The 56,381-nt window shown below is 46.3% G+C and carries 59 protein-coding genes and 1 tRNA gene (1 of these 60 running past the window's edge); 21 read left to right on the forward strand and 39 right to left on the reverse strand.

Features of this window, described 5'->3' with window-relative positions; translation table 11 throughout:
• From QUA00_RS07695 to QUA00_RS07725, 7 genes are all read left to right on the forward strand, one after another.
• Nucleotides 1–429 (forward strand): hypothetical protein (locus tag QUA00_RS07695; protein WP_333409247.1); only part of this gene is annotated, 429 nt, incomplete at its 5' end.
• Complete coding sequence (locus QUA00_RS07700) at nucleotides 430–693, forward strand: hypothetical protein (protein ID WP_333409248.1); 264 nt, start codon at nucleotides 430–432, stop codon at nucleotides 691–693. It abuts the gene before it with no gap.
• A complete protein-coding gene (locus QUA00_RS07705) occupies nucleotides 684–1,271 on the forward strand; it encodes a hypothetical protein (RefSeq protein ID WP_333409249.1) in 588 nt (195 codons plus the stop codon). The genes QUA00_RS07700 and QUA00_RS07705 overlap by 10 nt, the downstream gene beginning before the upstream one ends.
• A gap of 34 nt (nucleotides 1,272–1,305) precedes the next feature.
• Complete coding sequence (locus tag QUA00_RS07710) at nucleotides 1,306–1,569, forward strand: hypothetical protein (protein ID WP_333409250.1); 264 nt, start codon at nucleotides 1,306–1,308, stop codon at nucleotides 1,567–1,569.
• Between the two features lie 396 nt (nucleotides 1,570–1,965).
• Nucleotides 1,966–4,707, forward strand: coding sequence for a DUF3854 domain-containing protein (locus tag QUA00_RS07715; RefSeq protein ID WP_333409251.1), 2,742 nt, complete (start codon nucleotides 1,966–1,968; stop codon nucleotides 4,705–4,707).
• 139 nt (nucleotides 4,708–4,846) lie between these two features.
• Nucleotides 4,847–5,167, forward strand: a complete 321-nt coding sequence (locus tag QUA00_RS07720; RefSeq protein WP_333140985.1) for a hypothetical protein — start codon at nucleotides 4,847–4,849, stop codon at nucleotides 5,165–5,167.
• 83 nt (nucleotides 5,168–5,250) lie between these two features.
• Nucleotides 5,251–5,478, forward strand: coding sequence for a flagellar alpha dynein (locus QUA00_RS07725; RefSeq protein ID WP_333409252.1), 228 nt, complete (start codon nucleotides 5,251–5,253; stop codon nucleotides 5,476–5,478).
• A 182-nt stretch (nucleotides 5,479–5,660) separates the two neighbouring features.
• On the opposite strand, the gene QUA00_RS07730 is transcribed toward QUA00_RS07725, so the two are convergent.
• The 8 genes from QUA00_RS07730 to QUA00_RS07765 form a co-directional block, all read right to left on the reverse strand.
• Nucleotides 5,661–5,731: transfer RNA gene (locus tag QUA00_RS07730), tRNA-Gly, on the reverse strand.
• Nucleotides 5,732–5,882: 151 nt separating this feature from the next.
• Nucleotides 5,883–7,922 carry an excinuclease ABC subunit UvrC gene (gene uvrC, locus QUA00_RS07735; protein WP_333409253.1) on the reverse strand — a complete coding sequence of 680 codons (2,040 nt, stop codon included), beginning with the start codon at nucleotides 7,920–7,922 and terminating at the stop codon, nucleotides 5,883–5,885.
• A 116-nt stretch (nucleotides 7,923–8,038) separates the two neighbouring features.
• A complete protein-coding gene (locus QUA00_RS07740; RefSeq protein ID WP_333409254.1) occupies nucleotides 8,039–8,791 on the reverse strand; it encodes an amino acid ABC transporter ATP-binding protein in 753 nt (250 codons plus the stop codon).
• Between the two features lie 51 nt (nucleotides 8,792–8,842).
• On the reverse strand, nucleotides 8,843–10,042 hold the full coding sequence (locus QUA00_RS07745; RefSeq protein ID WP_333409255.1) for an amino acid ABC transporter permease: 1,200 nt from the start codon (nucleotides 10,040–10,042) through the stop codon (nucleotides 8,843–8,845).
• A 22-nt stretch (nucleotides 10,043–10,064) separates the two neighbouring features.
• A complete protein-coding gene (locus QUA00_RS07750; protein ID WP_333288099.1) occupies nucleotides 10,065–10,664 on the reverse strand; it encodes a hypothetical protein in 600 nt (199 codons plus the stop codon).
• A 48-nt stretch (nucleotides 10,665–10,712) separates the two neighbouring features.
• On the reverse strand, nucleotides 10,713–11,927 hold the full coding sequence (locus tag QUA00_RS07755) for an ABC transporter permease subunit (protein ID WP_333409256.1): 1,215 nt from the start codon (nucleotides 11,925–11,927) through the stop codon (nucleotides 10,713–10,715).
• Between the two features lie 353 nt (nucleotides 11,928–12,280).
• The gene (locus QUA00_RS07760; RefSeq protein ID WP_333409257.1) at nucleotides 12,281–13,366 is read right to left on the reverse strand and encodes an amino acid ABC transporter substrate-binding protein; all 1,086 of its coding nucleotides are present in this window, start codon (nucleotides 13,364–13,366) and stop codon (nucleotides 12,281–12,283) included.
• A gap of 319 nt (nucleotides 13,367–13,685) precedes the next feature.
• A complete protein-coding gene (locus QUA00_RS07765; protein ID WP_333103901.1) occupies nucleotides 13,686–13,913 on the reverse strand; it encodes a hypothetical protein in 228 nt (75 codons plus the stop codon).
• A gap of 697 nt (nucleotides 13,914–14,610) precedes the next feature.
• Between QUA00_RS07765 and QUA00_RS07770 the strand changes: the two genes are divergently transcribed.
• Nucleotides 14,611–14,865: a hypothetical protein gene (locus QUA00_RS07770; protein WP_333409258.1), complete on the forward strand. Its 255-nt coding sequence runs from the start codon at nucleotides 14,611–14,613 to the stop codon at nucleotides 14,863–14,865.
• Between the two features lie 12 nt (nucleotides 14,866–14,877).
• Here the strand turns inward: QUA00_RS07770 and QUA00_RS07775 are convergent, their stop codons facing one another.
• From QUA00_RS07775 to QUA00_RS07830, 12 genes are all read right to left on the reverse strand, one after another.
• Nucleotides 14,878–15,609 (reverse strand): tetratricopeptide repeat protein, encoded by a 732-nt coding sequence (locus QUA00_RS07775; RefSeq protein ID WP_333409259.1) that lies wholly within the window; start codon nucleotides 15,607–15,609, stop codon nucleotides 14,878–14,880.
• Nucleotides 15,610–15,732: 123 nt separating this feature from the next.
• Nucleotides 15,733–20,841, reverse strand: a complete 5,109-nt coding sequence (locus tag QUA00_RS07780) for a PAS domain S-box protein (protein WP_333409260.1) — start codon at nucleotides 20,839–20,841, stop codon at nucleotides 15,733–15,735.
• A 206-nt stretch (nucleotides 20,842–21,047) separates the two neighbouring features.
• Nucleotides 21,048–21,449 carry a fasciclin domain-containing protein gene (locus QUA00_RS07785; protein WP_006634220.1) on the reverse strand — a complete coding sequence of 134 codons (402 nt, stop codon included), beginning with the start codon at nucleotides 21,447–21,449 and terminating at the stop codon, nucleotides 21,048–21,050.
• A gap of 347 nt (nucleotides 21,450–21,796) precedes the next feature.
• Nucleotides 21,797–22,192, reverse strand: a complete 396-nt coding sequence (locus QUA00_RS07790; RefSeq protein ID WP_333409261.1) for a hypothetical protein — start codon at nucleotides 22,190–22,192, stop codon at nucleotides 21,797–21,799.
• Nucleotides 22,185–22,547 (reverse strand): hypothetical protein, encoded by a 363-nt coding sequence (locus QUA00_RS07795; protein ID WP_333409262.1) that lies wholly within the window; start codon nucleotides 22,545–22,547, stop codon nucleotides 22,185–22,187. Before QUA00_RS07795 ends, QUA00_RS07790 begins: the two co-directional genes overlap by 8 nt.
• A gap of 128 nt (nucleotides 22,548–22,675) precedes the next feature.
• Complete coding sequence (locus tag QUA00_RS07800) at nucleotides 22,676–23,059, reverse strand: hypothetical protein (protein WP_333288108.1); 384 nt, start codon at nucleotides 23,057–23,059, stop codon at nucleotides 22,676–22,678.
• A 1-nt stretch (nucleotide 23,060) separates the two neighbouring features.
• Complete coding sequence (locus QUA00_RS07805) at nucleotides 23,061–23,423, reverse strand: hypothetical protein (protein ID WP_333103896.1); 363 nt, start codon at nucleotides 23,421–23,423, stop codon at nucleotides 23,061–23,063.
• Between the two features lie 128 nt (nucleotides 23,424–23,551).
• The gene (locus QUA00_RS07810; RefSeq protein WP_333288110.1) at nucleotides 23,552–23,935 is read right to left on the reverse strand and encodes a hypothetical protein; all 384 of its coding nucleotides are present in this window, start codon (nucleotides 23,933–23,935) and stop codon (nucleotides 23,552–23,554) included.
• A gap of 1 nt (nucleotide 23,936) precedes the next feature.
• Nucleotides 23,937–24,299 (reverse strand): hypothetical protein, encoded by a 363-nt coding sequence (locus tag QUA00_RS07815; protein ID WP_333288112.1) that lies wholly within the window; start codon nucleotides 24,297–24,299, stop codon nucleotides 23,937–23,939.
• Nucleotides 24,300–24,624: 325 nt separating this feature from the next.
• Entirely contained in the window at nucleotides 24,625–25,068 is a 444-nt protein-coding gene (locus QUA00_RS07820) for an Hsp20/alpha crystallin family protein (protein WP_333341960.1), read from the reverse strand.
• Between the two features lie 27 nt (nucleotides 25,069–25,095).
• Nucleotides 25,096–25,224, reverse strand: coding sequence for a hypothetical protein (locus QUA00_RS07825; protein ID WP_332959644.1), 129 nt, complete (start codon nucleotides 25,222–25,224; stop codon nucleotides 25,096–25,098).
• A gap of 98 nt (nucleotides 25,225–25,322) precedes the next feature.
• On the reverse strand, nucleotides 25,323–25,610 hold the full coding sequence (locus tag QUA00_RS07830; protein ID WP_333288115.1) for a hypothetical protein: 288 nt from the start codon (nucleotides 25,608–25,610) through the stop codon (nucleotides 25,323–25,325).
• A 186-nt stretch (nucleotides 25,611–25,796) separates the two neighbouring features.
• Between QUA00_RS07830 and QUA00_RS07835 the strand changes: the two genes are divergently transcribed.
• From QUA00_RS07835 to plsY, 4 genes are all read left to right on the forward strand, one after another.
• Complete coding sequence (locus QUA00_RS07835; protein WP_333141018.1) at nucleotides 25,797–26,591, forward strand: MlaE family lipid ABC transporter permease subunit; 795 nt, start codon at nucleotides 25,797–25,799, stop codon at nucleotides 26,589–26,591.
• Nucleotides 26,592–26,644: 53 nt separating this feature from the next.
• On the forward strand, nucleotides 26,645–27,037 hold the full coding sequence (locus QUA00_RS07840; protein ID WP_333409263.1) for a DUF3119 family protein: 393 nt from the start codon (nucleotides 26,645–26,647) through the stop codon (nucleotides 27,035–27,037).
• Between the two features lie 58 nt (nucleotides 27,038–27,095).
• Nucleotides 27,096–28,427, forward strand: coding sequence for a DUF3086 domain-containing protein (locus tag QUA00_RS07845; RefSeq protein ID WP_333409264.1), 1,332 nt, complete (start codon nucleotides 27,096–27,098; stop codon nucleotides 28,425–28,427).
• 167 nt (nucleotides 28,428–28,594) lie between these two features.
• Nucleotides 28,595–29,275 (forward strand): glycerol-3-phosphate 1-O-acyltransferase PlsY, encoded by a 681-nt coding sequence (plsY, locus tag QUA00_RS07850; protein ID WP_333409265.1) that lies wholly within the window; start codon nucleotides 28,595–28,597, stop codon nucleotides 29,273–29,275.
• 372 nt (nucleotides 29,276–29,647) lie between these two features.
• Here the strand turns inward: plsY and QUA00_RS07855 are convergent, their stop codons facing one another.
• From QUA00_RS07855 to der, 8 genes are all read right to left on the reverse strand, one after another.
• On the reverse strand, nucleotides 29,648–30,277 hold the full coding sequence (locus QUA00_RS07855; protein ID WP_333141026.1) for a hypothetical protein: 630 nt from the start codon (nucleotides 30,275–30,277) through the stop codon (nucleotides 29,648–29,650).
• Nucleotides 30,278–30,293: 16 nt separating this feature from the next.
• Nucleotides 30,294–31,139 (reverse strand): pyrroline-5-carboxylate reductase, encoded by an 846-nt coding sequence (proC, locus tag QUA00_RS07860; protein WP_333141028.1) that lies wholly within the window; start codon nucleotides 31,137–31,139, stop codon nucleotides 30,294–30,296.
• Between the two features lie 341 nt (nucleotides 31,140–31,480).
• Complete coding sequence (locus QUA00_RS07865; protein WP_333080778.1) at nucleotides 31,481–32,098, reverse strand: cell division protein SepF; 618 nt, start codon at nucleotides 32,096–32,098, stop codon at nucleotides 31,481–31,483.
• 117 nt (nucleotides 32,099–32,215) lie between these two features.
• Nucleotides 32,216–32,881 carry a YggS family pyridoxal phosphate-dependent enzyme gene (locus QUA00_RS07870; RefSeq protein WP_333141030.1) on the reverse strand — a complete coding sequence of 222 codons (666 nt, stop codon included), beginning with the start codon at nucleotides 32,879–32,881 and terminating at the stop codon, nucleotides 32,216–32,218.
• Between the two features lie 72 nt (nucleotides 32,882–32,953).
• The gene (gene pipX, locus QUA00_RS07875) at nucleotides 32,954–33,223 is read right to left on the reverse strand and encodes a transcriptional coactivator PipX (RefSeq protein WP_006634205.1); all 270 of its coding nucleotides are present in this window, start codon (nucleotides 33,221–33,223) and stop codon (nucleotides 32,954–32,956) included.
• Between the two features lie 42 nt (nucleotides 33,224–33,265).
• On the reverse strand, nucleotides 33,266–33,724 hold the full coding sequence (gene acpS / locus QUA00_RS07880; protein WP_333141032.1) for a holo-ACP synthase: 459 nt from the start codon (nucleotides 33,722–33,724) through the stop codon (nucleotides 33,266–33,268).
• A 250-nt stretch (nucleotides 33,725–33,974) separates the two neighbouring features.
• Entirely contained in the window at nucleotides 33,975–34,970 is a 996-nt protein-coding gene (locus QUA00_RS07885; protein WP_333141034.1) for an energy-coupling factor transporter transmembrane protein EcfT, read from the reverse strand.
• A 366-nt stretch (nucleotides 34,971–35,336) separates the two neighbouring features.
• Entirely contained in the window at nucleotides 35,337–36,698 is a 1,362-nt protein-coding gene (der, locus tag QUA00_RS07890; protein WP_333103879.1) for a ribosome biogenesis GTPase Der, read from the reverse strand.
• Between the two features lie 245 nt (nucleotides 36,699–36,943).
• Here der and QUA00_RS07895 point away from each other — a divergent pair, with 245 nt between their 5' ends.
• Complete coding sequence (locus QUA00_RS07895; RefSeq protein WP_333141037.1) at nucleotides 36,944–38,152, forward strand: NupC/NupG family nucleoside CNT transporter; 1,209 nt, start codon at nucleotides 36,944–36,946, stop codon at nucleotides 38,150–38,152.
• A gap of 221 nt (nucleotides 38,153–38,373) precedes the next feature.
• Nucleotides 38,374–38,961: an acireductone dioxygenase gene (locus tag QUA00_RS07900; RefSeq protein WP_333141039.1), complete on the forward strand. Its 588-nt coding sequence runs from the start codon at nucleotides 38,374–38,376 to the stop codon at nucleotides 38,959–38,961.
• Nucleotides 38,962–39,053: 92 nt separating this feature from the next.
• Here the strand turns inward: QUA00_RS07900 and QUA00_RS07905 are convergent, their stop codons facing one another.
• The 5 genes from QUA00_RS07905 to QUA00_RS07925 all read right to left on the reverse strand — a co-directional run bounded on the left by QUA00_RS07905 (nucleotide 39,054) and on the right by QUA00_RS07925 (nucleotide 43,031).
• Entirely contained in the window at nucleotides 39,054–39,872 is an 819-nt protein-coding gene (locus QUA00_RS07905; RefSeq protein WP_333307453.1) for a hypothetical protein, read from the reverse strand.
• A gap of 408 nt (nucleotides 39,873–40,280) precedes the next feature.
• Nucleotides 40,281–40,757, reverse strand: a complete 477-nt coding sequence (locus QUA00_RS07910) for a DUF732 domain-containing protein (RefSeq protein ID WP_333307456.1) — start codon at nucleotides 40,755–40,757, stop codon at nucleotides 40,281–40,283.
• 190 nt (nucleotides 40,758–40,947) lie between these two features.
• A complete protein-coding gene (locus tag QUA00_RS07915; protein WP_333409266.1) occupies nucleotides 40,948–41,568 on the reverse strand; it encodes a cupin domain-containing protein in 621 nt (206 codons plus the stop codon).
• A gap of 144 nt (nucleotides 41,569–41,712) precedes the next feature.
• Nucleotides 41,713–42,279, reverse strand: coding sequence for a sigma-70 family RNA polymerase sigma factor (locus QUA00_RS07920; RefSeq protein ID WP_333288130.1), 567 nt, complete (start codon nucleotides 42,277–42,279; stop codon nucleotides 41,713–41,715).
• 572 nt (nucleotides 42,280–42,851) lie between these two features.
• Nucleotides 42,852–43,031: a hypothetical protein gene (locus QUA00_RS07925; protein WP_333141050.1), complete on the reverse strand. Its 180-nt coding sequence runs from the start codon at nucleotides 43,029–43,031 to the stop codon at nucleotides 42,852–42,854.
• Nucleotides 43,032–43,253: 222 nt separating this feature from the next.
• Between QUA00_RS07925 and QUA00_RS07930 the strand changes: the two genes are divergently transcribed.
• The 3 genes from QUA00_RS07930 to QUA00_RS07940 all read left to right on the forward strand — a co-directional run bounded on the left by QUA00_RS07930 (nucleotide 43,254) and on the right by QUA00_RS07940 (nucleotide 47,832).
• Nucleotides 43,254–44,468, forward strand: a complete 1,215-nt coding sequence (locus tag QUA00_RS07930; protein WP_333141052.1) for a DUF4331 domain-containing protein — start codon at nucleotides 43,254–43,256, stop codon at nucleotides 44,466–44,468.
• A gap of 191 nt (nucleotides 44,469–44,659) precedes the next feature.
• Nucleotides 44,660–46,066, forward strand: a complete 1,407-nt coding sequence (locus QUA00_RS07935) for a tetratricopeptide repeat protein (RefSeq protein WP_333409267.1) — start codon at nucleotides 44,660–44,662, stop codon at nucleotides 46,064–46,066.
• Between the two features lie 263 nt (nucleotides 46,067–46,329).
• Nucleotides 46,330–47,832 (forward strand): HoxN/HupN/NixA family nickel/cobalt transporter, encoded by a 1,503-nt coding sequence (locus QUA00_RS07940; protein ID WP_333409268.1) that lies wholly within the window; start codon nucleotides 46,330–46,332, stop codon nucleotides 47,830–47,832.
• 120 nt (nucleotides 47,833–47,952) lie between these two features.
• On the opposite strand, the gene QUA00_RS07945 is transcribed toward QUA00_RS07940, so the two are convergent.
• From QUA00_RS07945 to QUA00_RS07955, 3 genes are all read right to left on the reverse strand, one after another.
• Entirely contained in the window at nucleotides 47,953–48,393 is a 441-nt protein-coding gene (locus QUA00_RS07945; protein ID WP_333141058.1) for a DUF6918 family protein, read from the reverse strand.
• 562 nt (nucleotides 48,394–48,955) lie between these two features.
• Nucleotides 48,956–49,138, reverse strand: a complete 183-nt coding sequence (locus tag QUA00_RS07950; RefSeq protein ID WP_333409269.1) for a hypothetical protein — start codon at nucleotides 49,136–49,138, stop codon at nucleotides 48,956–48,958.
• Between the two features lie 47 nt (nucleotides 49,139–49,185).
• Nucleotides 49,186–49,491 carry a hypothetical protein gene (locus QUA00_RS07955; protein WP_333141061.1) on the reverse strand — a complete coding sequence of 102 codons (306 nt, stop codon included), beginning with the start codon at nucleotides 49,489–49,491 and terminating at the stop codon, nucleotides 49,186–49,188.
• An 18-nt stretch (nucleotides 49,492–49,509) separates the two neighbouring features.
• Between QUA00_RS07955 and QUA00_RS07960 the strand changes: the two genes are divergently transcribed.
• From QUA00_RS07960 to QUA00_RS07970, 3 genes are all read left to right on the forward strand, one after another.
• Complete coding sequence (locus QUA00_RS07960; RefSeq protein WP_333409270.1) at nucleotides 49,510–51,222, forward strand: Ycf66 family protein; 1,713 nt, start codon at nucleotides 49,510–49,512, stop codon at nucleotides 51,220–51,222.
• 309 nt (nucleotides 51,223–51,531) lie between these two features.
• On the forward strand, nucleotides 51,532–52,998 hold the full coding sequence (gene cobQ, locus QUA00_RS07965) for a cobyric acid synthase CobQ (RefSeq protein WP_333409271.1): 1,467 nt from the start codon (nucleotides 51,532–51,534) through the stop codon (nucleotides 52,996–52,998).
• A 103-nt stretch (nucleotides 52,999–53,101) separates the two neighbouring features.
• Complete coding sequence (locus QUA00_RS07970) at nucleotides 53,102–53,338, forward strand: 2Fe-2S iron-sulfur cluster binding domain-containing protein (RefSeq protein ID WP_333098507.1); 237 nt, start codon at nucleotides 53,102–53,104, stop codon at nucleotides 53,336–53,338.
• Between the two features lie 130 nt (nucleotides 53,339–53,468).
• Here QUA00_RS07970 and QUA00_RS07975 read toward each other — a convergent pair whose 3' ends face one another.
• Complete coding sequence (locus QUA00_RS07975; protein WP_333409272.1) at nucleotides 53,469–54,803, reverse strand: hypothetical protein; 1,335 nt, start codon at nucleotides 54,801–54,803, stop codon at nucleotides 53,469–53,471.
• Between the two features lie 96 nt (nucleotides 54,804–54,899).
• On the opposite strand from QUA00_RS07975, the gene QUA00_RS07980 reads away from it, so the two are divergent.
• Complete coding sequence (locus QUA00_RS07980; protein WP_333409273.1) at nucleotides 54,900–55,688, forward strand: SDR family oxidoreductase; 789 nt, start codon at nucleotides 54,900–54,902, stop codon at nucleotides 55,686–55,688.
• A gap of 90 nt (nucleotides 55,689–55,778) precedes the next feature.
• Here the strand turns inward: QUA00_RS07980 and QUA00_RS07985 are convergent, their stop codons facing one another.
• Nucleotides 55,779–56,183, reverse strand: a complete 405-nt coding sequence (locus QUA00_RS07985) for a transcriptional regulator (protein WP_333409274.1) — start codon at nucleotides 56,181–56,183, stop codon at nucleotides 55,779–55,781.
• Nucleotides 56,167–56,381, reverse strand: the 3' portion of a protein-coding gene (locus QUA00_RS07990; protein WP_333288150.1) for a type II toxin-antitoxin system HigB family toxin. 85 nt of this gene lie beyond the right edge of the window; only the last 215 of its 300 coding nucleotides appear in the window; the start codon falls outside the window, past its right edge; the stop codon is at nucleotides 56,167–56,169. The genes QUA00_RS07985 and QUA00_RS07990 overlap by 17 nt, the downstream gene beginning before the upstream one ends.

Below are 56,381 nucleotides of genomic sequence, written 5' to 3' on the forward strand. Positions count from 1 at the left end.
GACAAATCAAAAGTTCTGGCAAGCACCGACGCAAGTGTCATCACACCGCTAAATCCTGGTAATTTTTCCAGCATCCGTAGTGTGCCAGTTGTGCCAGCACCGCGCTACTTTACCAAGGAAGAAGCGGACGCAATGAAGGATTTAGCAAAGGAGAAAACAGACGGCGCAAAACAGTCTAAACGCGCCTATGAAGCACTGGCAAAAGTTGAAGAAGCCGATGCTAAAGTTCACCGGCATCACCGCAAATATGAAGGTGTTGTGGCTGATAATGAACTGGGTAAAAAACGCTCAGACACTCGACTAGCTAAGCACTTGCACAGCTTGCGTCCCGGATATGCCCGACTGGGCTTAGGGATTGACAAGGCTGACAGCGATGCCCGCACTCGGATTGATGAAATTAAAGCCAAACTGACGGGAGGGGCTAACTAAATGAAAGCGATGTATCTGGCAAATTACTTTGTTGCCGGATGCGTCGCTTTCTCCCTTTTGGGGTGGATAGCGAGTCTGCATCCGATGGCAATGAAAGCCGTCTCATTCTTGTTAGCAGCGATTGCGATTGCTTGGGGTTTGAGCTGGTTACTTGACTACTCCTTGAGCAAACTACTTAAGATTACAGTTGCTGATTTACAAGCAGTTCTAATCGGTGGTTTAGCGATGTTGCTGATTGGTTTTGGGGTGTTTTTATGCAGCTAAAACTGTTCGTTTTGAGCGCGTCCTCTGTCGTGCTGTGGCTGACTCCATTAGCAGCCCTGGACAAAACGCTAGACACTCACAAAGCACTGCAAGGTGTCAGCTTGTGTGCTGCGATTGCTTGTGCTGTTACCGCTGGTAATATCGCTCGTAAACTGTCTGAGCAAGGGGAGATTGAGGCAATTAAAGAGCGGGCAATCACTGCCGATGTGGTGGATGAAATCAGCACCAGCGTATACATTTCTCAGAAACAAAGACAACAGGAAGCAGAACAAATTCTGGCAACAAACGAACGAACAGACGAACAAGAGGCAGAACTCGATTCGATAAGAGAATCACTAGAACTTCTACTGAATAAGACTTCTGGCGATTCGGGCGAACTCGCAGTAGTGAATTTATCCACCAAGCAGCGCGAACAAGTCGAACTAATTCTGCAATGTCACGCGAAGGGCATCACTGGCAAGAATAAAATCCTTAAAGAAGTTTGGGGAGTGTCAGCCGGCAGTAGTCAATCCTACCGGGACGCGAAGGCTGAGTATGAATTTTTGATGCCATTTGTGAAGGGGGAAAGTGATGACTAGACAGCCGAATATACCAACCACGGCAGCTCTAAGATTGACTGGTACCAAGTCAGAAATAGAGTTAGTATTGGCGGTTTTGCGAGGTAAAGACTTCTTTTGGAAAACTAACGGCAAGTTCTACCCGCAGCGGGGAGATGATAATCAGTACGCCTACTACCTCAATGAATTGCAATTGCCTCAGCTTGGGGTAGCAGTGCCGGCAACACCAGGGGAACCACAACCTCGACAGTGGGACGCAGTTCTGGGTGGTCAGGGCACAGCAAAATCCGTCCGAAATTTCGGACAAGAGCCCCTCTGACGTGGCGGCGCTGAAATCCGTTCTGCGACTCACTCGTCTAGTGCTTTTACCTTTAAACCCGACGGGTGAGTTTTTGCAGAGAAACGGTACGTTTTTTTTTCGTTTTCTAGTCGGGTCGCGCAGGAAAAACACATGGAGGCAGTCCGCTAGGCGAAGTATTGTTACAATCAGTAGCAGACCACTAGCAGCCTCCTGCTGTGTGTCTGCGATAGCCACCATTAGTCAATTACAGGCATGAGAATCAGCACCGCATATTTCCGCAAAAAAAGGGTGGTTCCTTTCTCTATGCCCTAAAGTTTTCCAAAAACTGTAAACACCAAAAAACCGCTGCTCTAGATTGGAACCCTCGTGCAACGGCTTTTGGCAATCAAACTCGCTTAGGGCGAGAAAATTTCCATGTACGACAATTCTACTCCGATCGACGGTCAAGTTTCAAGTACCGCAAAATATTTATCTACCAAGCACCTCGCCGAATGGTGCGAGGGTTCAGCCGTATCAGAAGCGATCGCCCGTCTCAACATCGAATCGTTAACCGCCAAAGAACTCAACGAACACGTCCGTCCCAAAGAACATATTAAAACAGGGGGCTGGTGGTGTCGTGGCGTTAACTGGCGGACAGGCGTATTTATGGGTACGTGGTACGGACAAGGTAAGCCTGACAAACCACATCATCCCGAAGGTTCCAAGGAACGTAAATACCTCACAGGTAGCGGCATGGAACCCGACGCAATCTTCCTAGCAATGCCTGATAAAGATTATTGGGCAAAAGTTCACACTGACAAATCCATCCCTCGTCATTGGACAGAGGGAGCCAAAAAATCCGGCGCGGGTTTAAGTCTTGACCTAGCTGTAATCGCTCTAACGGGTGTGTGGAATTGGGGTAAAGATGGGGAACTTGCGCGCAGAGTGAAGGAGTGGGCACAACCTGACACCATCCACTACATAGATTTTGACTCCGACTATGCGGCCAACCCATCTTGCCGTGCAGCCATTTTGAAGTTTGGCCGATTACTGGAACAGGAGGGCTGCGAGGTACACGTCACGGTTTGGGATACCAAGTTTAAGGGGATGGATGATTTTATCAAAGCTAACGGCGGTGACGCATTCAAGGAGGCTGTAGCGAGCGCGCCAACTTTAGCCAAGTGGGAGAAACAGCTTAAAAAAGGCGATCGCAAAATTGACACAAACCCTAATAATTCTCTAACTCCTCACCCGCGCACGCATGAGAATGTAGTATCTTTGTCATCTTCTGGTAGTGAAAGCGACTACATCCCAGATACAGCGCCTGTCGGAGAGCAAAACTTTGTACTAAAAGCCGAGGAATATCTCTACTCCGAGGGTCGTTGGGCGTCTATCGCGGGACAGCTTTACTACTTCACTGGCACTCATTATGAACTGCGTCTAGAAGTGGTAGAGAAGCGGCGGATTCGAGATTATCTGAGTAACTACGTTGAGATGGTTCGGCACGTCCTTCGCAAGAAATACGCCAATTCTGCAAGCATTAATCAGGTTTATGACTGGGTAATTGCAGGTTTTGCGGTAGACCCAAATACTATTAATCCTGATGGATTAAACACCCCTGATGGAGTAATCAAAGTCAACGCTGACGGCACTTACAAGGTAGAACCACATGATCCAAAAAATATCTATACCTATGTCGGATGCAAGTATGCCCCCACGATTGACCCGGCAGATTGCGATCGCCTTTTAGAGTGTTTGGAGCCATCGCAGCGAGAAATTTTCCTGCGGACGGCCGCTGCTGCACTCAACCTAAAACTGGTGCGCTCAAAGTTGACGGGGCGGGGGGTAAAAGGTTTGCTCTGTCACGGAGAAGGCTCTAATGGTAAGGACACTTTACGCGCAGTGCTCGCTGCAGTTTATGGGAATGGAATGACTGGGAAGTCTTTGTCTGACTTCAGAGCCTATGACACCGGCCGCAAGTTTAATCTGTCCGGTCTGCTAGGGGGTGTCTGTAACTGGGCTTCAGAGAACACTGCAAAAGTAGACCTAGACAATATTCAGAGTCTTAAGCAGTTCATTACTGGTGACCCGATCGACATTGAACCCAAAGGTAAGGACAGCCACGAATACAAACCGATCGCTACTTTCTTTGCTAATTGCAATAAGTTGCCATCCATCACCGGAGGAACCGAGGCGATCGAGGGTCGGTACGGAATTCTGAATTTTGAAAAGACCTACACCAAAAACGCGATCGCTTCTGAGGGGCAATTAGAAGCTGACCCGCGCTTCAAGGATGATGAAAAGTTCATTTTGGAACAGATTGCACCCGCCATGCTTAACAAGATGTTGGAGCGATGGCCGCTACTACTTTCCGAGGGTATCGACTACAAGGCAACTAAGGAGGCCATGCAGAAAGCCCAGGAGGAAAGCCGTCATCTGTGGCAGTTTGTCCGTGACGCTGGCATTGAGGTACAAGCTGGTGGCCGCATTTACATCAAAGACTTGTGGGAACGTCTGCAAGAGTGGTACTTAGAAACGGGGACACTAGAAATTGAATCGAGCAATGGCGAGCGCAAAGATAAGCTGATTTGGCATGACCTACCCAACAAATACGACACACCTGTAAAAGCCATAAATCAAGTGTTTGCAAGGTTTTCAGAGATTTTTCCCAAAATCCAAAAAGTACGGCATACGGAGGGTGGTAGCCTTGATCCACTTAAAGGGCAATTCTATTTGTCTGGAATTGTACAAACTTTTGCTTCACTTGCTTCACTCTCCCACAGTGACAGGGATACAGGTTCACTCGCTGCTTCACTCACTCAATCAAGTGAAGCAGCGAGTGAACCTACAACCATTACTAGCAAGGGAAGTGAAGCAAGTGAAGCAGTTTTGCCAACTATTCTAGACTTTTGCAATTCTTTCTCTAAACTTTCCGACTCCGATAAGCAAAAACTGACAGAACTACTCACGGGCATCCCCTGTTCTGACCCGCTCAAGGCATTTAGGCTCGGAGACAAAGTGGCTGGCAACAAACCAGAGGACTCTAGCTATAACTGGCACGGCCGCATCGTTGAGATTCACACGAGCATCAGTTGCAAGGTTGACTGGCAAGAGCGCGAAAAACACAAGGGTGGACGGGTAATCTCAATGCTCTTCTGTAACCTGCGGAAAATTTAGCCACTGCCTGACAACTAACGGCTCAATCCTATCCCCCTTAACTGGGGGATTTTTGTGTCTACAAGTTTTGTCTACAATATGTTGACAGTGTAGACAGACATCAGTTATTGTAGACAAATACTGTATACAGGTGTCTACAATGAGTCAGAGTCAAGTCGTATCATTCAGGGCATCCGGTCACTTCCTGAACTGGATAGAAGCTCAGAAGCTAGACGGTGAGTCACTTAGTCAAGCTGCACAACGCATTCTCAAGGAAGTCTCAGGCACGTCTACAGCGCTGTCTACTTTGTCTACACCGATAGTGTCTACATCGTCTACAGATTTGTCTACACGAAGCAATGATAGCGTCGTGTCTACAGAAATTGTAGACACTGTAGACAAGGCTGTAGCCGATCGCCTTGACCCGGTGATGGAACGGATGGCCGCCATTGAGGAACGGCTGGGAAAATTGAGTGCCTGAGTGACGGCAACGATGAATCACTCAGGCAGGAACTGAAAGCGGCCAACAAGCAACTTGCAGAATGGGATAAAGAACTGAACCAGTTGCATGAGCGCAACGGCGATTTAGGACTGAAGGTGCAGATGTTGGAGCAAGAACTCAAGGAAGTGCAGCGCGATCGGGAAGCAATTAAAAACTTGGCTCCGACCGTCGCAGAATTTCCAGAGCCGGCCGACTTGCTCAACCAGTTGAGAGCGCGGCGTAAAAAGTCGAAGGCTGACCCGGATGATATGAAGGCAGTTTTGGACATATTGGCAGAGCTAGGCACTTGATTGTCTCCAATTTTGTCTCCAAATTGTCTCCAAATTGTCTCCAATTTGTCTCCAAACAGCCCGTCTTTGCCTCCAAATTGTCTCCAAATTGTCTCCAAAACGCCTTGTGCAACCATAGAGGCTAAGCCCTAGAAACGCCAAAACCCTTGATTTCTCAAGGGTTCTAGGTTTTTATAGACATAAGCGGGCAGCGGGAATCGAACCCGCATAATTAGCTTGGAAGGCTAAAGTTTTACCACTAAACTATGCCCGCGCACAGAAACTAAACATACCACAAGTCTCTGGGGATTGCAATAGGCCTGTGCAAAATTTTTGAATACCTCCCTCACACAGGCTGAATCGGGACTTGCGGCCCGATCGCCCCCTCACCCCTAAAATCCCCGTCTCCAATGCGGGGTAAGGCTTTACGGATGGAAATAATCGTAAATTTGCTGCGCCAGACGCGGGCCAATCCCAGAAACTTCTGCCAACTCTTCGGGAGTCGCTAAACGGAGATAGTCGATCGACCGAAAATGTGCCAACAATTGTTTTTGTCGGTGGTGTCCCAATCCGGGAATTTCATCAAGGCGCGATCGCTTCATTCTCTCGCTTCTGCGATCCCGGTGAAAACTCACAGCAAACCTGTGCGCTTCATCTCGCACCCGGCGCAATAATTGTACCCCAGGCTGCTCAGAATTAGTTGGAAGTGGCAAAGATTCCCCCGGCAAAAATATCTCCTCTCGCTGCTTTGCCAAACTGACAACGCGCAACTCTTCTAGCAAATTCATCTCCCGCAAAACAGCCACAACTGCTGACAGTTGACCTTTGCCGCCATCTATCATAATTAAGTCGGGTTTGTCGGAAATAGTATGAGAAACCGATGATAAATTGCTGAGTTCTTCCGGTTCTTCTAACTCGCTAAATCCCTCTTCCATCTTTCCTCTTTCTTCTTCCTTCAATCCTCGGAATCGGCGACCGATAACTTCTGCTAAACTAGCAAAATCATCAGAATGACCCGATTTAATTTCAGGATTTTTAATTTTGTAATGGCGGTAGTGTTGATTTGCGGGCAAACCGTCAATAAATACCACGCGGGAAGCTACGGCGTCAGAACCTTGAATGTGAGAAATATCGTAACCTTCAATGCGGCGAGGAACTTCTGGCAAATCGAGAATCTCTGCTAAATCTTCCATTGCTTGAGAATTGCGATCGCTCAATCTTTGCATTCTCGCCAATTCATACTCAGCATTGCGTTCCACCATCTCAATCAACTCTGCCTTAGTTTGCCGCTGCGGAGTCAAAATGGTAACTTTTCGCCCCTTACGGTTGCTCAACCAATCTGCTAATATTTCTCCTTCTGGCAATTCGTACTGCACTGAAATTTCGCTGGGAATTTCTACAGATTCGACATTTTGATAGTGTTCTTCCAACACGCGCTGCAAAATCGCTCCGGCCTCTACCCCCCCTCCTTCCCTCCCTTGCCCAGGAGGAAAGGAAAGAGAAAGTTGAGATAACTCTTCCCCCCCCGATTGTAGGGGCGGTGCCCCCGTGCCCGCCCTGAGTTGGGAGGGTATTTCCGCCATAAATCCCAATCTTCCGACCAATTGACCTGCACGAATTTGGAACAATTGGACGCAAGCGTGCTGACTATCGGCCGCAAGTGCGATCGCATCTCTGGAAACAGTATCGTCTGGCAAAGAGACTTTTTGACCCGCACTCAAAGACTGCAAACCCTTAATTTGGTCGCGAATGCGCGCCGCCGTTTCAAAGTTTAAATCTTCGGCAGCTTGTTCCATTTGCGGCGCTAACAAGTCGAGTAATTCCTGAGTTCTTCCCTGGAAAATCATCGCTACTTTTTGGATGATTTTACGATACTCCTCCGGCGAAGTTAACCCTTGACAAACGCCAACGCAGCGCCCGATGTCGTAGTTCAGACAGGGACGGTCTTTAAACAGCGGTTGAGGGCGCTGCCGCAGGGGGAAAATTCGCTTAATTAAATGCAGCGTACTCCGCAGCGCCCCTGTATCGACGTAGGGGCCATAGTAGCGGTCTTTGGCACTACCGGCCCGGCGTTTGCGGGTGATAAAAATGCGCGGGTATTCCTCCGACCAAGTTATGCACAAATAAGGATATTTTTTATCATCTTTCAGAAGGACATTAAAGTAAGGTTGGTGCTGTTTTACGAGGTTTGCTTCTAACGCCAAAGCTTCCGCTTCTGTGTCTGTGGCGATGAATTCAATTTCGCGCACTTGCTGCACCATCATCGCGATGCGGGGGCTGAGATTTTGACTTTCGCGGAAGTATGAACGGACGCGGTTTCGGAGTTTTTTGGATTTGCCGATGTAAAGGATGCGATCGCTCTCGTCTCGCATTAAATATACACCAGGAACCGCCGGGATTTCTTTGAGGCGACTTTCTAGGCGTTCCGAGTCTTTAACTAACGGCAGAGTTTTTGTGGATGGCATTGCAAGCTATCTCAGCAAAATAGAGACTGATTGTACACTCTTTTATTTTACCTTAATTGTGCCGATTTTTACTGCTGCTACCGTCGCCAAACCCACTGAATACACTTAAAAATTAGTTACAAAATCTGAGATAAAAACTTGCGCGTGCGTTCTTCCTTCGGATTCTGAAAAAACTCTTCCGGCTCAGCTTCTTCAACTAAAACGCCGCCATCCATCAACACAATGCGATCGGCAACTTCGCGCGCAAACCCGACTTCGTGAGTCACAACCACCATTGTAATTCCCGTTTGAGCCAAATTTCGCATTACATCTAAAACTTCCCGCACCATCTCCGGGTCTAATGCTGATGTCGGTTCATCAAATAACATGATTTTAGGCTGCATGGCTAGAGAACGTGCAATAGCGACCCGCTGCTGCTGTCCTCCAGACAACTGTCCGGGATATTTTTTTGCTTGTTCCAAAATGCCCACTCTTTCTAAGAGTTGCATCGCCACTTCTTCGGCTTTTTTCTTCGGCCAGCGGCGCACCCATACTGGCGCTAGCATGACGTTTTGCAAGACTGATAAGTGGGGAAACAGGTTAAATTGCTGAAACACCATTCCTACTTCGCTGCGAATTGTCTCAATGTTGCGTAAGTCGTGGGAAAGTTCGATGCCGTCGATCGTAATTTTACCTTGTTGGTATTCTTCTAAGGCGTTGAATGTGCGAATAAACGTCGATTTTCCCGAACCAGATGGCCCCATCACCACAACCACTTCACCTCGGTTTACCGTCATGCTGACACCGCGCAGTACGTGAAATTGTCCGTACCATTTGTGGACGTTTTCGGCTACGATTACTTGTTCGGGGGCTGTTAGTTGAGTTTCCATATTTTTTTATTTCTTAACCGCTGATGAACGCGGATGAACGCAGATATTTTTTTACCTTTGACCTACTTCTAAAGTTCGCTCAATTTTGCGGCTTGCTAGGGACATTGAGTAGCAAAAAATCCAATAAATGATGCCGACAAATACGTAAACTTCGGCGTATCTGCCGATATAGGATGGATTTGCTAAAACTGCGCGGGATATTCCTATTAATTCTAACATTCCGAATAGAGAGAGCAGGGAAGTATCCATAAATAATCCGATGAATTGACCGCCGATCGCAGGAATGACTATTCGCAGTGCTTGAGGCAGTACAATGAGAATTGTAAGCAGGGGTGTATTGAGTCCGATCGACCTAGCTGCTTCTATTTGTCCCCTAGGCACAGCCTGCAAGCCACCGCGCACGTTTTCTGCCAAGTAAGCTGCACTGAATAGAGTCAGTCCAGCGATGGCTCTAATTACTCTATCTAATTTCGGATATTCGGGCGGCAAAAAGAGTTGCAGCATCACTTGACCTAAAAATAAAATGCCAATTAATGGTAAACCGCGAATAATTTCAATGTATAAGGTTGATAACAGTCTTACAACTGGCAAAGAACTTTGTCGGCCGAGTGCTAGCAATACTCCCAAAGGAAAGGAAAGCACAATACTAATAACTGCTAAAAACAGCGTCAATACTAAACCGCCCCAATCATTTGTTGACACTTCGGTCAAACCCAACCCGCCTTTAATTAGCCACAAAACTATTGGGAAAGAAAGAACCCAAATTGCAGGCATCCAGTCCATGATTTTTGGGTAAACTTGCCTTCCGATGGCATAGCTGGCGGCGGCTGCGATAATAATTCCTAAGAGGTAGAGGCGAGAGGTTAGGTCGATCGGCGAAATGACCGCACCCACAACCGCAGCACCGAGTATAATTAGTAAAGGCGGATTCCAAAGACGTTCTTGCCGCTGAATGTTTCCCCAAGTTAATCCTCCCAACAAAGCAATTATGGCCGTTACTATCCACAGGCGCCAGTAAGAATCACTGGGAAATCTGCCCGCGAAAAATAGCGGCAAGTTGGCTTCTAATACGCGCCATTGAGCTTTTGTTGTTGCCCAAACGATAATTCCTTTAATAGTTTGGAAGGCGATAATTAGGCAAACTACTGTCAGAATGCTGTTGTACCAGGTACTAAATAAATTTTTGCGCGCCCAATTCCAAGGGGTAGGCGATTCGGTGGCTGGGGGCGGTAATACAGGTATTGTTTCCATTTTATTGGTTGCTCATTAATTATTAATTATTAATTGCACTGGCTAAAATACCTAAAATTTTATTAACCTCGGTGAGGTAATACTCGGTCAAATCTATTTCAATTACTTGATTTTTTAATTTGAGAAATTTCCAGATATTTCCGCTAGTTACAGCGCCAAAAATCGCCGGAATATCGTTGCCTTCACGTTCATTAAATATTCTAGCTGCCAACATTTCTGCTACGCACTGTCCCAATTCACTATTGAGATTTTCCGGTTTTGCTTCTACAATTATAATGACTGGTGCAACAACTAACAAAAGTCCTGATGAATTGCCAATTAGAAAATCGCAACTACCGTCTAAGCCTCTTTCGGAGTCAACATTAAAGTCAATACCGGAAAATAAGCTAATTCGATTTTGTAATTGTTCTCTAAGTTCAATTAAAATTGGTGCTGTAATCATTTCAGCGCGGGATTTCTGGGTATTACTTGCGAGACCTAACGGTACACTGCGCTTGAGAGTTTCTGCTAGTAGTTGGCTGCATTCTAAGTTGGGTTCTTTGCCAAACAAATTGGCGACTTCCGAATACTTTAATTCAAATGTTTGGACTGCGCCCTCTAAACTAAAATCCCTGTACGCCATTTTTCTATTTCCTTTGATCGCCGTTGTAAAATTTCCCACATTAACTCTTTACCTTTCCTTGATTTGTACAGTTTTATTGTACCAATTCATGAACAGAGAAACTATCAAACTAATTGTTAGATATGTTACCATGATAATTAACATTGCTTCGATCGCCCTACCGGTCTGATTCAACGTGGGAGAGCCCACCACAAAATAAACGTCGGGATAAGCAACCGCAACCGCTAAACTCGAATTCTTAGCTAAATTCAGATACTGACTGGTTAAAGGCGGCACAATCACCCGCAAAGCTTGGGGCAAAATTACCATCCGCATCATTGTTCCAGACTTCAGCCCTAAAGACTTTCCCGCTTCCCACTGGCCTCTCGATACTGACTGAATTCCGGCCCGGACAATTTCTGCAATGTAACTGCCAGTATACAAGCTGAGCCCTGTCACCAAGGCTGCAAATTCTGGAGTGAGTTTTAATCCTCCTTCGAGTTGCAATCCTGCTGTCAGGCGGGGAAAATCTAGGCGAAAAGGCAGATTTTTGGTAATAATCAAAGCTAAGATTGCACTCAGCCCGATCGCACCTAGAGCCCAAAACAACTGTCTTCCCGGCTTAGCTTCTTCCAACATCACCCGCGCCCGCCACATCCACAGCCCCGCCGCTGCCAAAACTCCGACAGTTAGCAAAATCAACCAAATCTCAAAACCCGGCAAAGCGACAGGCCAAGGTACAGCAATGCCGCGATTTGTCAAGTAAATTGGCCCGCGTAACTGCGGGTTGTCTTCCAGTTTTGGCAGGGAAATGAAAACGGCAAAATACCAGAAAAATAATTGCAGCAATAACGGCGTATTTCGTAAAATTTCCACATACAAACCAGCCAAACTCCGCAGCAGCCAATTGTCGGAAAGGCGCGCAATTCCTACCGTCAAACCCGCAACTGTTGCGAAAATAATGCCGAGACCCATCACCCGCAGCGAGTTGATTAAACCGACAAAATAAGCGTGTCTGTAACTGTTTTCGGGACTGTAGGGAATCACGCTTTCGCCGATGTCAAAGGATGCTTGGGAATTGAGAAAGTCAAATCCAAATGCAATCCCCAGTTGCGAGTAATTGGCGCCCAGATTGTCCCCGAGAATGGCGATAACAACTATTACTAAAATTAGGGCGATCGCCTGTCCGGCTATTTTCCAGAAGCGATCGTCCCGCAGGAGTTTTGATATATCTTGAAAATAGGGAAATTTCTGGGCTTTGCCCGGTTGAGGTTCTGGGTTCATAAGTTAAATTATATTTTATAAATCTGCTGGCAACTCCAGCCGAGATTGAGCTTTGGTGCGTGATATCGTTTCCGGTTGCATCGGAATGATTTAACCGCAGAGGGCGCAGAGAACGCAGAGGGAGAGAATATAGAGATGAATTATTCCGATGCTACCGGATTTGATATGACTTGATAGTTACTCGATTGGCGATCGGGATTTTTCAAGTCACGCACTCTACATAGCTTTGGTGCGTGACTTGAAAGTTACTCGATTGGCGATCGGGATTTTCACCGTCACGCACCCTACATAGCTTTGGTGCGTGACTGTTAACAGTCAACAGTCAACAGTCAACAGTTAACAGTTAACTAAAATTAGCGGAATGGCGGCGAGTAAAGCAAACCGCCATCTTTCCAGAGTCTGTTTTGCCCCCGTTCTAACTTGAGTGTACTTTTGGGGCCAAGGTTGCGATCGTACATTTCCCCGTAATTCCCCACTTTCTTCACAACGCGGACGGCGTAGTCGTTCGGGAGTCCGAAACCTTTACCTAAATCTCCTTCTGTTCCTAGCAAACGTTTGACGCTGGGGTCTGTAGTGCTTGCCACAATTTGGTCTACATTTCCCGAATTAATTCCCAAATCTTCAGCTTCAATCGTCGCAAAAACGATCCATCTCACCGCATCAGCCCATTTAGGATCGCCGCTTTTTACCGCTGGGGCTAAGGGTTCTTTTGACATCACGATCGGCAAAACAACATTATTATCGGGATTCGGCAGAGTTGTCCGCTTAGAAACAAGTTGCGATCGATCGGCAGTAACACCTTGACAGCGACCTTCTTGATAGGTAGCAAAGGTAGAATTCACATCTTCAAACACGACAGGAGTGTATTTAACTCCTATTTTTCGCATTTGGTCAGACAAATTTTGTTCGGTGCTCGTACCTGTCTGCACGCAGATAGATTTGCCCGCAAAATCTTTTAAACTTTTGATGCCGCTGTCTTTTTTGACCATGATGCTTTGAGAGTCATAAAAGATCACCGGGGCAAATTCCAGTCCGGTAGTGCTGTCGCGACTCGCGGTGTAGGTAGTATTTCGGCTGAGAATGTCGATTTCTCCCGCCTGCAAAACTGTAAATCTATCTTTAGCGTTGAGTTTTCGGTACTCGACTTTTTCGGGGTCGTCAAATATTGCCGCCGCCACAGCCCTGCACACATCCACATCCAGTCCCGAATATTTGCCTTTTTCGTCTACAAAGCTAAAACCCGGCAGTTCGCCGCTGACGCCGCAAATCAGTTTGCCGCGGCTGATAATTGTATCTATCCGGCTGGAACCTTGTTGCGAGTTGCCGCCCGCTGCAGTTGTTGCTGTTGTTTGTCCGGTTTGTGCCGATCTATCCCTACAAGACGCCAACGGTGCCACAAACAACACACTTGCTAGTAGCAGAAATCCCCATTTACGCATAGATTTTAATAGAACGCTTTCCTGACAATCCTACCTTGTAGCTGTCAGAACTGTGGCGATCGGCGATCTACACAGCCTCCGGTTTCAAATTAGCCGTTCTGCATCCGGTGGTGCACAGCGGCAACTGCCCCGACTACCCGCCTGTTTTTTTTTTGAGCAAACTGGGAGCCCAGAGTTAGAAACCCGGTTTCTGGCTGGAGATCTGGTCGTCAAACCTAAGATTTATCCCTGAAACCCGGTTTCTTTTCTGCTATTTCTGCCCAGCGCGAGCGATCGTCGCCCTTCCCTGGAATATTTATCCGATTTTGATTGAATTGGCTCACATTAGCTCTGGTGCTAGGCGCTGCTCAGCTAAATCGCGGATTAGGCACAGCCGAGACTGGATGTATTCGTCCAATAAATCTGCTTCTTTGCCATTAAGCGCAGAGTTCGTCTTTAACTGCTTCAGCAGCCACTGTACCAGGGTGGCATCGTCTAAATTGACTAACAGAGTAGCTTGGGTGGTCTCAATTAATGACCAGAGTTGGCGTAACATGACTGGAGTCATAAAACCTCGTTGAGCGTAAATACGCACTTAATGGGCGGGCATAGCGAAAAGCTGGTCTTGGTGTCTCAAGCCGATAGACGAAAAGCACCCTCATATCCACCGGCTTAATGATTATTTTATATTTGACCACAATAACTTAAGACAGTAGTGCCATAAGCTACAACACACAAGATGTTATAAGAGTTCCCAATTCCTTCACATTGAGATAAACATCTTGATAAAACATTAAAAATCTTTACACGCGCTCGCTTGCGGGGGCTGCCAAGAGCCGTGCGCGATCGGGTCCGATAGTCCGGCTCGCCAGAAAATTAATTAAGCTGTGGCGCATTTAAATTGTATATTTCAATGCCGTATTCCCCACTCGTCAAATCCTCTACCCCTGTCCTCTTCTCGCTCTCGAACATAGCAGCAAATAACTCCAGCACAAATACGGCTAGAATAGTTTAACTATTTAGTTAGTTTTAGCTGGTATTACTAAATTAGTAAACCCTGGCTAAAGCGTTAGAGCGCGGGACTTTTGCTGTTCTAACTGAAGCTTCAACTTGACCTCATTTGGTAGTCAGAAGTAGTCATGGCGTGATGTTCTAGGTTTCAATCCCTACAGCGGAAAAGTTCAAGTCTCGCAAATAGCCTCTAGACCTCTTGTGTTGTCTTGGGTATTATGGAGAAGTTCCTACTCGTTGGGAAGACTAATTAAATGAAAGCTCTCCTTGCCAAAAGAAGCGACGTTGCTTACTGGCATCTCCTTTTCTGGGGGATATTAGTTGGTGAGAAACTTTCCTTGCCAAAAAAAGCGACACTGCTTACTGGCATCCTCATTTGTTGGGGAAACAAAATTAAAGGGAAAAGCCCGGATAGCCTATGTGGCAGTTCGGGTTTTTGGGTTCTTACTGGGGGAAATTTCGGCGATGCTGCCGATCCAAGGTCGGAAAAGTCTCATATCCTGACCTAGCTGTAGCGGTTCCTATTTTTTGGTAGCAGCCTGCAGTCGCTTCTGAGCAAGCTTCTCGTAAGACGGCAATTTGTGTTTTTTGAAAAGATTAGCTGCTTGCTGAAAGTCTGCCTTAGCTTTATCAGTGACTCCCATCCTTTCATGGGCATCACCGCGATTTAGATAGGCGATCGCGTCATTGGGTGGGAGTATGCCGACTTTTAAGGTTCCGTTAAAACAGTCAATTGCAGATTCCAGTTGTCCTAGCTGTGCGTAACTCTGGCCAATTTTAAAGTTAGATTCTGCCGATTTTTGAATTAGTGGACGATGCTTCTCTCGAAAATCCTCAATCTCATCCTTGCTGTAAAGCGAACTGTCTACGTCCATTTCCTCTGCGCGACCATCTGCAATCGCTTCGTTTAACGCAGCGGCTCCCGCTTCGTTGTACTTCTGAATGGCTTCCTTGTGTTTTCCCGCTGCTGCTAATTTGTCTGCTGAGGCCTCCAGACTATCAGAACTTTCGGTGATTTTTCGCCCTTCGCTTTCGGTTAGCGCATCTGCGTAGCAAGTTTTTTCCAGACCTGGCTCAAGCTGAGTGGTTTCAGCTTCTTTGTCCGAAGTTACTGGAACTGGGAGTGGGACTGGAACGGGAACGACTAAACAGCTATGACAAGTTAGGAGTGCGATCGCGAATGCCGTTGTTTTGCCAAAAGTGGACAGGTTGATGTAGGCGGCCATGTTTTGAGGAGTGATAGGGGGTATCAATATTTTCTCAGAACACCAGACAAAGCAAAATAGCACTCGCAGCCCGCCAAGTATTTTATTTTGGGCGGGCTGAACATTTAAAACCCTATTATTTAATTTGGCTGCACTTAGGATGCCTCCAGCTTACTCAGCCGCCACAAACTTTTGAACCCGCGCCAGAATTATTTCTAATTCAGCGATGATTTTTGTAGCCCCCTCCAAATCATTTGATTCGGCCCGACTTTGAAGCTGATCTGCCATATCGGGCATTAACCGCACCGCCGCCGTAGCGCTGACACCTTTAATTTGATGAGCGTGGCGCGCCAGTCCCTCCATATCTCCAGAGGCGATCGCCCCCTTAGCAGCTTCTAAATAACTACCAGTATCCACCACAAAAGCTTGCAGTATTTCCCGCTCAAACTCTAAATCAGCGCCCGAAATTTCGTGCAAACGTGCCATATCGACTACCGATTCGATATCTGGGGGATCAGAGTTTTGAAGTTCCTCGCCATTAAAATTGGGAGTTTTAATTTTTAACTTGGCCGACCAATTTTCTAGTACCGATTTTAACTTTTCGATCGCAATAGGTTTGCTAATATAATCGTCCATGCCCGCCGCCAGACACTTTTCCCGATCGCCCTTCAAAGCATTAGCCGTCATCGCAATCACCACCGTCTTTTGATGCGGCTCCATCGAACCAGCCGCAGCATTTGCCGCTTCCAGGCGGCGCAATTCCCGCGTTGCTTCGTAACCGTCCAAAACCGGCATCTGACAGTCCATCAACACAATGTCATACTTTTTCAGAGCAACCATAGATAGCGCCTCTGCGCCGTTATTGGCGACATCTGCGGTGCATCCCAAAACTCTGAGTTGATTGAGACCAACTTTTTGATTGATTGGAGTATCTTCAACTAACAAAATCTTTAAAGTTGCTAACTGCCGGTTGTCAATAGCTGAGGCTCGATTGGAGGTGGGATTTGCCAGAGGCTCATCAATCGGCGTCATTGGGGCGATCGCATTCGCCAAGCAATCAAATAGTCGGTGAGCTTTAACAGGTTTAGTTAAATACCCGCTAAAACCGCTATCTACCAAGCGTTTCGCCTCTGCAAGCTGAGTCATTGAAGTCAGCACCACCCAATGCGTCTGCTGCATTGCCGGCTCAGAAATCCTCAAGCGTTCGAGACTTCCCGCCACCATTTCCGGCAACTGAATATCAACCAAAACGATATCGTAAGGGGAATTAACGCTAACAGCTTTGTACAGAGATGCGATCGTCATCCAACCGTTCTCAACCTCCTCAACTTCCATTCCCCACAAAACAGCCATTCTCACTAGCACTTTTCGCACTGTCGGCTTATCGCTGGCAACTAACATTTTTCGCCCCGCCAGCACCGTTTCAAAATTCACGTCACACGCTGTCCCGACAGCGGTTAAATTTTCCGTAACTGTCGGCACAGTAAACCAAAAAGTCGAGCCTTGGCCAGGGGTACTTTCCACACCGATTTGCCCATCCATTAACTCCACCAACTCCTTAGAAATAGCCAGCCCCAAACCTGTGCCACCGTATTTTCTTGTCGTAGAGGCATCAACTTGAGTAAAAGATTGAAACAGCTTTTTTTTGTCTTCGGGAGCAATCCCAATTCCTGTATCTGTGACTTTAAACAGCAGGAGCATAGAGTCATTGTTTTCTATTTTTAACGGTTCGATATTCTCTAAAATTTTCTGATTATCGCTACCTGCCAACAACCCAGGATTACTAGCATTAGCAACCTCAATTACCACTTCTCCTGCTTCTGTAAACTTAATAGCATTGTTGATTAAATTAGTGAGTATTTGCCGCAACCGCGCTGCATCGCCTTTAATTTGCAGCGGCACATCGCTGTCAATCAGCGCCACCACTTCTATACCTTTTGCTTGTGCTGGATTAGCCAACAAATCCAGCACTTCATCCAGACAGATACTGAGGTTAAATTCGATTGTTTCTAAGCGCATTTCTCCTGCTTCCAGTTTGGAGAGATCCAGAATATCGTTAATGATGGAGAGTAAATTTTGACCGCTGAGTTTCAGCGTCTGTACAAAGTCAAGTTGTTCGGGAGTAAGATTTGTTTTCAGCAGCAAATCAGTCATCCCCATCACTCCATTCATCGGAGTGCGGATTTCGTGACTCATATTTGCTAAAAATAGCGACTTCATTCGAGAGGCTTCTAGGGCCGCTTCTCGGGCCTGCTGCGCTTGTTCAAAAAGAGTAGATTGCTGAATGGCGATCGCCAACTGCACGCTCAACCTTCCCAGCAAATCCATCTCAGAATCAGTCCAAACACGCGGAGCGTTGCACTGATGGGCAATCAGCAATCCCCACAACCGATTTTGACTCGTTTCCAAACTCCTTCCCGGCAGTTCACTTCGAGTTTCCGGCGAATATTCGACTGCCAACCCCTGACTTTCATCCCCTATAAAAATTGGTACAACTAAATTAGCCCTTACCTGCAAACTAGCAAGTAAATCTCGGTGTTCCTCGCTCAAATCGGCAGTATAAATATCTGCCATTGCTTGAATTGTTCCTGCACTGTACAGCCATACAAAACTTTCCCCAAAGGATGTTCTTTGAACTTTTCTGCCCAGCAGTGGCATCCAATCATCCCCTACAGATTCCACAACCACAATCGCTGTTTCCTCGGAATCAAAACGATAAATTACCGTGCGGTCAGTGGCCAGCAACTGCCGCACTTCTTGTACAGCAGTGCTCAGAGTTTGAGTGAGGTTGAGAGACTGCCGGACTCGCTGGGCGATCGCCGAAACCAGCCGTTCTTGTTCTGCTTGTTCGCGCAGCCTTCTCTCAGCTTGCTTGCGTTCGGTGACATCGCGAATTACCGCAGCAAAGCACAGCGGTTCGGTGGTTTGAGGGTGCTTGACCAGAAAAGCATTCATCACAACATCAATGGGTTGTCCGGTGGCCAAGTGCTGCATTTGACCTTCGCCTTGCCACTGGCCATGACTGATAATTGTTGGTAAAATCTCTTGACTGAATTTCTGTTGAAAATAGGGCCCAATATAATCCCATATCTCCGTATAAAGCACTCCCGAAAGATTCTCTACACCCACCAGTTTTCGTCCGGCTTCGTTGACAAACAGCGTTTGGCCTTTCAGGGTAGCCATACCGATAAAATCGCTGCTGTTTTCAATCAGCGACACAAATTTTTGCCGTTCTTCTTCTCCTTTTTTGCGTTCGGTAATGTCGCGCTTGACGCAGACATGACAAATTACATCGTCGGCGTTGTTAATCACAGAGTATGCCGCAACGTCGATCGCCAGCGTCTGGCCGCCTTTAGTGGAGTTAGTAATTTCGCCCCGAAAACTTCCTGTTTTTGCTAAACTTTGGGCAATTGCCAAAAAGCGATCCCCCGCAACCAGCGGCGAAGCTTCTGCTTCTAATTCCGCGTCTGTGTATCCTAGAAGTGTTTGGTGAGCAAGATTTTGTTCGACGAAAAATCCGTCAGCATCGATAATGACGATCGCATCGTTGGAGTTTAAAAATATTTCTCGATAAAGTTTTAGTTTTTCCTCAGCTCGCTTGCGTTCGCTGATGTCTCTTTTGACACTTACATAACAAACTACATCCCCAGCATCATTTAAAACCGCAAAAGCCGAAACCTCGACCTCAACTGTTCCTTCTTGCACAGCCTTAATAAAGGTCATTTCGCCTCGGTAACTCCTAGTTTCTGCCAAGCTTTGCATTACCGAGGCAAATCCCTGTTCTCCCATGTGAGTTGCCGGGGTTTTTCCCCACAATTTAGACGAACTGTGGCCCAGCAAAGCCGTGTGAGCTTGATTTGTTTCTAAGTAATAGCCTTGGGGGTCTAAGATCGCGATCGCATCGTTGGATTTCAAAAAGATTTGTTGATAAAGTTGCAGCTTCCGTTCAGCTTGTTTCCGGGCGCTAATATCTGTGAACAAGCCGTAGTAAACTATCTCCCCCGATGCTTGAAATTCTGGCTGAGAAGCTCCTTGCACCCATTTAAGTTTTCCTGACGGAGTGACAATTCTTCCTTCCCAGCGCCAAGGCTGCAAATTTTCAGCAGAAAGCGTCACCGAGTTGAGAAAATCATCTCGATCTTCGGGATGAATCATGTCAACAATTACATTAAAATTCTGCTGAGCAGCCTCTGGTTCTATTTCATACAATTCTCGGCAGCCCGCGCTCACAAACGAGAAGGCCATTGAGCCGTCTGGATGCAAGTCAATTTGATATACCGTACCCGGTACGCTAGCAGTAATTTTTTGCAGTTGGGCTTGGCTTTGATTCCTGGCTTCATCTGTGGCCTGCAATTGACCAATCTCTCTAGAAAAACCCAAAACCCCAAATATATTACCCTCTGCATCGCACACTGGCACTTTTTGCGTGTCAAAGATGTGCTGTTTGCCACCTTGAAAGACGATCGCCTGGTAGGGATTGCGAACCCTCTCCCCAGCCAGCACAGCTCGATCTTCCTCGCGGATGCCCCTAATTTTGCCGTTGCGATCGCCAAATACTAATTCGGCTGAAAACCCTAATTCAATATCATCTTTGCCGATAATTTCCGCAACATTTTTGCCCACATATTCAGCAAAACTTTGATTGACAAAAATGTATCTAAAGTTTCTATCTTTCGCAAAAACTCTGTCCGGGGCCTCGTCCATTACAGCCCGCAACAATAGTTCTTGAATTACCGAATCCAGAGCAAAATTATTTTTAACTTTATCCTTGACAATGGTCGTTTTAGCTGCTAAAATAGTTAACTGTTTTGTACAAATTTGAGCGACTGTGTGGAGCAAACAAAGGTGTTCCAAATTAAAAGCAGTTGCCTGCTCTGCACCAATGAAAAATACTCCCAACAATTCTTCACTTTCATCTGGGTTGGCTGGTGCCATCAAGACCGACTGAAACTCAGCAATTGGTGGCGGAGTGATGTTGTGCGCCCAGTCCCGATTGCCGGCAAGCCATTCAGCGCGAGCAGCTTGCAAGCGCCCTTCAATTTCGGCTTTTGCGCTAGCACTTAAGGGCTGTAAGTGTTGCAGGTATAGTCGATCGTCCGGTGGCGTCAAAATTGCGATCGCATCTGTGGGAATGAGGCGATCGAGATATGTCAGACACGCAGACCAAATTTCCTCAGCACTGAGAGCGAGTTGTACTTTCTCCGTAAGTTCGTTGAGAACTTGCAGTTCCAAGGTACGCTGGCGGACTTTTGCTTTGAGGCTGGCGGCTAGGATTTGCATAGTGCTCACCACGCTGGTTTGCTTATATTATAATAATTATTGATTTTCAAATTTTTGTAAACAATCATCTTAAAATATATCTGACGAAAAGACAACGGTTTTATATTTAAATTACCTTCACTCGCTAAAAAACCAAGGCGCGATCGGGAGCAAATCGGCACCGCAAAGCACCAGGTTCGCTCCCGAAGCGAGATTAAACGGCGAAGTTATCCCATTAAAATCACGTTATCGATGACGTGAATGACGCCGTTATCAGCTTCGATATCCGCAGCGACAACAGTAGCATTTTTCACCTCAAAACCGTCAGAACAATCAATTTTAATCGGCGAACCTTCCAAGGAAGTAACAAAACCGAGTTTTGCCAAATCAGCTTTCATAAACTTGCCGGAGACGACGTGAAACATCAAAATCCTAGTCAGTTGGGGAACGTTCTGCACTAGGGTTGTGATAGTTCCCGGTGGCAATTTCGCAAAAGCATCGTCAGTGGGTGCAAAGACAGTGAAAGGGCCCGGACTTTTGAGCGCGTCTACTAAATTAGCTACTTGCACGGCTGTTACGAGGGTTTGGAACGAACCCGCACCTACGGCAATATCAACAATATCAGGCATTGTGTTTTACCTCATCTGGGAAAAAAGTTCTATTAAGTATCGTAAACTGAGGCGGGCAACAATACCTAATGTCTTTTTTGAAAAATTGGTAATTCTTTTGTAGTCAGGACTTCAATCCTCAGATTTTTGATGAGGACTTCAGTCCTCACTACAAACCTAATAATATAGGACTTACACATGGGGGCCCAGAAACCGGTTTTTTTACGAAAATACTTCGTTAAAAACCACAGATTAGGTAAAAAAACCAGTTTCGAGGAGTCGGAGTGCGTAAGTCCTGTAATAGTTATTTTACCCGATATAATATTACTAACCGCTTGGCAATTTAACGGCGCGGTGCTTTTAAATTGCTACAAGACTGCTGGCGATTGTGATACCAAAACCTCGGTTTCTAAATCTGCTACTTCACCATTGAGGTTTTCTCCCTTGTGAATGCTAAAACTGCCGTACAAAATTGAAATTTCAAAAATGTCTGTAGTAATCACCGCAGGCTTGCGGTGTTCGGCATCGCCCAAAGAAATTCCGAAGAATTCAGCTTCCAGTTCGCTAACTGCCTCTTCATCGTGTACAGTCCAATTGATATCGCGACAGTGTTTGAATTCCAGCATATAAGGCAATCTTTCTTCGGGATTGTAGACGCATTCAATTAATACTTCGTTTCCCCATAAAGATACGTTTACTTTTGTGATTAAAGATGTAAAACCACCCAATCCAAGCAAGTTATAGTCATCCTTCCAATCACTCATTTAATTTTTCTCCCGTATTGTGAGTACCTGGAATTAAATTACCAAATTCGTCTCTCGTCCGCAATAATTTACCATCTCTATGCAGACGCAAACCTTTGTTGATATTTCTTCCATCTGAACCAGATTTCGGTGCAGCCGTTCTAATCACTTCACCGTTAGGACGGATCATTACTGTTGACTTATCAAAAAATTTATATGCAACATAACCATCTCTAGTAGTTCTGATTTCTGCACCCAGTCCGCGCAAAAAGTCATCGACTTCTTGGCGAGTCATCCCGGTTAAGTCTCCAAACTCAGATGCAATTCCATTTCCTCCAACTCCCTGACTCGGCACGCAAGTCTCCTCACCAACCATTGCCTTTTCGAGTTTAGCACATTACCTTTTGCAAGTAGCTACGCAATACGCTTGTGATACCAAAACCTCTGTTTCTCAACTCATTCCCAAGTCTTTTATCTAAAATCTCACAGCTAACATCGAAATTACTAAACGACTGCTTGCGCTTGTGATACCAAAACCTCTGTCTCTAAATCTTCAGCATTTAGGTTTTCTCCCTTGTGAATGCTAAAACTGCCGTACAAAATAGAAATTTCAAAAATATCAGTATGAATTAAAGCTGCTTTCCGGTGCGCGTCTTCACCTAAATGAAAACCAATCAAATCAGCTTCAGGATCTTTGACATCTTCAGGATGGAACACCTCCCAACTGATGTCTCGGCAGTCATGAAATACTATGCTATAAGGCAATCGATCGCCTGTCGGATCGTAAATACATTCAAATAAAATTTCATTTCCCCACAAAGACACATTGACATTTGTGATGAGGGATGTAAGTCCACCTAAATTAAGCAAGTTGTAGTCATCGGGCATATTAATTACTCACTTTTTCTCCAGTATTGTGCGTCCCAGGAATCTTATTGCCAAATTCATCGCGTGTTTTGACCAAGCTGCCATCTTTGTCAAGACGCAAACCTTTGTTTATTTTTCGGCCATCGGAACCGTATCTGGGAGCTGGGGTGCGTACAACTTCACCATCAGGACGGATATTGACTCGCGAACGATCGGCAAATTCGTATTCAAGATAACCCCCGTCAGTAGTTCTGATTTCTGCACCCAGTCCGCGCAAAAAGTCATCGACTTCTTGGCGAGTCATCCCGGTTAAGTCTCCAAACTCAGATGCAATTCCATTTCCTCCAACTCCCTGACTCGGCACGCAAGTCTCCTCACCAACCATTGCCTTTTCGAGTTTAGCACATTACCTTTTGCAAGTAGCTACGCAATACGCTTGTGATACCAAAACCTCTGTTTCTCAACTCATTCCCAAGTCTTTTATCTAAAATCTCACAGCTAACATCGAAATTACTAAACGACTGCTTGCGCTTGTGATACCAAAACCTCTGTCTCTAAATCTTCAGCATTTAGGTTTTCTCCCTTGTGAATGCTAAAACTGCCGTACAAAATAGAAATTTCAAAAATATCAGTATGAATCAAAGCTGCTTTCCGGTGCGCGTTTTCACCCAAATGAAAACCAATCAAATCAGCTAATGGTTCTTTTACTTCCTCTTCATCATGCACCTCCCACATAATTTCTCGGCAGTCTTGAAAAACTAAAGAGTAAGGCAATTGAGCGCCTGTAGGATCGTAGATACATTCCAGTAATACTTCATTCCCCCACAAAGACACATTGACATTTTTCACGAGGGATGTAAGTCCACCTAAATTAAGCAAGTTGTAGTCATCAGGCATATTAATTACTCACTTTTTCTCCAGTAATGTGCGTATCAGGAATCTGATTGCCAAATTCATCGCGTGTTTGGAGTACGCTACCATCTTTGTCAAGACGCAAACCCCAGTTTATTCTTCTACCATCTGAGCCATATCGCGGTGCCCGCAGGCGAACAACTTCACTATTAGTGCGGATGATGACTTTTGACCTGTCAGAAAATTTGTATTCAACATAATTTCCTGAAGAAATTTTTACCTTAGCACCCAATCCGCGCAAAAAATCATCGACTTCTTCGCGAGTCATCCCGGTTAAGTCTCCAAACTCAGATGCAATTCCATTTCCTCCAACTCCCTGACTCGGCACGCAAGTCTCCTCACCAACCATTGCCTTTTTGAGTTTAGCACGGTTGAAGAATGGGAACAAGGAAGTTCGGCAACGGATTCGCTTTCTGAGGATGTAACGGAAGAAGGAAGAAGGAAGAAGGAAGAAGTTCGGCAACGGATTATGTAACGGATGTAACGGATGTAACGGATGTCAGTCCGAGGGAAGTCGGAAGAAGGAAGAAGGAAAGATCATTCCTCAAACTCGCAATGCCCAATGCTTTTCGGCCCAATTATCAATTCCCAATGACCAATAATCAATTCCCAAAACAAATAGGGGGTGCCTTGCGCCCCCCTACTAATTAACTAACTAAAGTAGGAAACAATTATTAGCCACCGATTTGAACTTTAACCACGCGGTTCTTTTCCGCTTCCGCTTTGGGCAAATTCAGGTGCAAAACTCCATTTTTGTACTCAGCTTGTACGCTGTCATTTTGAACCCGTGCGGGTAGGGGAATCACCCGGCGGAACGAACCGTAGCGGAACTCAGAGCGGGTCATGCCTTTATCTTCACTCTTAGTTTCTTGACGGCGTTCGCCACTGATAGCAACAGCTTCTGCGGTTACTTGTACGTCCAAATCCTTAGCTTCCATGCCCGGAACTTCTAATTTAAGGTGGATGGCTTCGGGAGTTTCATCGAGTTCGGCGGGGGGTACAAAAGCAACACCGTTAGATGCGCGATCGGTTGCCGGTGTCAAGCTATCAAACAACCGATTCATTTCTCGCTGCAAGGAGTCCATTTCCCGCAAAGGTTCCCAACGAATAAGTGCCATAACTAATACCTCGACTATCTGAAGTTTTTAGGGGTTGAGAAACACTTGACTCAACTTGTATTTAATATATTCCAGCTCCCGAAACTGGGGAATTCGGTTTTCCGCAAAAAGAGCGATCGCATTTCCGAACATTCGCGATCGGTATTGTAAAATCATCAAAAGGGGCGGGTATCCGATCCAACCCGAACCCAGCAATTTTAGATTTTAGATTCGCTCGAGGAATTCTCATCTAAAATCTAAAATCGAAGGTTCGATTAACTCCACCGCGAATGCTGATAAGAAGCGTAGGTATCAAACAAAGCACCCACCAAACTAAAAGTTAGACCGATTACGAAAAAACCCTGGAGGGGACAGCCGCTGCCGAAAGTAGCTAAGAACTGCAAAATCAGCTCTTCTCCAGAACGACCAACTCCTTGGAGAGCAGGCACGAAGCCAATCAGCGAAAAGCTAGTCAATCCTGCGCCGATTAACAATACGGGGGCGACAAAGCTCAACAGGCCCGTCAGCAGTACAGAGCGAAGAAAATTGGGAAAAATGCTCATAAGAGTCAGTAAATTCAGCTAAACTGCCGAAAGGTACAAGCAAACAAAACTTGTCCTTTTCTACAATAGGCAGCGATCGCCCTCAGTGGCCGGTTCTGTCAGAAATCTTAAATGTTAGAGAAAAAACTTGTTTAAGATTTGTAGATAAATTTCATTTTTGGCAGTTGTTCTATACTCGAAATCCCCTTGAGCACCACTACATCTTCGAGCCTCAGTTTGTGGAGTCAGCGGTTGCTGGCAGCAGCTTTATTGGGCGGCCAAGTCATGCTGCACTTGCTGAGGGGCAAAATTCACCGCCGCAACACCCTCGACCAAATGGCAGCAGTCGGCCCGGAATCTCTGCTGATTGCTTTGCTGACTGCGGGTTTTGTCGGCATGGTATTTACTATTCAGGTAGCGAGGGAGTTTATTAACCTCGGTGCAGGCAATGTCGTCGGTGGCGTTTTGGCTTTGTCTTTGACGCGCGAACTCGGCCCCGTCTTAACAGCCGTAATCGTGACGGGACGGGTAGGTTCGGCTTTTGCAGCGGAAATCGGCACGATGCAGGTAACAGAACAGATAGATGCCCTGCTGATGCTCAGAACAGACCCGATCGACTATTTAGTAATTCCCCGCGTCCTTGCTTGCTGCTTGATGCTGCCAATTTTAACTATCATGTGTCTCGTCACCGGCGTCGCGGGCGGACTGCTGATTGCTACGACGATGTACGGCATCTCTCAAAGCGTGTTTTTAGAATCAGTCCGCAATTTCCTGAGTCTGTGGGATATTTGCAGCGCGGCAATTAAGGCTTTTGTATTCGGTGGTTTGATTGCTGTAATCGGCACTAGCTGGGGTTTGACCACCACCGGCGGGGCAAAAGGCGTCGGCCAATCGACTACTACGGCGGTGGTGACGGCTTTACTGGCTATTTTTATTGTGAACTTTTTCCTGACTTGGCTGATGTTTCAGGGGACGGGCTCTAGCGTACTCAAAGGCTTGTAAGCTAGGAAACGGTAAAATATAAAGTATTGACAAAATTCGTTTAACTTAAACCCGTGAATAGCACTGCCTCTTCGACTGCGCCGGCAAGTACGATCGAACTCGCCCCGAGTTATGCCATTCCCCTAGTCCTGGTACTGGCGGGCCTAGCGCTGCTGTTCGTGCAGAAGTGGGTGAGTTTGCCACTTTCGCTGTTCGGCTTGTTTCTGATGTACCAAGCCGCCACCATCCGGCTGCAATTTACCCCAACTGATTTGGACATTTATCGATCGTCCAACTTAATCCGCCGCTTTCCTTACCGAGAATGGCAAAATTGGCGGATATTTTGGCCCGCTGTGCCGATTTTGTTCTATTTCAAAGAAATTAACAGCATTCACTTTCTGCCGGTTCTGTTCGATCGTAAAATGCTACAGACCTGCTTAGAACAGCGCTGTCCCCGTCAAGACTAAAAAAGTTGTTAATTTTTAATTTTTAACTTTTCCGTGCCCACGCCGAACAAAATTTCCCATGAATTCAGACGAATCTCCAACCCAAGAACCGCAACCACAACCAGCCGCGCCAAGCGGTGACGGCGAAGTCGATTTACCCGTGAATGAGACGGAGTACGAAGTTCTATCTCAAACACGAGATTTGTGGATCGACGAAAATGAACTGCCAGCCCAACTCCCGGCAGAAACAGACCCGCCGCTGGACGAGGAAGATGCCGAAATCGCCCAATTCGTGGACGAAGCAGGCGCAATCGCCCAAATTCCGCCCAACACCGACGAGGCCGAATCAGAAAGTCCGATCGCTCAAATCGAGCCTCCCACAGACTCCCAGCCAACAGCAATCCCAGAAACGGTAACGCACATCCCAGAAAATGTTACCGAACAGTTGGCAGAGAGAGTCCAAGAATTGCAGCAGCAAGAACAAGCTTTGACTGAAAAAATTGCCGCATTGGAAGCCGACAAAGCCAATGCTATAGAAGCGTTGGGCCAGGCTCAAGCATCGATCGGGCGTTTGGTACAAGACGGCTTGATTCAACTAGATCAGCGCAAACAAGCGCTACAAATCGAAGTAGAAAAACTAGAACGCCGGCGCGATCGAATTCAGAAGGAAATGCGAACCACTTTTGCCGGCGTTTCCCAAGATTTAGCAATTCGAGTCCAGGGTTTCAAAGACTATTTAGTAGGCAGTTTGCAGGATTTGGCCGCCACCGCCGAACTCTTAGATTTGACGCCGCCGGTGCAAGAGACGCCCAAGCAAATTCCTGCTGAGGAGTCTCAATCCTCAGCAGCGGTAAATCCCAAATTTGCCGAACAGGGATTTCAAGAACAAGCCAAACAAATTCGCCGCACCCTCGATCAATACCGTACTGTCCCCGACTACTACGGCCCGCCTTGGCAACTCCGCCGCACTTTTGAACCCATCCACGCGGAACGAGTTTCTAACTGGTTTTTCACCCAAGGAGGAAGGGGTGCTTTGCGGACTATGGGTTCGCGCTTGCAAAATATCTTGATTACTTCGACAATTATTTCTGTACTCAGAAGCGTCTACGGTGGACGGGTGCGGACTTTGGTTCTCGCCAACAGTCCCGAACGTTTGGGAGAGTGGCGCCGGGGTTTGCAGGACTGTTTGGGCATTACTCGCAGCGATTTTGGCCCGGAAAGGGGGATTATTATGTTTGAGTCTGCGGAGGCTTTGGCTCAAAAAGCCGATCGACTGGTGAAAGATGGTAAATTGCCACTAATTGTCATTGATGAAACTGAGGATTTAATTAGTTTGTCAATCCTGCAATTTCCGTTATGGCTGGCCTTTGCTGCCGATCCGCAAACTTTGACGACTGCTAAGGATTTTTGAGCAAGTCCGGGCGAATATAATTCGCTGCTATACAAACTTTCGTCCGCCTGCGCGGACTGAAGAAACTCAGAGGGAAATTGACCGGAATTGGTTGTTCCTTCTTCTTCCTTCTTCCTTCTTCCTTCTGCCTTCTTCCTTCTGCTGTACACGAAATATCAAATTAAAAAATGGCTAGCTGGATAATTTTAAATGGCGCATTGCTAATAGCAGCTTATCTGCTGGGTTCGATTCCTACGGGGTACGCCTTGGGGAAATGGATGCTAGGAATTGATATTCGAGAGGTTGGTTCGGGTTCGACTGGTGCGACTAACGTACTGAGGACTTTGGGGAAGTGGCCAGGGTTGGGGGTTTTGTTGGTTGATGTGTTGAAGGGGGTAAGTGCGATCGTCCTAATCCGCTACATTTATGCGCTCGATTTTACCCACCAGCTAGCAACCGCCGCCGGTATAGAAAATACTGCAACTCTCCTCCCTTGGATGGCAACTTTGGCCGGTTTCTCTGCTGTTTTGGGCCACAGCAAATCAATCTGGCTGGGGTTTACCGGCGGTAAATCTGTGGCTACGAGTTTGGGAGTTTTGCTGGGTTTGTACTGGCCAGTTGGTTTGGGAACTTTCGGAATTTTCGGGATAGTATTTGCGGTGTCGCGAATTGTTTCTTTAAGTTCGATTATAGGGGCAATTAGCGTTGCTGGATTGATGTTTGCTTTACATCAGCCGCTGGCTTATGTATTGTTTGGAATTGCGGGCGGTGTGTTTGTAATTGTACGGCACCGGAGCAATATTCAGCGTCTGTTGAATGGTACGGAACCGAGAATTGGGCAGAAATTGGAAACAGCAGCTAGCGATTGATATTACCCACAGTCAGGACACGGCACTACAATTAATCGGGTGATGGTTACATCCAAGCCAGGAAGATTGATTATTTTGCGGTAGGGAAACGGCATTGCCGTGTCCTCCGTTGCTGAATTAGTCCTAGATACAGAAACCTGGTTTTTTACGGAAATAGTGCATTTTAGCCTTTAACACTGAGGAAAAACCCGGTTTTTTTGGTATTGATGCGTAATATTATGTCCGATCGATCGCCCATAATACAATTGCCGGGGCGGGTTTGTGAGATTGTCCGTTTTTGGCAAATATTATTGGTGAACCCGCCCCTACAGGAATCAGGGTAATCGACCGGACATGATATAACTCCTGTGAATGTAAAATGCGATCGCCTTTTTAGAACCCAGACAAATTCGGCGAAGTCGGGGATTTGGGTATAGCGCTTAATAAAATCCCTAAAATTTTTCCGACATCGCTCAGATAATACTCGATCGCATCAATAGAAACAATATTGCCCTCTAACTTCAAAAATCTCCACACAGTACCCGATGTCACGGCTCCATAAATGATGGGAATCTGATTTCCTTCTTCCTCATTAAATAACTGAGCCGCTAACATCTCCGCTGCACACTGCCCGAAACCAGCCTTAATATCTTCTTTTTTAGCTTCAACAAGGGTAATCACAGGGGCGCTGATAAACAGCCGTTCCGCTGACAAACTCATTAAAAAATCACAGGTTCCATTTAATCCTTTTTCAGGAGCTACATTAAACTCGGAACCTGAAAATAAACCAATCTGATAATTTAACTGCCGCCTAACTTCAAGTAAAATTGGTGCAATAATCAGTTCGGATCGAGCTTTTTCCGTATTTATATCTACTGCTAATGCTGCGTTTTCTTTCAACGCTACTTTCAGGATTTCGCTAGATTCTACTTCTGATATATCGGCAAACAAATCTTGATTTTCGTTAAGAGTTAAGTCAAATTGCTTGACAAGTTCCTTCAGCTTGAAGTCGCTATAAGCCATCTTAAATTCTCTGTTTTTATTTACCTAATTCTTGAGAACGCAAACAAGCTGCTTTCACTGCTTCGATTAGGGCAGAACGAAAGCCGTTACTCTCTAATTTAGCAATTCCCGCAATAGTTGTACCGCCGGGACTCGTAACTTGATCTTTCAATTGTGCCGGGTGCATTCCCGTTTCTTGCATTAGCTTCGCTGTACCAAATACTGTTTGTAAAGCTAATTGAGAGGCGATCGCCCGTGGCAGTCCTGCACAAACTCCGCCATCTGTCAAGGCCTCTATCAAAATTGCTACATAACCAGGCCCGGAACCCGAAAGCCCAGTCACCGCATCGAGCATACTCTCAGGTACTTCTACCACTTCTCCCACGGCCTGAAAGATGCGCTTTACCAATTCTAAATCAGCCGGTTGCACGAGTTTTCCCGGAGCGATCGCGCTCATTCCCGCCCCTACCGTTGCCGGAGTATTCGGCATCACCCGCAGCACTCCCCGCCCCGGAAACGCCGGTTCTAGCTTGCTCAGTGGCACTCCTGCCAAAATCGACACTACCAGCGCTTCTGGCTGGGAATTAGCCGTTTCTCCATTATTTCCTTGTTTGCGATCGGCCGCCACCGCCAACTCCAAAGCTACCGTATCAAAAACTTGCGGTTTAATCGCCAAAAACAGCACTTCTGTAGCCGCAGCAACTTCTAGATTGCTGGCTGTTGTTCCAATCCCGTATTTGTTAGCCAAAAACTCGCGGCGCTTTACCCCAGGCTCGCTCACCAATATTTCTGAAGGCAAATAAACTTTTTGTGCTATTAAGCGGGATAAGAGAGCTTCTCCCATTACCCCACCGCCGATCGTACCAAATTTTATGTTAGTCATTAGTCATTAGTCATTAGTCATTAGTCATTAGTCATTAGTCATTAGTCATTAGTCATTAGTCATTAGTCATTAGTCTACAGTGCTACCTTGTAGGGTGCGTCGCCCGCAACAATCTACAAGTTTTCTCGAACATCTGAAAGCGACGCACCTTACTATTTTATGCTAGTCATTAGTCATTAATTATTAGTTGCCATTAGTTATCAGTCAACTGTCTTAGCTAAGAGTTAAGCGCCCAGAACTTGCAGAATACAAAATTCAGGAGCTGGCTAGTTAAAAGCTTACTGGCTAATAACTAAAGACTAAAGACAGATGACTAATGACTAATAACTGCTGACTAATAACTACTGAGCTACTGGAGCTTGTTCTGCCGGCCAGACTGTCGGTGCAGGAGCAGCAGCACGAGGGCGTCCTTGAGCAGGAGGCACTTCGTGAACCACACCAGACTGAGTTCTCACCTGCACGCAGCTAGGCGTAAACAAGAAAATACTTTCGCCAATTCGCTCTTGATGACCGTCAAGGGCATAAGTACCGCCCGCCACAAAGTCCACAGCTCTTTGCGCTTGGTCTGGGTCCATCACCGTCAGGTTCAAAACCACAGACTTGCGTTCCTTAAGGGCTCGAATTGCTGCCGGCATCTCTTCAAAAGTGCGCGGCTCCATTACTACTACTTCCGAAATCCCGTTCATAGCTCCAGGCATTCCAATCACGTTATTCATTACTGACCCTACTCCCCCGGTTGGTGCAACGACATCCATACCTGTCGATCCTACTACTGACCGCTCTCGCATTCTACGATTTTGACGACGTTCTTCTTCGGCTGCTGCGACGGCAGCGGGGTTGGGTTCAGGCGCTTGGTAAAAGTTCTGATACCGCTCCCCTTCCGTTTCGTCGTACACGTCATCGTACTCAGGCTCATTGTTGATGCCTACAAAATCTCGCAGTTTAGAAAAAATATTCATGATTCACGCTCCTTCACGACTTTGCTGCCCCGACTATACTCGCGTTGCGCGTTAGTCGCGGGTGGCTGACTATTCTATATTTAACCCAAATTGTCTTTATCAGAAGATTTCAATTATTTATCCCCTCCTAGAGCCAAATAAGGTTTGTCCTAGCCGTACCATAGTAGCACCTGCTTGAATTGCCAAATGATAATCTCCCGACATCCCCATCGAGAGCTGCTGCATTTGAATGCAGGGCAAATTTTGCTGCTGGATTTTCTGTGCAAGTTCGCGAGTGCTGTTAAATAATTCTAGGATTTGCGAGTCATCTAATCCCAGCGGAGGAATTGTCATCAAACCTTGAATTTTGATATGCTGACATTTGTTGAGTTCTGGAAGGTCGGCCAGCAGTTCTGGAACGCTCCAGCCGTATTTGTCCGGGTCGGGCAACATTTTGACTTGCAGGCAGACTTGGGGAGAGCAGGACTGTTCGCCCGCCAAGCGCGAAAGTCGCTGAGCAAGCTTTAAATTGTCGAGAGAGTGAATCCACTGGAAATGCTCTAGGGCCTTGGCGGCTTTGTTGGCTTGCAAGTGCCCGATCAAGTGCCAGTTGATATCCGGTAAATCTTGCAGTTGGCTTTGTTTTTCGGCAGTCTCTTGAACCTTACTCTCGCCAAAATCCCGGATACCGGCGTCGTATGCTTCGCGGATAGCATCAGTCGGTACCTGTTTGGTAACGGCAATTAACCGCACTGATTCCGGCAAGTGTTGGCGAATGCTGTTAATTCGAGAGGCTATGGTCATGGGTGCTCAACGCTCTTGACGGGAGGGAAGGAAAATTTAGACAGTTACCAATTACAAAATTACTGATTTTCGTTATTGAAATGTGCGCTGGTGAATGGTCTGCAATTGGTCGTACTCCTGATATTGACCGCTGCGACGCAGGGTTCGCAGGCGAATTTCGACCATGAGGCGAGCGTCGGAGCGACTGATTGGTTCAAATCTCAGCCCCCCAGGGCCGTTTGTCACCAAAAAAAACAGGCGTTGGGCGTATAGGGTGGTAAATAATTCTTGGCTGTCTTCAACCTGGGATACCCTGAAGAGGAGGCCAAAGTTTGGATGATTCAGGTAAGTTTCGGTAGTCATTCACACTCACAATCTATCAATTTTAGATTAAAGATTTCGATTTTAGATTTTAGTTTCGTTCGATCGCCCGACGGCGTTGTTTGAGAGCGGGGTACAAAGGGCGATCGCCGTAGCCGTGCAATAGTCTCCGTCGTGGCTGAGGCTTAATTGCCACTGGCAATTTCCCCAAACAGAGGCTTGTGCTGCTGCGGTTCCGTGCAGTTGCACATTGGGAGCACCGTTTTCGGAGCGCCGAATTTCCACATCTGCATACCGTATTCCCCGCCATCCCGTGCCTAGAGCTTTGACAACGGCTTCTTTTGCTGCCCAGCGACCCGCTAGCTGGTTGCAGGAAACTCGATTCATTTTACCTTTAATGCTGCTGTGTTGAGAATTTAGTTGCCCGCAATCCCTTTGTTCGGCGGGTGTGTAAACTTTTTCGAGAAAGCGATCGCCAAACCGGTCTAATGCGGCTTGAATGCGCGGAACATATACGATATCTGTCCCAAGATAGATGTTCAAGGTCTGGGTTCTCTAAATATTTGCCTCCATTACTTTAGCAGGACTGTCGCGTACCAGACAAAACTTACTCAAATCTAGGCCCGTGCTCCAAACCCCGCTCGAATCCAGGGCTGTTTCATTCTCTTGTAGGGTCAATCCCTCGTGAAGAGCCCCGATATCTGAAACTCGAATCAGTCCTTCCCAATTCTTCAATCTCAAATCTAATCAATCAATCAATCAATCTAAAATCTAAAATCTAAAATCTAAAATCTTAACTGTCCCAACCCCAAACAAAGCGGGCGCTCCAGAGGATGAGCAAGCAGCCGAGGGCGATCCAGTCTCGGATTTTCAATTGCAACTGGTGCCATTCTACACGGTGTCGATCGGGACTGGTGAAGCCGCGAACTTTCATGGCGCTGGCTATTTGTTCAGCTCGCAGGAGCAAGTTTTCTAACAGCCGCTCCGCTATCATCAACCACACTTGAGCGGCGCTGCGAAATCCGAGTTTTTTCCAGTTTATCGCTCTGGTTCTGACCGATCGCACTAAATTTTGTATTTCTTCCAATACTAGGGGAATAAATCGCAAAGATAAAGTTAATGTTAAGGCTATTTCGGTAATAGGCCAGTTCAAGCGACGCAAGGGCTGCATTAAGTTTTCAAGGGCGGCGGTAATTTCTTCGCTGGCTGTGGTGAGAAGGTAGAGGTTGGTGCTGTAAATTACTGTGAAAAATAGGGTGCTGACGTTGATAGCTAAATCTAGGGATTTGCGGGTGATTTTAATCGGGCCTTGTTTTAATAAAACGTAGCGGTAGTTTGTGGGTTGGGGGAGTTGATTTGGGCTTTGGGCTTTGGGATTGGGGATTGGGGAGTTTGAGCCTAAGTTAAAAGGTTTATACCAGGGTTTTGGTTGGGGCGGGGGTGGAAGAGTTGCGGGCTGTTGGGAAAAGGTTAATTCGTCGGCGGGGATGCGGGGCTGGTGTTCTGCGGGGAGTCCGTCGGGGGCGATCGCGCTGAGGCAAAATATTAATAGGCAGAATAGCAGCAGCAGTCCCATTTGCTGTTTCCACACGCGCAGGGGAATGGCTGCTGTTAGTGTCAGTACGATTAACATTCCTACTAGCATCAGCCGCCAGATGGGATTGGCGAGTATGGGCGCAATCAGAAATGTCATCAACCAGGCTAGTTTTACGCGGGAGTCTAGCCGGTGAAGCCAGGTTACGGGTTGTTCTAGGTAAAGTCCTATGGGGAGCGATCTAAGTAAGTCCATTTGGGATTTTAGATTTTAGATTTTAGATTTTAGATTGTCGATTATTAATAATACTAATTTATTGAACCGCGAAGACGCGAAGGACGCGAAGCAAGACAAGAGAAGAAAGAGAATAGAATAGAAAAAAACGCAATTTGCTTTGATCGTTAAATTGCGTTTTTTATGGGTCTTCCGTACTTAGTGTACTAATTTATCTGAAATTAATGGCTTAAATTTTTACACAACCAGGATTTCCGGTCTTACTTTAGTTAATTTGGAGCCATTTTTTCCTTCGATTCATACATAGCTTGGGTTTTAACTACTTAAACTAATAGTTTGGCACACTAAGTACGGAAGAGCCTTTTTTATTGAATCGAAAATCGAAAATTACTTGACGCGCAGTGCTCTATTTGTTGTGCTCATTTCGGTGGCACGAACTTTTTTGCCTCTCCAAAGTAGCCGCATTGGTGTACCGGTAAAGCCGAGGTGTTTGCGGAATTGGCTTTCCATGTAGCGGCGGTAATTTTCTGTGAAGCGTTTGGGATCGTTGACAAATAGGGCGATTGTCGGTGGCTGCGATCGCACTTGAGTACCGTAATAGATTTTGCCTTGTTTTCCTTGGCGGGTAACTGGGGCTGAGTGCCAGGTTGTGGCTTCTTCTATGACTTCGTTAATGACGGCGGTAGTGACGCGGCGCTTGTGTTCGTCGGAGGCTTTGTCTACTAATTCAATGATTTTTTCAACACGCTGTCCACTCATGGCGCTAACAAAAATCATTTCTGCCCAGTCGAGGAAATAAAGTCGGGTTCTGACTTCTCTTTCGTACTCGTAGATTGTGTCGGAGTCTTTTTCTACGGCATCCCATTTGTTGACGACTATGATGCAGGCTCGACCTTCTTGGCTGATGCGATCGGCTAATTTTTGGTCTTGATCTGTAACGCCGTCAATTGCGTCAATTACTAACAGTATGACGTTGGCGCGGCGGATGGCTTTGAAAGCGCGGTTGATCCCGAAAAATTCTGCGCCGTATTCGACGTTTTTCTTTTTGCGAATTCCGGCTGTGTCGATCAGGCGGTAGGTTTTACCGTTGCGTTCTACTAAGGTGTCGATCGCGTCGCGGGTTGTCCCGGAAATCGGGCTGACTATAGCGCGATTTTCTCCTAGAAATGCGTTTAACAAACTCGATTTGCCGACGTTGGGACGACCGATAATTGCTACTTTAATTTCCTCAACTTCTGGTAATACTTCCGTGGGAAGATAAGTTATTAATTTGTCAAGCAATTCGCCGGTGCCGTTGCCGTGAATGCCGGAAACTGGGAAAGGTTCTCCGAGCCCCAATTGCCAAAAGTCTGCAGCTTGGGTGAGTCCTGTATTTTCGGATTCGCATTTGTTGACTGCGAGAATGACTGGGACTTTTTGCAGTCTCAGCCAAGATGCGATCGATTCGTCGCCGCCGGTGAGCCCTGTTTTTCCGTCAACTACGAAAATGGCTGCGCTGGCTTCTGCGAGGGCCGCCATTGCTTGTTCGCGAATTAAAGGCAGAAATTCTGTCTCGTCGTCGAATACTAGCCCGCCGGTGTCTACGACTTGATATTCCCGATCGCCCCAGTATGCTGGTCTGTAAGTGCGATCGCGCGTGATTCCCGGTTCGTCGTGGACGATCGCGTCTTGGGTGTTGGCTAAACGGTTGACGAGCGTCGATTTGCCTACATTGGGGCGTCCAATAATAGCAACTATAGGTAGAGACATAAAAGTAGCAGCAATAAGGCTGCGCCGTAATTTTGAGGTTTAGCCTTTTATTGTAAGCGAAACTGGCCCAGATTGTATGCGATCGGGCTGCATCGTGTATTATAGGCCCTCCGGGGCTGTGTGGCCCGCGCCGCGAATTCATGGCGACCTCTGGAAACGAGATAAAGAAGGCTCGGACTGTTAATCTGGATTACCAGAGCCTGGTAACGATAAAAGCTTGCTGCACCTTCTCTAAAAATTGCTAAATGGAACGACTTATTTCTGTATTCGGGTTAGCTGTTTTTGTCGGTTTGTCCTACGTCTTTTCAGTCGATCGGCGCGCTGTCAAGTGGCCGCCCGTATTGTGGGGAATTGCTTTACAGCTAATTTTTGCTATTTTGATTCTCAAAACTGCTCCGGGTTTGGCTGTATTTAAATTTTTGGGAGATATGGTGACGCAGTTTCTCAATTTTTCGGATGCGGGGGCAAAGTTTATCTTTGGAGATAATTTTGCAGAACACTTTATCGCTTTTAAAGTGCTGCCAACTATCATTTTTTTCTCTTCGTTTATCACCCTACTTTATCACTACGGCATTTTACAGCGAGTTGTGCAAGCAGTGGCATGGTTGATGATTAAAACCATGAAAACTTCTGGCGCCGAAACGCTTTCTTGTGCTGCGAATATCTTTATCGGGCAAACGGAAGCTCCTTTGTTAATTAAACCTTATTTGGCGGCGATGACGCTCTCGGAACTCCATGCTGTCATGACGGGAGGATTTGCCACAATTGCCGGCGGAGTCATGGCAGCTTATATTTCTTTTGGAGTACCGGCTCAACATTTAATTGCGGCGTCGGTGATGTCTGCACCAGCAGCTTTGGCTATTTCTAAATTGCTGTACCCAGAAACTGAAAAGTCGCTGACTGCTGGGGAGGTGGAGGTGAAGGTGGAACAGGTTTATGCTAATGCGGTGGATGCGGCGGCTTCGGGTGCTAGCGACGGGTTGAAGTTGGCGGCGAATGTGGCCGCGATGCTGATTGCTTTTTTGGGTTTGTTGGCTTTTTTTAATGCGCTTTTGGGGTGGTTTGGAGGGCTAATTAGTTTGCCTCAGTTGTCGCTAGAATTAATTTTTGCTTATTTGATGGCTCCGGTTGCTTGGCTGATGGGGGTGCCTTGGGCTGATTGTGCAGAGGTGGGGATTGTTTTGGGAAAAAAAACGATTTTGAATGAGTTTATTGCTTATTTAGATTTGATGGAATTGGTGAAACAACAGGCGATTTCTGAACGATCGCAAATTATCTCGACTTATGCTTTGTGCGGGTTTTCTAACATTGGTTCGATCGGGATTCAGATTGGGGGAATTGGCGCGATGGCCCCGCAGCGGCAAGGCGATTTGGCGAGGTTGGGCGTGAGGGCGATGATTGCTGGCTCTGTGGCTTGTTTTATGACTGCTTGTATCGCGGGGATGCTGATTTGAAAGTTTTGAGTTTTTAGTTAAGCTGTGCGGTGCTTATGGCGCACCTTACATTAACTCCAGTAAATCTTATTAAATAAAAGTTAAAAAACCCACCAAATTATTTGATGGGTGGTATTACTTTGATCATTGGCGAGGCAGGACATGGAATTTTAGCGATCGGCTATTATTGAAAACAAGCAGGAGTTTAGTTTTTGACGAAAGCTTAAAACAGCAGCTTAAAAATGGAAACTAAATTTCCCTCAAAGCTCAACACATTAGGTGGTAATATGGCTGTTCTGCAACTAGAAGACGGTAGAACATATACGGATATCCGGGCGATCGCGAGTCAACTGGCAGTTTTAAATATTGAGATCGATTCCCTGCCCACTAACGAAAATCCGGCGTTTCAAGAACTGCTCGTTCAAGACATTCTCAATGTTACAGAAAAACAGCAGATTCTCGCAGCATATAATAGTGAGTTTGAACAGTTTAAGCGCGCCAGCGGATATCGGTGGTGCGACTTAAAAGTGCTGCATCCAGGTTCGCAGCAGATTTACGCACTGATGACTCAAAGCGATCGCACTCATACCCACACAGATGCAGAAGTTCTTCACATTTTAGCTGGGGAATGCGTTTTTGGGTTTGTGTATTCTAACGGCTCTCAGGTACAATTAATGCTGCAAGCTGAAGAATACATTAAAGTGCCGGCTAATACCGAACATTGGTTTTATCTCACTCCGTCGCTGTACTTGAAAGCCTTGCAGTATTACACGAGTGCTCAAGGCTGGGTTCCTAAGTATACCAACAGGAAACTAAAAATTAAAAACTAAATGTATGGTGCGCTTCGGCGCACCTTCCTCTATCAAAATAGGCGATTGAAATGGCGACACTACAAACAAAGTCTCTCTATAAAAGACGAGGATTAAATGCTCTCTACTTCATTAGGTGCGGCCATTTCAATTTCTTCGCATCGCTGCAAAAGCGCTTCTATTTCCTGAGCTAAAAAAATTACTTCCGGCCAAGAAGAACCGTTGATTAAATCTTGAGCGTGAGCTAATTTGTTTCTCAATGCCTCTGCTGACTTTAAAAAACGCTCCCCGTAGCGTTTGGATTTGAGCCCCAGCCGATCGACTATTTCAGCCGAACTCAGGATTAAATCTCGCTTGTCGCAGAATTGCAGGTAATCGATTAAGTCAATTGCTTCATTTCTGGATCGCCCCAATTCCCAAAGGTGTTTTGCTGCTAAAATGCGATCGCCCTTAAGCAATTTCTGCCAAGAATCTTGGGGAAAGTAAATCCGCACTATCCGCAATAAATTCATTTCCAGAAGCGTCACCAATCCAAACAGCAGCATCCGCACTGGTGCTTTTTGTAAATCGCCGCAGGTAACGATCCCGTTGATCCTGTTGCTTTCCAATACAAATAATCTCGGTTTTTCTCGCAGCAGCGGCAGCAATTCCATCAAAGGAGTGGCGGCGGCAATTAATTGGGAGGGGTGAAAAATTTGCTGGTAGTCGCTGCACTTGCCTGTCTTTAAGTGCGATCGTTCTACATAGCCGCAAACCGTGCCGTTTTCTTCAATACCGAGCACGTCAAAATCGCGGGCCTCCATCCACGATCGCAATTTGGCTGCATCTTCGCAAGCGGGGACAGCTTTCAGCGGTTCCGCGAGGTATTTAACTGTAATGCTGTCTTTGAATAAATCCCGCAAGTCGGCGGAACTAGATTTTAAATGTTTCATCTCATGTCCGGTAATTTCATGGATCGTTGCCCGACAAAATAACAATTAATATTGTAACTGCCAGTAAAGACGCCGTATTACCGTGGGAGAATCTCAGTTTTGTAAAAAGGGTTTTTTAGAAGTGCGAACGTCCCCCTTGCACTCCTGTCAAATCAAAACTGAGATGCTGCCTTACCCAAGGCGAACTTAACGTTAAACCCATAGTCCGGCTCTTGTTGAAACCCCTGCCTCAAAGCTAAATTCCTCGCTATGAGGACTAATGAGTTCTTCAGTCCTCTTAAGAGGACTTTCGCTATGAGACAGGGAATTCATTCCCTGGCGGAATGCCGGGTGAACGGGAGGAATGGCGGACTAAAAGCTTAAGTTGACACTAATATGCCTTACCGTGTCCCTACAGATTTCATGATATTACTTACTGGCTAATTCCGGGCAATAATGATTGGCGGCAAGGGTGGTAATAATATCCGTATCGGCGAGAAAACTTTCTTTGGCAGTTGGATTTTCGATACTGACAGCTTGCCCGATCGCTCTTAATTTAACTTCCGGCAGAGAAAGTCCCGATTTTGCTTCCGCACACATTCTTTTAGCGGCCGCAATTTTTTGACCAGGGGCCCTTCGGATTGCTTGCAGTAAATTGTCCGTTGCTTCGGGAGAGTAGCTTTTTGCTAAGCGTTGATAGTCTTCGAGAAATTTCCCATCGTTTCCTGTCAGCTTAATGTCGGATTCTTGGGGCGAACACAACAAATTTAAGTTAATTACTTCTCCTACTGAATTGACAAGAAAACATCCTTCGCGTTCTTGGGCGCTCGCGCTTTGGTTGCTGGGTACAAATTGTATAATAATAACGGCGGACAGAACAGCAGTTAAACGCGAGTAATTTAGCATGGGAATTACGTGATATATTTGGGATTCTTAACCGCCGAATGCGGAGCAATGTGGTGTTTTTGAGTTAGAGCGTGTCCGGTAAATTAACCGAAATAATTGTAGGGGCGGGTTTCACCAACCATCTATACTTCTAACTAAAAATCTACATAAATCCGCCCTCCAAGCTGTCGGCAATTCAACAAAAATAATATCAGACGAACATTTCGTTGTCTAGGGAAGTTTTCATTAACAGCAAACATCCCCCTTGTGTGAGGGGCGAATGTGTGGAATCGGGAACCGATCGAATGTAGTCGCCTTGATGGCAAATTTCCCCTTCTACAATTAAGTCTCCTTCTAATACAAGCACTTCCTCCGAGGCAGCGTGTCGGTGCATGGGAAATGTTACTCCAGGTTCTAGGCGCATCAAGCAGGTAATTTCGCGCTTTTTTTTGTCAATGTAAAGCTTGCCGAACGAGACTCCCGGAACTCCATAAGATTTCCATTTGACATCGTGCGATCGCACTATTAAAGATGGAGTATTGTTCTCGGTTGGGGAAGTAACAATTGGCTTTATATTGCCTGATTCGGCCAGGGTGGGCGGCAGTTGGGCTATACGCTGGAACAGGCGGTTTTTGAGGTCGGGGGCGACAGGAACTGGGGGGGCTGTGTAGGCGATCGCGGCAATTGTGGATTCCAAAGCAGCTAATTCACTTGTAAGTTCTGGGGACTCTTTCAATTTCTCTGCAAATGCGCCACGTTCTGACTCGTCGAGGGTATCGAGAGCTTGAAGGGCTGCAAGGATTGTATACTCCTCGTCTGGCATCATTTCCATCTGTTTTCCGCCATTAATTGTAATTCAGCCTAGGTTAATTTTAAACTTGAAATTGGTCTGCAGCCCTCGCACTCAAGATGGATGATTGGAGATGCCACAATTTTAGATTAATGTTAAACAACTTAAATTTTGTTTTTTGACTATCTAAAATTCTTCGCTCAAAGCTTGACGCAATTTGGAAAGACCCAACCGAATTCGGGTTTTGATTGTACCTGTCGGGATACCAGTTTTAGCTGCGATCGCCGCGCAAGTCAGCCCTTGGTAGTAAGCGAGTTCGATCGCCTGTTGCTGTTCCTTTGGCAGTTTTTCTAAGGCTGCTTTGACTTGTTCCCTGCGTTCTTTAAACATTGCATCTTCCATCGGTTCTGCAACGCTAGAGATGGGTACTTTAGCCTCTTCCAGACAAGCTTCAGCAGCCCGAACTGTTCGCTGCACAGCTCGCAGCCGATCGAGGGAACGACTGCGGGTAAGCATGAACAACCAGGTATCTGCTCGACTGCGAGAAGGATCGTAAGTTGCTGCTTTTTGCCAAATTTGGGAAAAAACATCGAGTACCACTTCTTCAGCTTCTTCTACCGAACCCAGGATTTTGTAAGCGAGAGCGTAACTTGGGCGACCGTAGCGATCGTAAAGTTTAGCTAATGCCGTTTGGTCTTTCTGGGCAATCTGCACTAAAAGCAGCGATTCATCGCCTGACTTCTGGCCTGTCATCTCAGTGTACCGAAAATTTTTGTTTTGACTGCACAGATCCAAAATTAAAAATTCGGCGTATATCACTACAGAACATAATTGTAAGTTTGAAGTTGGGGTACAAACTGGAGTATGCCTTTTCAGGCTAATTTTGTCGTGCTTTGAATTGTAAAAATCCCAAGTCATATTGGATTTTACCACCTAATTAATTATTTGGTTGAGACTTAGCAATCCGCTTTATGCAGAACAAAAAAATCCCTGAGCGTGAAGAGTCTATCGATTTTCGATTTTCGATTTTCGATTTTCGATTAAAGAATTGAAGCATTGACCCCCCGGATAAATTCGGGGGCAAGTTTCATCGGATACAGGTTTTTTATTTCTGGGTTCTGAGTCTGCGAAGGAATGAATCCGGGGGCTTGTATCCTGGATGCTTTCGGTCAAAACAGCGCCATTCACTCGTTCCCAAGCTTTGTTCGATCGCTCCCAATAAGAGCCTGGAAACCCCTCTAAGCGAGGCTCTGGCTCCGCTCTATCGAGGGAAGCCGTGTCTGGGAGCAGGTCTTCCCAAGCATAGTCCGGGAACGAGTAAATCCTCAATTACCCACTTTTTTACAGAAATTAGTCTGGCAGCACAGATCCAAAATTGCCAAACCTTCGTATACCACCAATAGGAGAAGGCTCAGCAACAGCGCCAAAGCCCGACAGGTTGGCAGATTGCAACCTGTTGCTACAAAAGTCCAACCCGCTAATACCAATTTAATGTGAAGTTTCACATATCTCGATCCCCCTAAATCCCCCTGATTGTTGGGGAGTAGGGGTTGACTTTGAGAATAATCTTGTCCCCCCCTTGTAGGGGCGGTGCGACCCCTACTCCCCGTGCCCGCCCTCTTGGCTAGGGGGGATCAGATTCTACGGGCCCTCATAAAAAATTGGTATAAGGCCGGTTATTTACCATTGATTTGTGCAAAAATTACATTGAAATAAAGGTGCTAACTGTGAAGCTCACAAAAAAAATTCGCCGAACCATACTAGCTATTGAAGTAGCTCTAATTGCTCTATTAACTCCAGGGATAATTGTCGCTTCTGACCACGACGACGGCGAAGTAGATATCAAAGGTCGCGCTGTAAATTTAACTGACCTGTACGTATATCGCGAAAAAGACCAAAACTCCGGTGCTGCGGACGGGGATTTAGTATTTACGATGAATTCAAATCCCAGGTCTGTCGCCCGTTATCAATATTATTTCAGCACTACAGCCCTCTACCAATTTCACATCACCCAGGTAGGTGACGTGAATTCTACACCTACTGGACGTTCGGATATTATCTTGCGGTTTGCCTTCAGTCCGCCTAACAATAGAGGTATGCAAGCGGTAGCTGTAACTGTTGTTCGCGGTGGCTCGGAGACTGTTGCTAAGACTACTGTTAACGGCGGGCTAATTGCTACAACTCCGCTGAATTCTAATGCTGTTTTGAATACAGTACCTGTGGGCGGTTCTAACTTGACTGTATTTGCGGGTTTACGCGAAGACCCATTTTTCTTTGATGTGGAACAATTTTTTAGAGTTCGCGCCGCAGCTTTGGGAACGGGGCCGCGCACTGCTTTTAAAGAACCGAGTCAAGCGATCGACTTTACTAAAGGTTACAACGTCAATACAATTGCTGTGCGCGTTCCGAAAGCGTTTTTGCAAGCAGGAACAGGGGCAAATACTTTTGATGTTTGGTCAACAGTTTCGATCCGGGATGGAGCTGGCGGTTTTAAACAATTCGAGCGTTTAGCAAGACCTGCAATTAATGAGGGTTTGATAGTTACTCCCGCTTATCTGGAAGCATTCAATAATATTCCTCCCAGATCGGATTTGAGCGCTGCTGCTGCTCCGGTGCGGCAGGAAGCTGTTGCTACTCTGAATGCTGTGGATCTTTTGGACGGTCGGGATAATGTCGATCCAAATGCGATCGCCGGAGCTTTCTTACCCGATGTCATGCGGATCGATACCACAAAAACCAGCGGCTACGCTAGCGCTACCAATGCTCAAGGAAGCTTGATCGGAGGTCGTATGCTGATGGATGACGTTATTGATATCACTCTGGGAGCTTTGGTAGGTTCTCCGGTTGGTGATAACGTTTCATATAACGGAAGTCCGGGAAATCCGGCTCAGGGACACAAACCTTTAGAACCGACTTTTCCTTATTTGGCTTTGCCTAATTAGTCAGTTGACAGTTGACAGTTGACAGTTGACAGTTGACAGTTGATGGTAGTCAGCTCTATGAATGTAGGGTGCGTCGCTATGAGATTTTTAATGAAACTTGCAGATTATAGATGGCGACGCACCTTACCACAATAGAAAAGGCTTTTTTTGACCGCAGATGAAGGCGGATTAACGCAGATGAACGCGGATGTATGAAAACTAAAATTAAACCGGAAATAAAATCGGATATTTTCTCGTGGTGGCTGCTGGGAGTGGTTCCTTTAGTTGGGATGGTAGTAGTGAATTTACCTCCTAACTTGCGTTTTATTTCAGCAACTTTTTCTAACAAAAGCCCCGAAAATCTCGATACTAATTACCGCTATCATTTTTCGGAAAGTTTGAGAAATAATCCCAATCAAAAGGAAGCAATTCAACAAGAGATTGCTTTTTACCAGCAGCGGTTGGCCGTTGATTCCCGCAGCGGTTTGAACCGGGCGTCACTGGCGGGATCTTATTTAAAAATGGCTCGCGCTACTGGGGAGGGAGGTTGGTTTTTATTGGCAGAACAAGCGGCTCAAAGGTCGATCGCCGATTTGCCTTTTGACAACCAAGGTGCGCTGTTAGTTTTAGCTCGAATTGCTGAGGCGAGACACGATTTTGCTACTGCTTTGCGCTTTGCTAAACAGGCGGGTTCTGACAATGAAGATGCGATCGCCCTGGAAGTTACATCTCACTTAGCGATGGGAAAAGTGAGCGAGGCAAATGCAGCCGCAGAAGCCTTAGTTAACCGGATTCCTAACTTGGGTTCTCTCACTTTGAGAGCTTTAGTGAGAGAGTCTCAGGGCCGAGATGCTGAGGTTTTGCAGGATTACCGGCAAGCAATGGCGGCGGAGGAACCGGGAGAGGTTGCTGGTTCGGCGCGGGCCCGATCGCTCTTGGGTCGATTTTACGCGCGTCGCGGGCAGTTTGTGCAGGCGAAAGCGCTGTTTTTGGAGGCGCTGCGGTTGGTGCCGCGATACCCGCTGGCGCTGATTTATTTGGCGGATTTGGAGACGCGGCAGGGCAATTATCGGGAAGCCGAAGGCTATTACAGCAAGGTTTCTGCCTATTCTGGCGGAGTTGCGACGGTGTTCGATCGCATTGTCGATCGCGGTATGGCGAGAGTTAAAGAGTTCGAGGGAGATGCGATCGAATCCCGACGACTTCGCGACAAAGCAGAAGCGGGGCTGCGACAGGAACAGGTTTCTGGATCTGGCGGTTTTGGGCACCGGCGCGATTTGGCAAGTTTGCTGCTGGAAAAAGGTCGATCGCAGGATGTCGCGGAAGCGCTGGCGTTAATGCAGGAGGAGGTGAAAATTCGGCGGGATGCTGTCACGCTGGATACTTTGGCTTGGGCGCTTTCCGCCGCTGGGGAATGGCAAAAGGCCGATCGAGTGATGGCCGAAATAGTGCGATCGGGCATTCGCGATGCGGGGATGTTTTACCGGGCTGGTGCGATCGCCCGGACTTTAGGTAAGGATGCTGAATCTCGCGCTTTTTTTCAAAAGTCCAAGGAAATTGACCCGACTTTTGACGATCGAGCTCGCCAAGCATTGGGTTTGGGAAGTTATGAATTTTGAGATTAGCTAATAGCAGCCATTCGGCCAAGTTCGCCATTCCCTCAATCCGCCAGGGGTTTCAACCCCTGCCTAAAAGCTTAAGTCCTCTTGCATAGGACTGAAATGCACAATTGTTAAATTTGATTAGCTATTCAGTCGGTTTTAACCGACTTTCGCTATGAGACGGGGATTTCAATCCCCGGCGGCCTTGCGGGTAAGCGCGCTGGAAAAATCACAACAAACACAAATAATTCATCATAAAATCACTAAAGAAACAGGGATTTATGCAGTACAAAATGAACCGAATTTTCCAATTATTTATCCTCTTTTTTCTGACACTTTCCTTGTTACTAACAACCTCAACCCGACCCGTTTACTCACACTGGTCAGACTTATCCGTAGCAGAAATAGTAGTCAACGATTTGCAAACCGAAATAACATTAACTTTCCCAACCGGCTTAACAAACTTCGCCGACGACAATCGAGACAGCCAGCTACAGCCTGCTGAAGTTCGTAACCACCAAACACAGCTAGAAAAGTTTTTTAGCCAACAAATCCGCCTCACTAACAGTAGCAATATTCAAGGCTCCGTAGCAGTAAACCCGCTAGAAATAGCAGCTAAAAGCGCCAGTGTTATCCAGCAGCCCAATACCCACAGCACCTTAATCTTAAACTACACCTGGCCCGCACCTTCTCAAGATAAAACCCCCGATTTACCTGACTCAATTTCCATCTCCAAACCAGAGCAATTGCGGATTAATTACAATCTATTTTTGCCCGGAGTTCCGACAGCTAGCTGTCAAGCTACGATTGTGCAAGCCGGTGCTGTAAAAAGCTTTGTGTTTACGCCGCAAAACCGGGACTTTTTGTTAGCAGGAAAGGAATCTATCTGGGATTCAGGTTGGAGTTTGCTGCTAGCAGTAGCGGGAGCATTTGCTTGGGGATGCGTGCACGCGATGTCGCCCGGACACGGCAAAACCATAGTCGGCGCTTATTTAGTGGGTTCGCGGGCTACTCCGCTACACGCTTTATTTCTAGCAGCGACCACTACAATTACTCACACTGCCGGGGTGTTTGCTGTGGGCGGAATTACTTTGTTTGCTTCTAACTTAATTGACCCAGAAAAATTAGATCCTTGGCTGAGTTTAATCTCTGGTTTATTAGTAGCCTTCATCGGGTTTAACTTACTGTTATCAAAAATTAAGACTAGGTTGGTAGTGAGGACTGAAGTTATCAAAAAAATCCAAACTCAAATTTTTAATAAAAACTGGTTTTTAAGGAGTAAAGTCCTTACTGCGGAATGTGAAGAACCAGTGAATCTTTTGAGTAGGGGAAGTTGGGAGCGAGAATTTAAGCCTGTAAAACCAGATATATCTCACCACTACCACCATCACGGAGACGGCCGGATTCACTCGCATTTGCCGCCCGGTACTGACGGTTCTCCCATTACTTGGAAAAGCTTATTAGCGTTGGGGATTTCCGGCGGTTTGTTGCCTTGTCCTTCCGCTTTGGTGATGCTGTTGAGCGCGTCGGCTTTGGGCAATGTTGGTTTGGGAATGACGTTAGTGGTAGCGTTTAGTTTGGGATTGGCTTTAGTGCTGAGTGCGATCGGATTAATCTTAGTTTATGCCAAACGGAATTTTGATAAACTGCCTAAACAGATAACAGCAGTCAAATTTCTGCCTGCGATTAGCGCGATGTTTGTAATGTTTTTGGGGTTGGGGATTACCGGACAGGCGATGTTGAAAATATTGGGGGCGAGTCAATGGGTAATTGGCAATGGATAAGCATAAAATTAGGACTCTCCCTCCTAACTACAAACTTACGAATAAGTCTGATTTTAGATACCCGATTTCTGGAAGAAGGCGGGTATCTGGGTATTCTGTTTTTTAGCCGTTGCTCAGTTATCAGGCCGCACTATTATATTTATTAATAATTTCGGCTAAATCCGGTACTCCCTTTTCCACGTAAGTCTTAGCTGAGGGGCGGAGTTTGGCATAAGCGCCTCTAACAACCGCTCTTGTGCTGTTCTCGGCTTTTTTGTCGCTGATCTGGAGCAATTCGTCTGCTACTTCAGCTTTTCTTTGGGCTAGATATTCGACTGGGTTGCCATTGTTTACTGCTTCAGCCCACATCGGATCGAGTGCGATCGAGATTTCTGGCAGAAGTTGATCGACGACTTGGGCGCAATAGTCAGCCCGTATCCCCTTGACAGTAGAGTAGGCAGCTTTAAGAGCCATACCACCCAATCCCGGCGCTGCTGCAACTTGTTTGTCTATCAGCTTTACACAGTCATCAACAAAACTTTCTCTGTTGTTTTCATTCAAGAGAATATCGCTAAGTCCCATTTTCGCTTTCCTTGATTTAATAGTCAATGTGCTTATACCAATTTTTTATGCGGCTGCATAGAATCCGATCCCCCCTAGCCAAGGGCGGGCACGGGGAGTAGGGGTCGCACCGCCCCTACTAAGGGGGGAACAAGATTCTTATCAAAGTCAACCCCCTACTCCCCAACAATCAGGGGGATTTAGGGGGATCGAGATATGTGCAACTTTACAATAAATTGGTATTATTAGCTTCGATCTCAATCTGACATCATATATCTATTTTGATCCTTTAGTCAGGATTACACAAGTTTTTTAAGGTTGGAAAGTCTTTACTTGACAAGCTGATGTTGAGATTTGTCTAGTAGTATGTTATAGGAATTAAGGTTCAATCTGCTAGTCATTATTGACCTAGGGTTTGTAGTAAGGGCTTTAGTCCTTATTAGGTGAGATTAATGAGGACTAAAGCCCTGACTACAAACTGATGAGTTGTGAACAGCCACATAGAAAAGAGGACAGCTCGAAAAAAACATTAGAAAGGCTCTGCCTAAGTCCGATCGCACTTGCACGTATCTTGCACGTATCATTACGATTGGACATTCGGCTTGACGCCTGCAGGTACTGCAACAATGGGAAGTTTCACGGTTTGAGCCGGACGATCGCTCGATCGCACTACCACATTTTTCGGTAATTTCGCGGAAGTGCTTAGTCCGGGAAATATTTGAAGCGATAAGGTTAAGCCGGCGGCTAATAATAGTTTTTCAAACATGGCCTTGTCTCCCATACCTATGCCCTAGGGCATAATTCCTCTTACACCTACAACATATAAACATCTTCAGTCGCTTGGTGCGATCGCACGGGCATAGTTAAGTGACATCTATCACCACTGAGAAGGGGGTGATGGGGATAGGGGGTGTGGGCATAGGGGGTAATGGGCATTAGGGATGTGGGGGAGAGTGGGAAATCTTGACTCGCACTTCTTGCGTCAACATCCGTTGAACGTGTTAAATTCCTTACACTGCTTCCTTGCCAAACTTCCCTACAAATCAAGAATTGTCCTAGAGAAAGAAGCCGTTGAGTCTCTCTCAAAGGTAGAATTAGCGCGTAGAAGTTATTTGACACAGCGGAGGTACCGACAAGATGCTTGCATACATTCTGGCGTTAGCGGTCGGTCTAGGCAGCTTCAGTATTTACATGGCGGCCTTCTTTTTTCCAGAAGTACACCGCAAAAGTGATTTTACCTGGAGCGGGGTAGGGCTTTTTTATGCGTTAATTTTATGGGCTTGTGCGGGACGAATTACTGGTGCTCTCCTGCTTGGTCAAATGGCGGGCGTGGCGATGTTGGGCTGGTTTGCCTGGGAAACTCTGACTTTGCGCCGGCAGGTGACGCCCGTTGCTGAGCAAACGCCGATTCCTCAGTCGGCGAATTTGGCTGCAGGAGGCGTGCCGTTTGCTGGCTTGTTTGCCAAGAAAAAAGAACCCGCAGCGGCGAAAAAACCTAAGTTTGTTCGATCGCCCAAACCGAAAACTGATGTGGTTCCAGCACCCACTCTGGATAAGGGCGAGGTAAAGCTAGAGGAACAGCCGGCGATTACCCCCATAGCTGAAAGTATTGCTGAAAGTGCGATCGACGAGGCAACTGCAGAAAGTTCGATCGCCCCTGACTTGAAAATTCCCGACTCGAAAACACCTGCAATTGCAGAAATACCAGTGTTTTCAGTCGAAACTCCTGCTGCTGAGACTTCACAACCTCCAGCAGAATTAGCCAGCAACTTCACTCCTCTACCTCTACCTCTAGAAATTTCAGAAATAGCCGTTGCACCAAGTGTGGAGCCAGTAGAGGCTCAGCCAGAGCCTCTACAGCAGCCAGAAGTCGATGATTTTGACGAGGAAACAGAATGGAGGACAGCCGTTAAAGAGTCGCAGGCGGCAGCGGCAGCGGCGGCGGCCCCAACGGCGGCCCCAACTCCTCCTACTCCTCCTAAACCAGCTAAAAAAGCCGGCGGTTTCGGTAGTCTGTTTGACAATATCAAAAATAGTCTCGGCGGTATGTTAGGACTCGGTGCGGCTAAAAACAAGTCTGATGCAACTCCCCAGACGCCAAAACCTTCAGCGACTCCAGAATCGATCGCACCTGAATCTAAAATAACGGCAACTCCTGCACCGGGTATCGACCAAATTCTCGAATCCGAATTAGCCCAGGCGGCTGCGGAAGTGGCAGCCGAAAGCAGCAACACTGCTGTCGAAACCAGCCAAGGAGTGCCTTTTCCCACCAATGTTGAAGCAATGGCCGCGTTGATGGCCACAGAAACCGCGAGTTCTGACAAAATAGGGGAAACTCCGATCGAAGATCGATCGTCCGCTGAAATTCAGACACCGCTGGCTGCTATTGGTGAACCGGAAGCAGCAGCAGGCGTACCAGAAGCAGAAGCCCCTGCTTTATCTGTGGAAACCCAGACACCGCTGGCTGCAGTTGATGAACCGCAAGCAGCAGCAGGCGTACCGGAAGCAGAAGCCCCTGCTGTATCTCTGGAAATGACAGTGGTGGAAATGGCAGAGCCTGTAGAGATAGAAGTACCGGGAGAACCTGGGTTGAGCGTGCAGGTGGAAACGGTTTCAGTATCAGTGATCTCGATCGAATCCACAGATAAAACACCATCTTCTGAGGGAGAACAACCGGAATTGATTCGCCCGAATCCTCCCCCTTCCACAGATAAAACACCATCTTCTGAGGGAGAACAACCGGAATTGATTCGCCCGAATCCCCCCCCTTCGGAGCTAGTAGAAGCTGCTCGTGTGGCCGATGAATCCAAGTCTGAGAATGTATCCGGCGAAGATAAGCCGTCATCTTAAGGCAGAAAGCAAAAGGTAGAAACCAGAATTTTGTTGATTCTGCCTTCTGCCTTCTGCCTTCTTACTTCTTACTTCTTACTTCTTACTTTTTTCTTCTTACTTCTTACTTCTTACTTCTTACTTTTTTCTTCTGCCTTCTGCCCTCTTCCCTTTGCCTTCTGCCCTCTGCCTTCTGCCTTCTGCCTTCTTCCCTCTTCCTTCTTCCGACGGACATCGGACTGACATCCGTTACATCCGTTACATCCGTTACATCCGTTACAGAATCCGTTGCCGAACTTCCCTCTTCCTTCTTCCTTCTCCCTTAATATTATGAAAGCAATTATGGTCGTGGGGACAACATCTCACGCAGGGAAATCTTTACTCGTAGCAGCTTTGTGTCGAATCTTTAAACGGCGAGGCTGGCGGGTAACTCCGTTTAAAGGTCAGAATATGGCCCTGAATTCCTATGTCACAGCCGCCGGCGGAGAGATTGGTTACGCTCAAGCAGTGCAAGCTTGGGCTGCGGGCGTCGCACCTTGGGTAGAAATGAATCCGATTTTGCTCAAGCCACAAGGAGACATGACTTCTCAATTGATTGTCAAGGGCCGGGCGATCGCCAATGTGCGAGCATCTCAATATTACGAGCAGTATTTCGATATCGGCTGGCAAGCTATTCGGGAATCTTTAGAATTTCTCAAGCAAGAATTTGACATGATTGTGTGTGAGGGAGCCGGCAGCCCTGCTGAGATTAATCTCAAACACCGCGATTTAACAAATATGCGGGTAGCTAAATATTTAAAAGCTCGAACTTTGCTAGTAGTTGACATCGATCGCGGCGGTGCTTTTGCTCACATTATCGGTACTTTGGAATTGCTCGATCCAGACGAACGAGCTTTAATTAAAGGATTCATTATTAATAAGTTCCGAGGGCAAAAATCGATATTAGATCCGGGCCTGACTTGGCTAGAAGAAAGGACGGGAATCCCGGTAGTTGGGGTGATTCCTTGGATAGACGAAGTGTTTCCCTCAGAAGATTCTCTCGATTTGCTCGATCGGCGTTCTCCCAATTCTCAAACCGACATAAATATTTCGGTCATCCGCCTGCCCCGAATTTCCAATTTTACCGACTTTGACCCCTTAGAGTCGGAAACTACCGTCACCGTCAAATATGTCAGCCCAAAAGACCATTTAGGCCATCCAGACGCGGTGATTTTACCAGGATCTAAAACTACAATTTCCGATTTGCAGGTGCTGCGCCAAACAGGTATGGCAAAAGCTATTCAAAATTATTTAGTAGCTGGCGGTACAGTCATGGGAGTTTGCGGCGGCTTTCAGATGCTGGGACAAAGTATCACGGATAAAGAAGGGGTGGAGGGAGAAAAAGGAGAATTTCCAGGATTGGGATTGCTGCCTTTGAAAACTGCGATGGCACCGAACAAAATTGCCCGCCAACGAATCGTAACATCTAACTATCCTCAACCGGGTTTGCCAGTTTCCGGTTACGAAATTCATCAAGGAAAAACGCAAATCCTAGAGTCAGATTTGACTCAACCGCTATTTGACGATGCTAGTTTAGGCATGGTCAATACTTCTCAATCAATTTGGGGTACATACCTGCACGGCATCTTTGACAACGGAGCTTGGCGGCGAGCTTGGTTAAATCACTTGCGGCAGCAGCGGGGACTCCGCGCATTGCCTACAGGTATTCCTAATTACCGAGAACACCGAGAAACTCTGTTAGACTCTCTAGCAGATACAGTGGAAAAGCATTTAGATATAAAGCATATTTTAGGTTAATTAGTTAACTGTTGACAGTTAACTGTTGACAGTTGACAGTTGACAGTTGACAGTTGACAGTTGACTATTAACTATTGTTTGTTAGAGTGGATGTTCAAATTCAATGACAAAAGTTTGTTTTTTACCAGATAATGTAACAGTTGAAGCGGAACCCGGAGAGCTTTTGCTAGATGTAGCCAAACGTGCAGGGGTTTCTATTCCTACCGGCTGTCTCATGGGCTCTTGTCACGCTTGCGAAGTAGAAATTGATGGCGGAGATACGATTTGTGCTTGTATTTCCGGCATCCCTTACGGGAAAAAGCAAGTGACAATTAATCTGTATGTTGACCCGACTTGGTAATTTTTCAGTTGTCAGTTGGCAGTTGTCAGTTGGCAGTTGGCAGTTGGCATTAGTCATTAGTCATTAGTCATTAGTTAACAGTCAACAGTCAACAGTCAACTGTCAACTGTCAACAGTCAACTGTCAACAGCTAATTTTTTTGCCATTCTTGCTGTTTCTTGCGAGCAGATTGCAGCCATTTTTGGGATTCGGGATAAACAGTTGTGCCGGGTTTGACGGATTCTAATTGATTGATAATTTGTTGCAACTGGCTGAGGGAGTAACCGGGATTTTGAGAATTCACATTTTTTTGCAAGTTTGCCAACAAGCTTTTAGCTTCTTGCAAAGCTTTTGCAGAATCTTTTTCTGCTTCCAGTCTAATCTGGGTAATTCCTAAATCTTTTTGATATTGAGCGAGTTTGGTTTGAGCGTCGAGATACCCAGGGTTATCGACAGAAATCAATTTCAGTCTGTTAATAGCTTCTTGCCACAATTGTGCTATTTGCTCCCACTGTGCGGCGGGATGCGGTGGTTTTTTGGCGGCGACGGCGGCGGAGAGAGCAAATTCTTTGGCAGCTTCAATTAAGTTGTCAGCCTGCACAGAACCGGTGGCGACGCCGCCCATTGCTTGAAAGTCTCTTTCTGCTGCTTTGAGTGTTTTCTTAGCCGTTTCTCCCGCGAGGGTTTCGGCGGGAATTTGATTGAGTTGGTCGATCGCACTTTGCCAATTTACCGTCGCTTTTTGTCTATCCGCAGCAGTTTTGGCTTGCTGATACTGCTGCTTCGCCGCGTTGAGATTTTGTTCGACTTGATTTAACTGAGTAAAAGCATTTTTTTGCTGGAAAATCTGAGCCTCCATGCGCCCGACATTTTTGCGGGCGGCTTGAAATTCATCGACTGTAAACCGCCAACGGCAGCCGAAAAAATTGCAGTAGGTTTGTGGATAATAACCTAAAAACCAAACTGGTAAGGCGTCGAGGTGTTTTTGAGCCTCTTTTGCTTTAATTTCGCCCAAGTCAAAATCAGCGACAGCAGTGGCTTTATTCACCAGTTGATCGGATTGTTCCACAAGGGCGATCGCCTGCCGGTAATTGTGATCCATACTCATAAAACTCGGCAGCAACAATATCGGCATTGTTTTCGCCACGGGCCAGCGAATCAGGGGAGAAGGTAGGTTAATCAGCCAAATTATCCCCGCAGCACTTCCCAGCAAACTCCCAGCAAAGATGATTTTACCGAACAATCCGGGCGGGCGGTTGGCTTTGACGGCAGCTTTGAGAGCTTGTTCGCTGAAGTTGGGAAATTCGTCTTTGAAGGTATCGCGGATTTCATCTCTTGACGCAAAAGTGCCGTTTTGCGATCGTAACTTCTCCAACCGCTTGATTACCATCCGTCGGAACACTTCACCGGCTAGACTATCAGCCGCCGCGCACTTGTCAACTTCTGCCCGCAAAATTTCAAAAGCTCGATCGGTAAGACGCGCCATAAAACTCACCTATTCCCTTTTAATTATTTTACAGGTTCCCGTCAAAATAATTGTTAAAATATATAAAGTTTCTATCAAATAATCCGAATTAAGTTCATGCCCACTGCTTTAATCACTGGTGCTTCTGGCGGAATTGGTGCAGCCTTTGCCGCCGAATTAGCCAAACGCCAGCACAATCTAATATTGGTAGCTCGTTCCGAAGACAAATTGCAACAGCTAGCTGCTCAACTGCAACAGGAATTCAATATTTTGGTCGAAATTATCGTTCAAGATTTGACCGCACCCGGAGCCACAACTGCTGTATTTGACGCGGTTGTTAAAAAAGGTTGGACGGTTGATTTGTTGGTGAACAATGCGGGTTTTGGCGATTACGGTGCTTTTGCCGATCGCCCGCTTGCGAAACAACTAACAATGGTGCAACTAAATATTGTAGCATTAGTTGAACTATCGCACTTATTTTTGCAGGGAATGCGGCAGCGAAAAGCAGGAAGTATCATCAATGTTGCCTCCATCGCAGCTTTTCAACCGATGCCGTACTTGTCAATGTATGCAGCTACTAAAGCTTTCGTTCTGAGTTTCAGCGAGGCACTTTGGGCTGAGAACAAAGATTTAGGAATTGGCGTTTTGTGCCTTTGTCCAGGGCCGACAGAATCGGACTTTTTTGCAGTAGCTGAATTCCCTCAATCAATGGCATCCAGCAGCGGGCAAAAACTCGTTCCCGCAGCGGAAGTAGTGCGAGATGCTTTGAAAGCTTTAGACAAAAATGAGTCTAATGTTGTGACAGGGGGAATTCCCAATCAAATCATTGCAAATCTGCCTCGATTGATGCCGCGAGAACTTTTGGTGAAGTCGGTAGAAAAGGTGTTTCGGGCGAAAGAGGAATAATCGCGATCGTTGTTAGATACCAGACTTGGGGGAGAAGTCGGGTATCTCGCGTGCACCAGCATTCGGAAATCTCCCTCGATACACGATCGGCTATTTAAACAGAAACAAACCTGGATTGACGTGAAAAAACTTTCCCAAAGCTTCAGCTTGTTTTTTAGTAATTTCTAGCTGACCGTTAATGAGTTGAGTTACCATCTCAATTGTACCAATAATTTCTATTAAATCTGCTGGGTCTAAACTCCTAGCCTCCATCAAATGAATAAGTCTTGACTGGGGAGTTGAAGCATTTAGTTGATAGTGATTTTCTTCAAAATCCTCAATTAGTTTGACTAAGAGTTCTAGCAGAGTATCTTCTTCGGGAGTTAGATTTTCCCGAGAGAGCAAGCTTTCAACGATTTCTAAGAATATCTCGTTTTCATCTTCATTTTTGATGATGCGCGGTTGATATTGAGATAGCAAGCTGCTGTATTTGTCCGAGTCAAAAGTAAGGGTCATTTTTCCAGTTGTCTTTGTCATATTCTGCATGAGTCAAAATGTACTTAATATAAACAATTTGCTTTTGATAGTTAAGACTTACGATTAAGCGATATTTATTTCCTTTGATGTTAAAAATTGTAAAATTTCCAACTGCTTCAGCTTGAGGATAAATAGTTTGAACTTCAATAAGTTTAGTCCAGTTGGCTTGACTAGCAA

Source organism: Microcoleus sp. T2B6, from assembly GCF_036700475.1.
GTDB lineage: Bacteria > Cyanobacteriota > Cyanobacteriia > Cyanobacteriales > Microcoleaceae > Microcoleus.

Excerpts from the sequence above, each read along its gene's own strand:
- QUA00_RS07800 (WP_333288108.1), bottom strand. The coding sequence starts at position 23,059 with ATGCCCGATGACTACAACTTGCTTAATTTAGGTGGACTTACATCCCTC.
- QUA00_RS07950 (WP_333409269.1), bottom strand. The coding sequence starts at position 49,138 with ATGTTTGAAAAACTATTATTAGCCGCCGGCTTAACCTTATCGCTTCAA.
- QUA00_RS07895 (WP_333141037.1), top strand. The coding sequence starts at position 36,944 with ATGGAACGACTTATTTCTGTATTCGGGTTAGCTGTTTTTGTCGGTTTG.
- QUA00_RS07790 (WP_333409261.1), bottom strand. The coding sequence starts at position 22,192 with ATGAGTGATTGGAAGGATGACTATAACTTGCTTGGATTGGGTGGTTTT.
- QUA00_RS07830 (WP_333288115.1), bottom strand. The coding sequence starts at position 25,610 with ATGAGCATTTTTCCCAATTTTCTTCGCTCTGTACTGCTGACGGGCCTG.
- pipX (WP_006634205.1), bottom strand. The coding sequence starts at position 33,223 with ATGACTACCGAAACTTACCTGAATCATCCAAACTTTGGCCTCCTCTTC.
- QUA00_RS07770 (WP_333409258.1), top strand. The coding sequence starts at position 14,611 with ATGAAAGCTCTCCTTGCCAAAAGAAGCGACGTTGCTTACTGGCATCTC.
- QUA00_RS07810 (WP_333288110.1), bottom strand. The coding sequence starts at position 23,935 with ATGCCTGATGACTACAACTTGCTTAATTTAGGTGGACTTACATCCCTC.
- QUA00_RS07740 (WP_333409254.1), bottom strand. The coding sequence starts at position 8,791 with ATGGAAACTCAACTAACAGCCCCCGAACAAGTAATCGTAGCCGAAAAC.
- QUA00_RS07780 (WP_333409260.1), bottom strand. The coding sequence starts at position 20,841 with ATGCAAATCCTAGCCGCCAGCCTCAAAGCAAAAGTCCGCCAGCGTACC.
- QUA00_RS07750 (WP_333288099.1), bottom strand. The coding sequence starts at position 10,664 with ATGGCGTACAGGGATTTTAGTTTAGAGGGCGCAGTCCAAACATTTGAA.
- der (WP_333103879.1), bottom strand. The coding sequence starts at position 36,698 with ATGTCTCTACCTATAGTTGCTATTATTGGACGCCCCAATGTAGGCAAA.
- QUA00_RS07935 (WP_333409267.1), top strand. The coding sequence starts at position 44,660 with ATGAAAACTAAAATTAAACCGGAAATAAAATCGGATATTTTCTCGTGG.
- QUA00_RS07975 (WP_333409272.1), bottom strand. The coding sequence starts at position 54,803 with ATGGCGCGTCTTACCGATCGAGCTTTTGAAATTTTGCGGGCAGAAGTT.
- QUA00_RS07970 (WP_333098507.1), top strand. The coding sequence starts at position 53,102 with ATGACAAAAGTTTGTTTTTTACCAGATAATGTAACAGTTGAAGCGGAA.
- QUA00_RS07915 (WP_333409266.1), bottom strand. The coding sequence starts at position 41,568 with ATGGAAATGATGCCAGACGAGGAGTATACAATCCTTGCAGCCCTTCAA.
- uvrC (WP_333409253.1), bottom strand. The coding sequence starts at position 7,922 with ATGCCATCCACAAAAACTCTGCCGTTAGTTAAAGACTCGGAACGCCTA.
- QUA00_RS07760 (WP_333409257.1), bottom strand. The coding sequence starts at position 13,366 with ATGCGTAAATGGGGATTTCTGCTACTAGCAAGTGTGTTGTTTGTGGCA.
- QUA00_RS07820 (WP_333341960.1), bottom strand. The coding sequence starts at position 25,068 with ATGGCACTTATTCGTTGGGAACCTTTGCGGGAAATGGACTCCTTGCAG.
- QUA00_RS07815 (WP_333288112.1), bottom strand. The coding sequence starts at position 24,299 with ATGGTTGGTGAGGAGACTTGCGTGCCGAGTCAGGGAGTTGGAGGAAAT.
- QUA00_RS07945 (WP_333141058.1), bottom strand. The coding sequence starts at position 48,393 with ATGGGACTTAGCGATATTCTCTTGAATGAAAACAACAGAGAAAGTTTT.
- QUA00_RS07765 (WP_333103901.1), bottom strand. The coding sequence starts at position 13,913 with ATGACTCCAGTCATGTTACGCCAACTCTGGTCATTAATTGAGACCACC.
- QUA00_RS07905 (WP_333307453.1), bottom strand. The coding sequence starts at position 39,872 with ATGAAACATTTAAAATCTAGTTCCGCCGACTTGCGGGATTTATTCAAA.
- QUA00_RS07865 (WP_333080778.1), bottom strand. The coding sequence starts at position 32,098 with ATGAATATTTTTTCTAAACTGCGAGATTTTGTAGGCATCAACAATGAG.
- QUA00_RS07785 (WP_006634220.1), bottom strand. The coding sequence starts at position 21,449 with ATGCCTGATATTGTTGATATTGCCGTAGGTGCGGGTTCGTTCCAAACC.
- QUA00_RS07825 (WP_332959644.1), bottom strand. The coding sequence starts at position 25,224 with ATGATTTTACAATACCGATCGCGAATGTTCGGAAATGCGATCGCTCTT.
- QUA00_RS07705 (WP_333409249.1), top strand. The coding sequence starts at position 684 with ATGCAGCTAAAACTGTTCGTTTTGAGCGCGTCCTCTGTCGTGCTGTGG.
- QUA00_RS07745 (WP_333409255.1), bottom strand. The coding sequence starts at position 10,042 with ATGGAAACAATACCTGTATTACCGCCCCCAGCCACCGAATCGCCTACC.
- QUA00_RS07960 (WP_333409270.1), top strand. The coding sequence starts at position 49,510 with ATGCTTGCATACATTCTGGCGTTAGCGGTCGGTCTAGGCAGCTTCAGT.
- QUA00_RS07885 (WP_333141034.1), bottom strand. The coding sequence starts at position 34,970 with ATGGACTTACTTAGATCGCTCCCCATAGGACTTTACCTAGAACAACCC.
- QUA00_RS07855 (WP_333141026.1), bottom strand. The coding sequence starts at position 30,277 with ATGGCTTATAGCGACTTCAAGCTGAAGGAACTTGTCAAGCAATTTGAC.
- QUA00_RS07870 (WP_333141030.1), bottom strand. The coding sequence starts at position 32,881 with ATGACCATAGCCTCTCGAATTAACAGCATTCGCCAACACTTGCCGGAA.
- QUA00_RS07920 (WP_333288130.1), bottom strand. The coding sequence starts at position 42,279 with ATGACAGGCCAGAAGTCAGGCGATGAATCGCTGCTTTTAGTGCAGATT.
- QUA00_RS07755 (WP_333409256.1), bottom strand. The coding sequence starts at position 11,927 with ATGAACCCAGAACCTCAACCGGGCAAAGCCCAGAAATTTCCCTATTTT.
- cobQ (WP_333409271.1), top strand. The coding sequence starts at position 51,532 with ATGAAAGCAATTATGGTCGTGGGGACAACATCTCACGCAGGGAAATCT.
- QUA00_RS07715 (WP_333409251.1), top strand. The coding sequence starts at position 1,966 with ATGTACGACAATTCTACTCCGATCGACGGTCAAGTTTCAAGTACCGCA.
- QUA00_RS07845 (WP_333409264.1), top strand. The coding sequence starts at position 27,096 with ATGAATTCAGACGAATCTCCAACCCAAGAACCGCAACCACAACCAGCC.
- QUA00_RS07900 (WP_333141039.1), top strand. The coding sequence starts at position 38,374 with ATGGAAACTAAATTTCCCTCAAAGCTCAACACATTAGGTGGTAATATG.
- QUA00_RS07985 (WP_333409274.1), bottom strand. The coding sequence starts at position 56,183 with ATGACCCTTACTTTTGACTCGGACAAATACAGCAGCTTGCTATCTCAA.
- QUA00_RS07805 (WP_333103896.1), bottom strand. The coding sequence starts at position 23,423 with ATGGTTGGTGAGGAGACTTGCGTGCCGAGTCAGGGAGTTGGAGGAAAT.
- QUA00_RS07720 (WP_333140985.1), top strand. The coding sequence starts at position 4,847 with ATGAGTCAGAGTCAAGTCGTATCATTCAGGGCATCCGGTCACTTCCTG.
- QUA00_RS07910 (WP_333307456.1), bottom strand. The coding sequence starts at position 40,757 with ATGCTAAATTACTCGCGTTTAACTGCTGTTCTGTCCGCCGTTATTATT.
- QUA00_RS07795 (WP_333409262.1), bottom strand. The coding sequence starts at position 22,547 with ATGGTTGGTGAGGAGACTTGCGTGCCGAGTCAGGGAGTTGGAGGAAAT.
- QUA00_RS07940 (WP_333409268.1), top strand. The coding sequence starts at position 46,330 with ATGCAGTACAAAATGAACCGAATTTTCCAATTATTTATCCTCTTTTTT.
- plsY (WP_333409265.1), top strand. The coding sequence starts at position 28,595 with ATGGCTAGCTGGATAATTTTAAATGGCGCATTGCTAATAGCAGCTTAT.
- QUA00_RS07980 (WP_333409273.1), top strand. The coding sequence starts at position 54,900 with ATGCCCACTGCTTTAATCACTGGTGCTTCTGGCGGAATTGGTGCAGCC.
- proC (WP_333141028.1), bottom strand. The coding sequence starts at position 31,139 with ATGACTAACATAAAATTTGGTACGATCGGCGGTGGGGTAATGGGAGAA.
- QUA00_RS07700 (WP_333409248.1), top strand. The coding sequence starts at position 430 with ATGAAAGCGATGTATCTGGCAAATTACTTTGTTGCCGGATGCGTCGCT.